We start from the raw sequence: 57,398 nt of genomic DNA, 5'->3' as shown, positions 1-57,398 counted from the left end.
GCTCGACCTTATCGCGAACTGACTCGAAAGTAGGGACTCCGGATTCCGAGTAGCCGCCGGGCACGCCGAAGCCTTCCGGCGGCAGCGGCACCCCCGAGCCCACCGCGACCTGCCCGAATCCGCCGGAGATCGGCGGCGGCACGGCGGCGGCAGCCCCGGGAGTGTCCGAAGTCACATCGGCCTCGGGCTCCGCACGAGTGGGACGGGCCGCCAGTTCGACCGCGGTCAGATGCAACTTCTCCAGACCCGGCCGGCCCGTGGTCGCGGTGACCACGACCTCGAGCAGATCCTCATCCTGCAGCGCGGCGAGCAGGGCCGCCATATCACCGGTGTCGGACATGCACCCAGGCTACGCATCGCGACCGTGGTCCGGCCGATTTCACTCGCCGGTCACCGATTCCACGCCCGCGAGAACGTCGCGAACCCACGCCGATACGGTTCCCGACCACCCGGGAATCGAGACCAGCGTGTTGTGCCCGGCCTTCGGGTAGATCAGCAGCCGCTTCGGCTCGGCCAGCGCCGCGTACAAGGTGCGGCCCATCTCGACCGGAAGCAGTTCGTCGGCCTCACCGTGCATGACGAACGTGGGCACCCGCAGCTCGCGGAGCCGCTGCAACGTCGGAAAGGCATTCGGCACCAACGGTTTCGGAATAAACGGGTAGACCGCGCGGGCCGCCTCGCGCAGACCGGTGAAGGTGGACATCAGAATCATCGCCGCGGGCGGATACTCGGTCGCCAACTCCGTGACGACCGCGCCGCCGAGCGACTTGCCGAGGTAGACAACGCGTTTCGGATCCACCCCGGACTGCTCCAGCAGCGCCCGGCGGGCGGCCCGGGCATCCAGATACAGCCCGCGTTCGCTCGGCCGGCCCGGACTGCGACCGTATCCGCGATAGTCGAAGGTCAGCACGTTCAGGCCCGCGGCGGCCAGCAATGCCAGGATCGGCGAGCGGTCGCCGATATTGCCGCCGTTGCCGTGGGCGTAGAGCACGTGGGCGAGCGGCTTCTCGGCGCGCACGAACCACGCGTTGATCCGGGCCCCGTCGTCCGCGGTCAGCCACAGATCGTCGTGGTCGAACCCGAACTGCTCGGGCGTCATGGTGATCCGACGTTCGGGATGGAACGTCAGCGCGTTGAGCACGCCCTCGGCCGGATGTCGCATAGTCCCTTCCTACCTGCACACACGCCGGTTCGCGAGCCCACTCGCACTATCCGCGCAGTACCGCTCCGACGGCGTCGGCGGCCGCTGCGACGGCGGAATCGCGCGCCGCGCTGGCCTCGTCCTCGGTGAGGGTGCGGTCGCTCGCACGGAAGCGCAGGGCGTAGGTGAGGGATTTGCGGCCCTCGCCCGCCTGGGCGCCCTCGTAGACGTCGAACAGCGCGATGTCCTCGAGCAGCTCGCCCGCACCGGTGCGCAGCGCCGATTCGACCTGAGCCGCGCCGACGGTCTTCTCGACACTCACCGACACGTCCTGCAGCACCGCCGGGAAGGGGGAAACGACCGGTGCGGGCCGGGATTCGCGCAGCGGCAGCGCGTCCAGATCCAGTTCCAGCGCACAGGTGCGCGGCGGCAGCCCGCTGCGCTCGAGGACGGCCGGATGCAGTTCGCCGGCATGGCCTACCACCGCGCCGTCGACCAGCAGTTCCGCGCAGCGGCCCGGGTGGAACGGCAAATATGTGGCGGCTCGGCGCTCGATGGTGACGCCGGCGGCATCGGCGACGGCGTCGGCGAGGGCGAACGCGTCGGCCGCCTCGGCGACCCGGCCCGGGCCCCACGGGCCACGCGGTTCCCGCCGGCCGGTCAGAACCGCGGCGACGTGCACCGGCTGGGCGGGCAGAGACTCGATGAGCTCGCGGATCTGCTCGTCGGTGGGACGGCGGTCGACCGGCAGTTCGGCCACCGCGTGGGTGTCGGGACCGGGCAGGACGACCTGGGCGATGCCGTAGATCGACAAATCGCGCTCACCCCGGGAGATGTTGCGGGCGGCCACCTCGAGCAGGGCGGGCAACAGCGTGGTCGCCAGTTCCGCCTTCTCCACGTCGAGCGGGTTCAGCACGCGCATGGTGTTGCGGCGCGGATCGTCGGCGTCCAGACCCCAGGTGTCGAAGACCCCCGCGGTCATGAAGATCGGCGCCGGCACCTCCACACATCCGGAGAAGGCGAGCGCACGGCTGACGGCCCGGCGACGGCGCTGCTCGGCGGTGAGGCCACGCCCGGCCGGAGCCGTCGGCAGCACCGACGGAATCTGCTCCAGACCCTCGAGCCGCAGCACCTCCTCCACCAGGTCGGCGGGCTGGGTGAGATCGGGCCGCCAGCTCGGCGGCGTCACGACCAGCTGGCCGTGGCCGGTCTCGCTGACGCTCACCTCGACGGAGCAGCCGATCTGCGCGAGCCGGCGCGCCGAGGTGCCGGTGGGATAGACGACGCCCGCGGTGCGGTCGGCCAGATCGATATCCATCCGGATCGGCTCGGTGGGGGGCACCGGGAGCCGCACGTCGGTCAGTGCGGGTTCGACTGTGCCACCGGCGATTTCGGCCAGCAGAGTGGCGGCGCGGTCGAGCGCGGCGACGTTGATCTCCGGATCGACGACGCGCTCGTAGCGTTTACCCGCTTCCGAGACCACCTTGTGCCGGCGCGCGGTGCGGTAGACCGCCAGCGGATTCCAGGTCGCGGCCTCCAGCAGGATGTCGGTGGTGTCGTCGCCGACCTCGGTGCTCGCGCCGCCCATGATGCCGGCCAGCGAGATCACACCCGAATCATCGGTGATCACAACGTCTTCGGCGTCGAGCGTGCGCTCGGCCTCGTCGAGGGTGCGCAACGTCTCACCGGTGTGTGCGCGCCGGATGACCAGCGGCCCGGTCACTTTCGCGGCGTCGAAGGCGTGCAGCGGCTGGCCCAGTTCGAGCATCACGTAGTTGGTGACATCGACGGCGGGCGAGATCGGGCGCACCCCGGCCAGCAGCAGCCGGCGCTGCAACCACCACGGGCTCACCGCGTTCGGGTCGACGCCGGTAACCCTGCGCACCGCGAACCGGGTGCAGCCGGATTCCGGTTCGACCGTCACCGCATACGCCTCGGCCTCGTCGTCGGGCAGCGTGCGCACCGCGGGATCGGCGTAGTCGAGGTCGAAACCGCAGGCGAGTTCGCGGGCCAGGCCGCGGACCGAGAAGCAGTAGCCGCGGTCCGGGGTGATGTTGAGTTCGATCACCGTGTCGTCGAGGCCCAGCAGTTCGTTGGCGTCGGCGCCCGGTTCGGCGGTGCCCGGCTCCAGCACGAGAATGCCGGAATGATCCTTGCCGATACCGAGTTCGGCGACCGAGCAGATCATGCCGTTGGAGACGTGGCCGTAGGTCTTGCGCGAGCTGATGGCGAATCCGCCCGGCAGCACACCGCCCGGCAGCACCACGACCACGAGGTCGCCGACCGCGAAATTGCGTGCGCCGCAGACGATCTCCTGCAGTTCCGGCTTGCCGATATCGACCTTGCAGAACCGGATCGGCTTCTTGAACTCGGTCAGCTCGGTGATCTCGGCGACCCGGCCGACCACCAGTGGATGCTCGATATCGCCGGTGACCGGCCGCAGGGTGTCGAGTTCCTCGACCTCGAGGCCCACGCGGACGAAACCGGCGTCGAGTTCCTCGGGGGTCAGCGACCAGCCGGGGGTGGTCCGCTGCAGGGTTTCCGTCAGCCAGGACTGCGCTACTCGCACGTGACGTTTCGCTTCCTCGTATGAAGGTTCTCGGGTGGTGGATGGGGCCGGACTCAGGCGCGGATGCCGAACGGCAGCGTGAAGCGCACATCGCCCTCGACGATGTCGCGCATATCCGGAATGCCGTTGCGGAACTGCAGGGTGCGCTCGAGTCCCATACCGAAGGCGAATCCGCTGTAGACCTCGGGATCGATCCCGCTGGCGATCAGCACCTTCGGGTTGACCATGCCGCAGCCGCCCCATTCGACCCAGCCGGCGCCGCCCTTCTTGTCCGGGAACCACACGTCGACCTCGGCGGAGGGCTCGGTGAACGGGAAGTAGTTGGGGCGCATGCGGGTTCGCGTATCCGGTCCGAACAGCGCCCGCGCGAACGCGTCCAGCGTGCCGCGCAGATGCGCCATGGTCAGGCCCTTGTCCACGGCCAGACCCTCGACCTGGGAGAAGACCGGGGTGTGGGTGGCGTCGAGTTCGTCGGTGCGGAAGGTCCGGCCCGGGCAGACCACGTAGATCGGCAGCTCGCGCGACAGCATCGAGCGCACCTGCACCGGAGAGGTATGAGTGCGCAGAACCTGCCTGGAACCTTCCGGCGCCACATGGAAGGTGTCCTGCATGGTGCGGGCCGGGTGATCGGGCAGGAAGTTCAGCGCGTCGAAGTTGAAGTGCTCGGTCTCGACCTCGGGGCCCTCGGCGACCTCCCAGCCCATACCGACGAAGACGTCCTCGATCTGCTCGGAGATCACCGTGATGGGGTGGCGCGCGCCGATCGGACCGCGCCGGGCCGGCAGCGTGACATCGATCGCCTCGGCGACCAGGACGGCGGCGTCGCGTTCGGCGAGCAGCTGGGCGCGGCGGGCCTCGAAGGCGTCCGTCACCCGGCCACGGGCCACGTTCACCCGCTTACCGGCATCGGCCTTGTCCTGTTTGGGCAGCCCGCCCATCGCCCGCTGAGCCAGCGCGATCGGCGATTTGCCGCCCATATGCTCGGTCTTGGCGGTGGCGAGCGCATCCAGGTCGGCCGCGGCCGCGAACGCCTTCTCCGCGGCGGCGGCCGCAGCGGAGAGAGCCTCTTCGCTGAGCGCCTCCGCCGGCGTCGCTGACTGCTCGGCTGCATCCTTCTCGTCGGCCACGATGGTTCGTCTCTCCCCTGGGCTGGTCGGGTCCGTGCGGTTACCTGCTCACGCGCATCGGCATCGCCACATGCGATACACGACTCCGCGCTGCCAACTATTGTCGCTGGTCGAATCGTAGGCGATGTCGGCAGGCCGCCTCACACGGATATTTCCGGCACACGGAGACCGATACGGCAGGCGCACCGCCCGGACATCCGAGCGGTGCGCGTGTCTCTACTGGGACTGCCTTACCCGACCGGAACGATCCGACGCGGCAGCAGCGCCGTCGCGCACGCGCCGAGCGCCACGACCACCGCGCCCACCCGCACCGCCGGCGCCATGCCGGCGACGAAATCGGCCGGGCTGAGGTACGAACCGTAGGACGCGAAGATCGACGCCAGTATCGCGACGCCCATCGCCACACCGACCTCGCGAATGGTGTTGTTGGTCCCGGACGCGACACCCTGATCTTCCGGCGGGGCACTGGCCATCACGACGGTCGAACCGGGCGCGAAGGTCAGGCCCATGCCGATACCGGCGAGCAGGAACGGCCCGATGAACGCGGCGTAGGACATGTCGGCGGTGACGATCGCACCGATCCAGGCCAGCGCGGCTGCCTGGAACACCTGCCCGGCCACGATGAGGGTGCGCGCGCCGATCCGGTCGACCACCAGGCCCGCCAGCGGCGCGACGACCATCGGCGCCATCGTCCACGGCAGCGTCCGCACGCCGGCCGCCAGCGGTGAGTACCCCTGCACGACCTGGAAGAACTGGGCGAGCAGGAAGATCGAACCGAAGACGCCGACCGCGAATGCGAACGCCGACACATTCATCACCGCGAACGCCCGGGAGCGGAACAGCCGCATCGGCAGCATCGGCGCCGGCGAGCGCAGTTCCCATCCGACGAACGCGATCAGGGCCAGGGCGCCGGCGAACAGTGTGGCCAGCACCGGCGCCGAGGTCCAGCCGTCGTCGGCACCGTGCACCACGCCCCAGACGATCGAGAGCACGCCACCGGCCGAGAGCACCAGCCCCACCGGGTCCAGACGCCGACCGCCGCCGAAGGATTCGCCGAGCACTCGCGCCACGAAAGGCAGGGCCAGCAATCCGATCGGCACATTGAGCCAGAAGATCCACTGCCAGCTCAGCCCGTCGACCACCAGGCCGCCGACCACCGGGCCGACGGCGATTCCGAGTCCGGAGATACCACCCCAGATCCCGATGGCCGCGCTGCGCTTCGCGACCGGCACCGCATTCGCCAGCAGCGTCAGCGACAGCGGCATGACCGCGGCGCCACCGAAGCCCTGTATCGCCCGGGCGAGGATGAGCATCCACGGCTCGGTCGCCAGCGCACATGCCGCCGAGGCGAGGGTGAACAGGGCGATACCCGACAGGTACATCCGGCGGCGGCCGAAGCGGTCGCCCAGCGCCGAGGCGGTGAGCAGCAGCGACGCGAAAGACAGTGTGTAGGCGTTGACGAACCATTGCAGGTCGGCCAGGGACGCGCCCAGTTCCGTGCGGATCACCGGGAGCGCGTTCGTGACGACCAGATTGTCCAGGGTGACCATGAACATCGGAATGCCGACGGCGGCGAGGATCGCGCCGAGCGGCCTGGTGGTGGCGCCGGAGGAGCCGGCGCGGGGGGTGGTTTCGAGGGTGGTGGTCATCGCAGATCCTTTGTTGTTATCGACTGATAACTTGATGCCGAAAGAGTATGCATTCGCTGATAACATGTCAACAGGTGGCGGTGCCGGGCGCTACGCCCGCTCGCACCGCGCTACCGTGACCGTCGGACGACGTAAGGAGGACCATGGCGGACTCGACCCGCACGCGCCTGACCGCAGCCGAGCGCAGCGAGCAGGTACTGGCCGCCGCGGTCACCGCGTTCGCCGAAACCGGTTACGCCGCAACGAAAACCGACGAGATCGCCCGACTCGCCGGAGTGTCGCAGCCCTACGTGATCCGGCTGTTCGGCACCAAGGAACGATTGTTCGTCGCCGCGGTCAACCAGGCCTGCGGGCGGATCGAAGAGGTCTTCCGCGCGGCGCGCGCCGACGCGCCGGCGAACGCGACCGCCCAAGAGGCATTGCAGGCACTCGGCAAGGGATACGAGACCTTCCTCGCCGAACGGGAATTGCCACTCCTCATGTTGCACGGCTTCTCCGCCAGCGCCGATCCGGCGATCGGCGACCACGTCCGCGAGCGTTTCGGCCGCATCTACGAACTGGTTCGCGAGCTCACCGGCGCCGATGCCGACGACGCCCGTCAATTCATGGCCACCGGCATGCTCATCACCGTGATGACGGCCATGCAGGTGATCGGCCCGGATGCGGTGCCGACCCGCTGGGCCGAGGAAATCAACGCCTGCCTCCAGGACGACTGAGCAGGCTTTTCACCGCCCTTTGCGCCGATGTGATCGAGCACACCGCCCCTTCGGCCTTTGCGCAGCGTTCTCACAGGATTATAGTTACTTTCGTTAATCAACTTGTTTGATATCCCCCGAACACCTCTTGCTGCGGCGACATCGGCCCACCGGCCGACCGCCGCATCGACCGCTTCCGGAAAGAGAACGATGGCAATCACCTCTGCGAACGACGCCGCGCGCAGATCCCCGGAGTCGGGTGAAACGGCGGCGATGACGCACCGGCAGATCATGGAGGCCCTGTCCGGCCTGCTGCTGGGCATGTTCGTCGCGATCATCTCCTCCACGATCGTGACCAACGCGCTGCCGAAGATCATCGGCACGCTGGGCGGTGGACAATCCGCCTACACGTGGGTCGTCACCGCCTCCCTGCTCGCGATGACGGCCACCACCCCGCTGTGGGGCAAACTCGCCGACCTGTTCAGCAAGAAGGCCCTCGTCCAGATCGCCCTGCTGATCTACGTGGCCGGTTCGGTGGTCGCGGGCCTGTCGCAGAATCCGGGCATGCTGATCGCCTGCCGCGCGGTGCAGGGCATCGGCGCGGGCGGTCTGTCCGCGCTGGCCCAGATCGTGATGGCCGCGATGATCTCGCCGCGCGAACGCGGCCGCTACAGCGGCTACCTGGGCGCGGTGTTCGCGGTGGCGACCGTCGGCGGCCCGCTGCTCGGCGGTGTCATCACCGACACCAGCTGGCTGGGCTGGCGCTGGTGTTTCTACGTCGGTGTGCCGTTCGCGGTGGTCGCCCTGATCGTGTTGCAGCGCACGCTGCGGCTGCCGGTCACCCGGCGCGAGGTGAAGGTCGACTGGCTGGGCGCATTCCTGGTCACCGCGGCGGTGTGTCTGCTGCTGGTGTGGGTCACCTTCGCCGGCGACAAGTACGCATGGGCCTCCTGGCAGACCCTGGTGATGGTGCTCGGCGCCGTCGCACTGGCCGTGCTGTTCGTCTTCGCCGAACTGCGGGCCGCCGAGCCGATCGTGCCGATGCACCTGTTCGCCAACCGCACCATCAGCCTCGCCTCGGCCGCCTCGCTGTTCATCGGTGTCGCGATGTTCGCGGGCACCGTCTTCTTCAGCCAGTACTTCCAGCTGGCGCGCGGCGAATCGCCCACCATGTCGGGTCTCATGACCATCCCGATGATCGGCGGCCTGTTCATCTCCTCCACGGTGTCGGGCCAGATCATCACCCGCACCGGCCGGTGGAAGGCGTGGCTGGTCACCGGCGGCTTCCTGGTGACCGCCGGACTGGGCCTGCTCGGCACCATCCGCTACGACACCAACTACTGGCTGGTCGCGATCTACATGGCGTTGATGGGCCTGGGAATCGGTATGACGATGCAGAACCTGGTGCTGTGCACCCAGAACCAGGTGGCGCCGCACGAACTGGGCGCGGCAAGCTCGCTGGTCACGTTCTTCCGCAGCCTCGGCGGTGCGATCGGCGTGTCGGCGCTCGGCGCGGTGATGGCCGAACGGGTGAAGGACTACATCAGCGACGGGCTGAGCCATCTGAACCCGGCCGCGGCCCGAGCAATGGGCGGTGGCAACCAGATCCCGGACATCTCCGCCCTGCCCGGCCCGGTCCGCACGGTCGTCGAGGACGGGTACGGTCACGGTATCGCCGATGTGTTCCTCATCGCGGCGCCCATCGCGCTGGTCGCCTTCCTGCTGACTCTGTTCATCAAGGAGGTCGCGCTGCGGACCACCGGCGCGCTGGCACAGGCCGCCGAATCGGGACCGGAGCCGGTGCTCCCGGCACAGGTCATGGCCGAGGACGCCTCGGGCCTGGTGCCGGAGGAGTTCGTGAGCACCGGAATCACGATCCACGGCCGCGTCCAGTCCGGTGACGGCTCACCGGTGACGCGCACCGCGCTCACCCTGATCTCCCCCACCGGCCGCCAGATCGGCCGTGCCATCGCCCGCGGCGACGGGCACTACGCGCTCGACGCACCGGAATCCGGATCCTATGTGCTGATCGCCTCGGCCGACGGCTTCCAGCCGCAGGCCACGCCGATCACCGTCGGCGCGCGACCGCTGGAACACGATGTGCGCCTGAGCGGTATGAGCGGATTGGCCGGCACCGTGCGAGCGGCCGACGACGGCACACCGGTGGCCGATGCGCTGGTGATCGTCACCGACAGCCGCGGTGACGTCCTGGCGGCGGGCGCGTCCGGCCCCGCGGGCGACTATGCGCTGACCGAACTGGTTCCCGGACCGGTGACCGTCGCGGTCAACGCCGCCACGTTCCAGCCGGTGGCGTTGCCGGCGGAGGTCGCCGGTCAGGGCATCACCCAGCTCGACGTGATGCTCTCGCGCGGCGCGCAACTGCGGGGTGTCGTGCACGGCGCCCACGGTCCGCTGCGCGATGCCCGGGTGACCCTCGTCGACGCGGGCGGTGCGGTGATCGACAGCACCACCACCGACGCGGACGGCAGCTACCTGTTCGCCAATCTGGCGGTCGGCGACTACACGGTGGTGGCGGCCGGTTACCCGGCGACCACCTCCACGCTGACCCTGGCCGCGGGCACCGGTGACGACCACGTGATCGAGTTGGCGCACCCGCGCGACTGATCAAAACAGTGTGGGCGCCGGATACGAATATCCGGCGCCCACAGTCGTATTCGGGGCCCGTCGACATGTCCTACCGGTCGGGCACGATCTGCGTGACGGACCGGGCACCGTAGCTGTCGCGCTGGAGTTGACCGGGCGCTATGGGCGGTGGCGTACCCGGGCGTCGGCGTAGAGACAGATCGCGGCGGCGGCGGCCAGATTCAGGCTCTCCGCGCGGCCGTGGATGGGGATGCGGATGCGATGGTCGGCGCGGGCGGCGACCGCCGGGTCCAGGCCGTGCGCCTCGTTGCCGAAAAGCCATGCGGTGCCGCCGGATTCGCCCGCGGAGCGGAGCAGATCGTCGGCGTCGTCGAGGTCGACCTCGCCGCGCGCGGTGGTGGCCAGGACGGTGATGTCGTTGTCGCGCAGGGTCGTCAGCACCGCGTCGATATCGCGTTCGCGCGCGATCGGCACGTGGAACAGGCTGCCCGCGCAGGCGCGCACACATTTGCCGTTGTGCGGATCCACCGAATCACCGGCCAGCACGACACCGTTCGCGCCGACGGCATCGGCCACCCGAATCAGAGTTCCCGCGTTGCCCGGATCGGACATCTCGACCGGCACCGCCAGCATGCGAGAAGTAGCCGCTCGGCCTTCGGCCCCGCGCGTCTCCACGGTGCCCGAAAGCACCTGCCCCAGCGGCACATCGACAACCCGGCACACCGCCACCAACCCCGGCGGCGTGACGGTCTCGCCCAGATGTTCGGCGGCCCGCTCACATACCAGGCTGGTGCGCACGCCCAACGCGGCGGCCGTGGCCACCAGTTCGTGTTCGCGTTCGGCGGCGCGACTCGAGTAGAACAGCTCCTCGACCCGCTCGGTATCCAGGGCCGCGGCCACGGAATTGGCACCCTCGGCCAGGAACAGGCCGGTTTTGCGGCGGGATGCGGAGCGGTGCAGTTTGACAGCGGAAACGACCCGCGGATTGCGTTCCGACAGTTCCGGATTCGTCCGGACGTCGGAGTCGCGCTCCGCGGGTCGTTTCGACGTGTTGGTCAACTGGTCGCAGCTCAGGCGGCCGGGGCGTTGACATCCTCCGGCAGGGCGGCCTTGGCCACCGCCACCAGGCCGGCGAACGCCTCGGCGTCGGAGACGGCGAGCTCGGCGAGGATCTTGCGGTCGACCTCGACGCCCGCGGCCTTCAGGCCCTGGATGAAGCGGTTGTAGGTGATGTCGTTGAGCCGAGCCGCGGCGTTGATGCGCGCGATCCACAGCTTGCGGAAGTCACCCTTGCGCGCCCGGCGGTCCCGGTAGGCGTAGGTGAGCGAGTGCAGCTGCTGTTCCTTGGCCTTGCGGTACAGCCGCGAGCGCTGCCCGCGGTAGCCCTTGGAGGCCTCGAGCACGGAACGGCGCTTCTTCTGAGCGTTGACGGCCCTTTTGACGCGTGCCACTGGTCAGTCCTTGTTCGATCGAGGGGCGCGGCGGCGCCCACAGGTTGGGAGAGGGAACGGTGCGCGAGCGCGCTCAGATACCGAGCAGCTTCTTCACGCGACGGACGTCAGCGGGCGCGACGACCTCCGTGCCGTCCAGACGACGAGTCCGGCGGCTGGACTTGTGCTCGAGCAGGTGGCGACGGTTCGCCTGCTGGCGCAGCAGCTTGCCGCGACCGGACACCTTGAATCGCTTCGAGGTGCCGCTGTGGCTCTTCATCTTCGGCATGGATTCCTCAATCTTGTCTCGTTCCGGCGGCATCGCGTCGTGCGATACCGCCGGTGCTGTATCGGTTTACTGCGGGCTGGCCGCTTCGGCTTCCGGCGCGGGCGCCGAACCGGCCGCAGCGTCGCCCCCAGCGGGCGCGGAACTGCCGGGCGCCGAACCACGCTGCGCGGTCTGCTGCGCGGCGGTCTGCGCCTTCACCCGGGTCTTCGCACCCTTGTGAGGTGCGAGGACCATCGTCATGTTCCGGCCGTCCTGCTTGGCGGAGGTCTCCACGAAGCCGAGGTCGGCGACATCGGAGGCCAGCCGCTGCAGCAGCCGGAAACCGAGTTCGGGACGCGACTGCTCGCGACCACGGAACATGATCGTGACCTTGACCTTCGACCCGGCCTCGAGGAACCGCATCACGTGTCCCCGCTTGGTCGCGTAGTCGTGGTCATCGATCTTCGGACGGAGCTTCTGCTCCTTGATCACGGTCTGCTGCTGGTTCTTGCGGGACTCGCGCGCCTTCTGCGCGGTCTCGTACTTGAACTTGCCGTAGTCCATGATCTTGCAGACCGGTGGACGCGCGTCCGGTGCGACCTCGACGAGGTCGAGGTCAGCCTCTTGGGCGACGCGTAGTGCATCTTCAACACGCACGATCCCCACCTGCTCACCCCCCGGTCCGATGAGTCGGACCTCGGGGACGCGGATGCGATCGTTGATGCGGGTCTCAGTGCTGATGGGGCCTCCTAGGTCAAGCGGTGTCATCCAACGACCGCGAGCAACAACTGCAACCCCATACCCAACACGAAAGCCCCGTTGCGGTATTTCACCGCCACGGGGCCCGAATGTCGACCGGTCGCCGCGGGCGTCCACCAACAGGACTGCCACCTCGACCTCGCCACGGACAAATCCGAGCGAGAACCCGCCGCATACGGCGGGTGACCGGACCATCGAACCTGGCACGCTGGCCGGCCGATGGTGGGAGTCGGGCTCCACTTACAGCCCCGAGCCGATGCGCTGGATCGGTTCCAACACGAGACCGGGGCGGTCGTCGCCGACTACTTTAACACCGCAGGCGCCCCTACTCCCAATCGGCCGCCCCCGCAACCCGTCGACGCGAACTCGATGACATGCTACGGATATGAGCGAGCATGCCGGCGACCCGTCGGCCCTGAGTGAGTCCGCCGATCAGGAAACGGTGCGGGAGCTGGCCGACATCCCCGCTGTCGAGGTGATCAGCCGGGCCGCGGTGATGCTGATGAGCTCGGCCGCCGAGAAGCTCGGCCTCGCCGACGAAGATCCCGATTCCAGCCCTCGCCGCGATCTGGACGAGGCCCGCCGCGTGATCACGGCGCTCGCCGGCCTGGTGACGGCCTCGGTCGAATATCTGGGCCCGCACGCCGGCCCCATCCGCGAGGGCCTGCAGTCGCTGCAACGCGCGTTCCGCGAGTCGTCGGCGCATCCGGACGCGCCGGGCGCGGGACCGGGCGAAAAGTACACCGGGCCGGTCTACTGAGCCGAGGTTCTGTTCGGCGCGGCGTGCCAACGGGGGGCCGCGCCGCGCCGGGGATTCACCGCACAGCGATCCCTGACAACAGGGTGGTGACGACGGCCTCGACCGGGGGCGGCACGAACGGGCGCGGCGTTCCCGACAGCAACGACGACAGCACCGCGTCGTGGCAGATGCCGATCAGGACGGCGGCGGCCGCATCGACGTCCGCATCGGCCGCCACTCGGCCCAGATCACGTTCCGCGCGCAGATAGTCGACCAGCTGTTCACGCCACATCCGTTGCCGGCCTTCCGTTTCGGCGAACCTGGCCAGGACCGCGGGTTGGGCGATGAGCCCCGCGAATACCGGCAATACCGCCTGATGCAGCGCCAGCCCCTGGTGCAGGCACACCGCCAGATTCTCCGCGAGGTCGCCGCTGCCCGCGACGGGTAGCGGCGGGAAGCTTCGATCCACCGATTCGACATGGGATCGCAGCGCCGCGGCGAGCAGTTCCTCCTTGTCGGCGAAATGGTTGTAGAGCACCCCGTCGGACACCCCGGCGGCCCGGGCGATGGCACGCACGGTGAGCCCGGTGGCGCCTTGTTCGGCGAACAATCTCTCGGCCGTGGCGATCAGATGGGCACGCAGATCGTGGTCGTCGCGGTCGTGCAGTGCCGCCGCCCGTCGGGGTGACATGAGACCTACGGTAGTGCGACGGTGGCGGTGACGAGCCGGGAGGCCGCGCGCAACCGGACCGGGCCGTCGCCGGCGAACGGCGCGAGCGCGGCGGCGACGGCTGCCCGGACATCGGTATCGGTGCGGAAATCGTTGCGCAGCCGGTGATATCGCACGGGCCCCCAGCCCACGACGAATTCGGTGGCATCGTCGACATCCGCGCCCCAGACGCTGTCGGTGACGACGAGTTCGTTTCCGACACCGGCGAATCCGGCCGCGCCGAGCAGGTCGGCGGTGGCCGCGGGATCGGCGAAGGCGCTGAAGCCGTGTCCCACCTCGAAGCCGGGCAGATGCGCCGCCGCCGCGGCGAAGACGCCGGCGATCTCCGAGTCCGCCATGGCCGGGACCGCCACCGCGAGCCGGCCGCCGGGCCCCAGCGCGCGGGCGATGTTGGTGAACGCCGCCACCGGATCGGCGAAGAACATGATGCCGAACCGGCTGATCGCCACATCGTAGGAGCCGGGTGCGAAGCCGAACACCTGGGCATCGCCCTGCTCGAACGAAACATTCTGCACGCCTTCGGCTTCGGCGAGCAGGCGCGCCCGCGCGAGCATCGGCCCGGAGAGGTCGACACCGGTCGCCGAGCCCGCCCGCCGCGCCGCCGCCCGCGTCGATTGGCCATTGCCGCAACCGATGTCCAGGACGCGATCTCCCGGTCCGACCTGCGCCGCGGCCAGCAACGGCTCGTTGATCCCGTCGTTCACGGCGTCGTAACGGTCGGCGTGGCCGGCCCAGTGTTCGCCCTCGTATCCGTTCCACGCCTCGGACTGTGCGGTGTTGACGATGTGGGTCATCGCGGTCTCCTCGAAATTGTTATGAACAAGCGTTCATGAACGTGTGTTCATAATGACCGACGAGACATTCGGCCGTCAAGGTGCTCCGGGGCCGCCGAGGAACGTGGCACCGCGAGTCGGGTGCGGATCATCTGTCGCGCAATGTGATTCGACGAAGCGCCGCGTCCGTCTCCTCGGCGAGCACGCCCACCAGTTCGGTGGCCGAGACGATCGAGGTGATCCGGTCGACGGCTTGGCCCGCCCACACCGGAACCGCGGTGAGGTCGTTGCGGGCGGCGGCGTCACGGTACTCGCGCAGGGCGGCCTCGTCGGTGCGCAGTTCGTCGTCGCGACCGCGCCACCGGTCGATGAAGGTGTTGCGCAGCGTGCGGGCGGGATACTTCTCCGGCCACGGTGCGCCGCGGGCGATGTCGAGGGTCCAGTTCACCTCGGTATCGCCGCCGGTGGCATCCACCAGGGCCTTGCCCAGTTCGGCGGGCACCAGGGCCTCGTGGGTCGCCTGGAAGCGGGTGCCCACCATCGCGCCGGCCGCGCCGAGCGCCAGAGCGGCCGCGATCGCGCGACCGTCGGCGATGCCACCGGCGGCGAGCACCGGCACCGCACCCGCCAGATCGACGACCGTCGGCACGAACGAGAGAGTCCCGATGCCCTGGGCGGCGCAGTGCCCGCCGGCGTCGCTGCCCTGCGCCACCAGCACATCCGCGCCCGCGTCCAGCGCCCGGCGCGCCTCGTCGGCGTCGGTGACCTGGACGATCAACACCGCACCGGCGTCCCGGACGGTCGCGGCCAGGTGCAGAGGATCCCCGAAGGACAACAGGACCGCCGCGGGGTCGAACGACAGCGCGTGGTCCAGGACGGTCCGGTCGATCGCCCAGCTCAGGAAGCCGACTCCCCATGGCGCGGTGGTGTTCGCGCGCACCAGTCGCAGTTCGCGCTCGACCCATTCCCGATCGCCGCGACCGCCACCGACGAGCCCCAGGCCGCCACCCTCGGACACCGCGGCGGCCAGCGCCCCGCCCGCTTCCCCGCCCATCGGCGCGGACACGATCGGGTGGCGGACGGAGAGGATTTCGGTGAATGCGGTCGGGATCGCCATACCCCGATCGTCGCAGGTGTGTGCGGCGGACGGGCGGCGGCATGCGGACCGGTTGGTCGTTATCGCGCTCGAGCACCACCCGCTTGCCGCGGTGACTTGCCCCAATCCGGGCATTTTCGCCTTCGCGGCACGGTAGCCGCCTTCTATGATTCGCCGAATGTCTTCATGGGTACGTTCCAGCGGAAGACGTGACGATACCGGGGTGCAGCATGACCGCCAGAAGAGATCTGGACCACGAACTCGGCGGCCCGACCGCCGCCACGGATCTACTGACCGATCACGAGTGCGCCGACCTGTTGCTGCTGTTCACGCAGGCACGTCAGGAAGAGGCGAGGGCGCTGTCGCAGTCGGTGGACGCGATGATCAGCGCACTGCCGCGACCGCTGCGCACGCCGGCGAAGAAGATCATGTTCGGGAACCTGCTGGACTGATGACGGATCCGGTAACCCGCGCCCAGCTCATCCTGCTCGCCCGCACCCTGCACGTTCCGCCGGAACGACTCGCTCATCTGGAGCGCCTCGGCGCCGGGAATCTGCACGAATTACAGCAACGGATGGCCGCGATCGTCTTCGATCAGCATGCCGAAACCTTCAAGCGGATAAGCAGATTGGTGCCGATCATCCCGCTCGGCATCTCGATGCCGCTGGTGCAGAAGCTGGTGCCGCCGGCTCTGACCGGGCGCGCGGCCGGCGCGGTGGGCGTCGACCATCCGAAGAAGGCCGCCGAAACCGTCGCGCTGCTGGGCATCGGCTACGCGGCCGACTGCGCGCCGTATCTGGACCCGCGCACGGTCGGCGAACTGGCCGATATCGCGCCGCCGGAACCGATCGTGCAGATCGTCAACGAGGTGCTACGCCGCCGCGACTACATCACCGCCGGACCGTTTCTCGGCTACGCCTCGCCACGGTTGATCGAGGCCGTGGAGCGCGGCGTGCCCGACGACGAAGGCCTGATCTTCTCGGCGTCGTTCGCGTTCTCGACCAGCGCCCTGACCTCGGTGCTGCGCCAGTTGCTCAACGGCCCGGCGCGCCGGATGCCGCGCATGATCCAGACCGTTCTGCACGGGTCGCCGGAATTGCGGCTGGCGGCGTTGTCGATCTTCGCGCGCTGCGATGCCGACGTCGTCGCCGACGTCGGAGATATCGTGCTGGGCGTCGGAACGCCCGCCGTGCTGTGCAATCTGGTGACGACCGCGATCCACGGCGGGGCGGGGCGCGATATGGCCGTCTTCTTCGACACCCTGCGTCCGCCCGCCCTGGCCGCGATGGCGGCACTGCCGATCTTCACCGATACCGCGGTGGCCGCCGCCCTGCTGCAGGGGCTGGAGGGCTGCTCCGATCCGTCGCCCTGGCGCGGGCTGTTCGCCCTCTTGGCACAGCTCGATCCCACGATGCGGCCGGCATTAGCCGATATGCTCGCGCAGCAGTCCGACGCCACCATCGGGGCGCTGCCCTCGCACGCCACGGAGGCCGATCTGTGGCCCGTACTGCTGGATATCATTGCGGCGGGCGATCATTCGGTGCAGACGCGGATCGGCAGCCGCTGGGCGATGCTGCCTCCGGAACGCCGCGCGGGCGTGCAATGGCATCTGGACGAACGCAGCGAAGACCCGCGATTGACCACAGTCGCCGGCGCGGTGGCCGCCAGTTCGGTCTCGGTGGAGGAGGTCTTCTTCCGGCGCCGGCAGCTCGGCCGCCGCCGTGGAGCCGACAGCTGGGACGCCGTCTGAACATCGAGACGCGACGGACCCACCGGAAAACCTCGCGAGTCCGTCGCGCGATGCACGGGGCTCAGCCGACGGCAGCGGTCTTCCGGCGCCCGGACGGCTTCGCAGCCGCCGCCTTGGCAGCCGGCGCCTTCTTCGCCTTGGTCGTCTTCGCCGGTGCGGTCGGCTTCTCGAGGACCTCGCGCAGGAACTGGCCGGTGTAGCTCTCACCAACAGCCGCAACGTCTTCCGGCGTGCCCTGTGCGATCACGGTGCCACCGCCGGAGCCGCCCTCGGGACCCATATCGATCACCCAGTCGGAGGTTTTGATGACGTCCAGGTTGTGTTCGATGACGATCACCGTATTGCCCTTGTCGACCAGTCCGTTGATCACCGCGAGCAGTTTGCGGATGTCCTCGAAGTGCAGGCCGGTGGTCGGCTCGTCGAGGATGTAGACCGTGCGCCCGGTCGAGCGCTTCTGTAGTTCGGCGGCCAGTTTCACGCGCTGCGCCTCACCACCGGACAGGGTCGGGGCGCTCTGGCCCAGCCGCACATATCCCAGGCCGACATCGACCAGCGTCTTGAGGTAGCGGTGGATCGAGGTGACCGGCTCGAAGAATTCGGCCGCCTCCTCGATCGACATGTCGAGTACCTCGGCGATGGTCTTGCCCTTGTAGTGCACCTCGAGGGTTTCCCGGTTGTAGCGGGCGCCGTGGCACACCTCGCAGGGCACGTACACATCCGGCAGGAAATTCATCTCGATCTTCAACGTGCCGTCGCCGGAACAGGCCTCGCACCGCCCGCCCTTGACGTTGAAGGAGAACCGGCCCGGCTGATAGCCGCGCACCTTGGCCTCGGTGGTGGCCGCGAACAGGGTGCGGATCTTGTCGAAGACGCCGGTGTAGGTGGCCGGGTTCGAGCGCGGGGTGCGCCCGATCGGCGACTGATCGACCTGCACCAGCTTGTCGAGATGGTCGAGCCCGTTGATCCGGGTGTGCCGGCCGGGCACCTGCCGCGCACCGTTGAGCTTGTTCGCCAGGACGGTCGCCAGAATGTCGTTGACCAGCGTCGACTTCCCGGAGCCGGAGACGCCCGTCACGGAGGTCAGCACGCCGAGCGGGAACGCCACATCGATACCGCGCAGATTGTGTTCATTCGCGCCGACCACGGTGAGCTGCTTCTTCTTCGACACCGGCCGGCGCACCAGCGGCACCTCGATCACCTCGCGGCCGGACAGGTAGGCGCCGGTCAGCGAGTTCGGATCCTCGAGCAGGCCCGGGTACGGGCCGCTGTAGACGACCTGGCCGCCGTGCTCGCCGGCCAGCGGGCCGATGTCGACGACCCAATCCGAGGAGTGGATGGTGTCCTCGTCGTGTTCGACCACGATGAGCGTATTGCCGAGATTACGCAGCCGCGTGAGGGTTTCGATCAGACGCCGGTTGTCGCGCTGGTGCAGGCCGATGGACGGCTCGTCCAGCACGTACAGCACGCCGACCAGTCCCGAGCCGATCTGGGTGGCCAGCCGGATCCGCTGCGCTTCACCGCCGGACAGCGTCGCCGCCGCCCGCGACAGCGTCAGATATTCCAGGCCGACGTCGAGCAGGAAGCCCAGCCGGGCCTGGATCTCCTTGAGTACCTGGCCGGCGATCGCGGCCTCCCGCTCCCCCAGCTCGAGCGAGTTCAGGAAGCGCGAGCAGTCACGGATCGAGAGATCACACACCTCGGCGATGGAACGGCGCCCGCCCTCGGCATTGAGCGTGACGGCCAGGATCTCCGGGCGCAGCCGCGCACCGCTACAGACCGGGCACGGCACATCGCGCATGTACCCGTCGTAGTGCTCCTTCATCTGCTCGGATTCGGTGCTCTCCAGCCGCCGCTGCAGGAACGGCATCACGCCCTCGAAATCGGCGTAATAGGACCGCTTGCGGCCGTAGCGATTGGTGTAGGACACGTGCACCTGGTCGGAGCTGCCCTCCAGCACCGCCTTACGGGCCTTGAGCGGCAACGTGTTCCACGGCGCGTCCATCGAGAAGCCGATCGCCTCGGACAGTCCGGACAGCAGCCGGTTGAAGTATTCGGCGGTCTGCCCGCGCGACCACGGAGCGATCGCGCCGTCGTTGAGGCTCAGTTCCGGATCGGGTACCACCAGTTCCGGATCGACCTCCTTGCGAATGCCGAGACCGGTGCAGTCCGGGCAGGCGCCGTAGGGCGAGTTGAAGGAGAACGACCGCGGTTCCAGATCCTCGATATCGAGGGGGTGACCGTTCGGGCAGGCCAGTTTCTCGGAGAACCGCCGCTCGCGGTCGTGTGCGTGCTCGTCGCGGTCGACGAAGTCCAGGACCACGATGCCGTCGGCCAGCCGCAGCGCCGTCTCGATCGAATCCGTCAGTCGCTGTTTGGAAGTCGGCTTCACCGCCAGCCGGTCGATCACGACCTCGATGTCGTGCTTCTCCTGCTTCTTCAGCTTCGGCGGCTCGGTGAGCGGATACACCACGCCGTCGACGCGCACCCGGGAGTAGCCCTGGGTGTTGAGCTGGTCGAACAGGTCCACGAATTCGCCCTTGCGGGTCCGCACCACCGGAGCCAGCACCTGGAAGCGGGTGCCGGGCTCCATCTCCAGCACCTGATCCACGATCTGCTGCGGGGTCTGCTTGGCGATCAGCTCACCGCAGACCGGGCAGTGCGGCGTTCCGGCGCGGGCATACAACAGGCGCAGATAGTCGTAGACCTCGGTGATGGTGCCGACGGTCGAGCGCGGGTTGCGGTTGGTCGACTTCTGGTCGATCGACACCGCCGGGGAGAGTCCCTCGATGAAATCCACATCGGGCTTGTCCATCTGCCCCAGGAACTGGCGCGCGTACGCCGACAGCGACTCGACGTAGCGGCGCTGGCCCTCGGCGAAGATGGTGTCGAAGGCGAGGCTCGATTTACCGGATCCGGAGAGTCCGGTGAACACGATGAGGCTGTCGCGTGGCAGGTCGAGGTCCACTCCCTTCAGGTTGTGCTCCCGAGCTCCGCGCACGGTCAACAGATCCGCCACCGGCTGTCCCTTCTCGATCGAAATTCGGCGTCCAGAATCTCCCCGGACGCCATGCTAGGCACACCCACCGACAAGTTCGGCGACACGACCGCGAGCGGACCCGTCGGCACCGCCGCGAGCGGGCCCGGTCGTCACGCCGGCCCGAGCACCACCACGGAGTTGTGCCCGCCCATACCGAGCGAGGTCTTCACCGTGAATCCGCCGCCGAACGGGGTGGGTCCGTCCAGCAGGCGAGGATGCGCCTCGGCCATGATCGGCGGCGCCACCACGACGCCGCGCTCATAACCCAGGGCCGTCGCCGCGATCTCGACGCCGGCCGCCGCACCCATGCAATGTCCGGTCAGCGGTTTGATCGAATAGACCTGCGGGCGGTCGTCGAAGATCCGCGCCAGCACGGCCCGTTCGGCCACATCGCACTGCCGGGTTCCGGGACCGTGGGCGTTGTAGTAGCTCACGTCCCCGGGGCGCACCCCGGCCCGGTCCAGGGCCCGGTGCGTACAGTCCAGTATCCGCTCCAGACCGGGGTCCACGGACACGACGTGATAAGCGTCATTGGTCATCGCCCCGCCGAGCATCGCGCAGTACGGCCGCTCCACCTGCCGCGAGACCACGAACGCCACCGACGCCTCGCCGAAGCTGAATCCCCGGCTGCCCTCCTGGAACGGCCGGCACGCCTCCAGCGGATCGGCGTCGATCACCGCCGCGCCCATCTGCACGAAGTGGTGGACCATATCCGGGCTCGACGACAGGTCGGTGGTCACGCATACGACGTCGTCGGCGAAACCCTGATCCAGCCACATCTGCGCGGTGATCAGCGCGACATTGGCCGAACTGCAGGCCGCCGAGACATTCATCGACGGTCCGTGGAAGCCGAACTCCTGCATCAGCAGCGAAATCGGGGTCGACGGCAGCAGCCGCAGATAGTCGCGGGAACGACGGCGGCTGTCGTCGGTGAGGTAGAAGTCCTCCCAGTCCCGGACATCGCCGAGCACGATCGCGTGGATCACCCCGACCGTGCCGCCCGGACGCCAGCCTCGTTCGGCGGCATCGGCGATCGCCTCGCGCGCGGCCTCCTGCACCGCGCGGGCGTAGCGGCTCGGGCTCAGTGACTCGTCGCCGCCGTCGGGTACCAGCGCAACCCACGCGTATTCGTCGCGATCGGGACCGTAGCCGGGGTAGAGCCGGGCGGCCGCCTTACCGGTGTGCAGACCGCGCCACAGCGTTTCCCGGCCCCAGCCGTAACCGCTGACCACGCCGATACCTGCGATCGGCATACGATCTTGATATCCTCGAGTTGACATCGGGGTTGTGTTCGGCATTCGCGCTCCTACACCCGGCCTGGGCACCTGCCTCCGGCGTAACACCCGGTCCGGCCCCCCGACCGGACCGAACCCGAACCCGACAGCGTACCCTTCGCCGATACCGCGGGAACGGGCACCTGTCATGATCACGCACAGGCCCGATCAGCACCTGAACTGTGACCGAACCAATACCGTCCACACTGTGATCCGCGGTACGTCACCATCAGAATGATCCCGTGCGCCAATTGACCTGAACAGGCCATGATCAGGGGGTTACATGTGGTTGAGGCAGGTGAGAACCGGCCCGAGGCCGTGATGGACGCCGAACTGCTCGCCCAGCGGTACCGCACCCTGGTCGAGCACAGTCCCGACGGCGTCGTCGTGCACGAGGACGGCATCGTCGTCTACGCCAATCCGGCGATCGTGCGGCTGCTGGCCGCCCCCGGAGTGGACGAGGTGGTCGGGCACCCGGTCACCCAGTTCGTGGCCCATCGTGACGTGCCGGCGATGCTCGAGCGCATCGATCGGCTGCACCAGACCGGCGACGCGTCCGAGACCGCGGAGATGACCCTGATTCGCAGCGACGGCCAGGCGGTCGACGTCGAGACGGTCTCGGTGCTCACCGTCTGGCAGAACCGGCTCGCCTATCAGGTGGTGATCCACGACCTCACCGCGCAGCGCCGGGCCGAGGCCGCGCAACGCCGGGCCGAACACCATTTCACGGCCGTGGTGTCGCAACTCGAGGAGGGTGTGGTCGTCATCGACCGCGAGGGCCGGATCGAATCGATCAACCCGGCGGCGCTGCGCATCTTCGGTCAGGACGGCGACAATCTGATCGGCCGCCGCATCGATTCGCTGCCGCTGACGCTGCTGGACGCGAACGCCCAGCCGCTGGCCCCGAGCCATCACCCGGTAGCCCGGACGCTGGCCACCGGGGAAACCATCGCACGCTACGTGTTCGGCGTGGACCGCCCGGACGGGCAGCGGCGCTGGCTGTCGGGTTCGAGCCGGTTGCTCAACCCGGGCGCACCCGACTCGCCGGCCGTCTCCTCGTTCAACGACGTCACCGAATTCCGTGCCAGCCGAAGGCAATTGGAGTATCAGGCGACCCACGATCCGCTCACCGGGCTGGCCAATCGGTCGCTGGTGCTCTCGCGACTGGCGACCGCGCTGGGCGTCGACGAACAGTCGCCGGTGTCGAACGTGCTGTTCATCGACCTCGACGGATTCAAGGCCATCAACGACACCCTGGGCCACGCGATCGGCGATACCGTGCTGCAGATCGTGGCCCAGCGGCTGCAGCGCGGCCTGCGCACCGACGATGTGGTGGGCCGCATCGGCGGCGACGAATTCCTGGTCCTGCTGTCCGGCCGTACCCAGCCGGACGATCTGGACGGGCTGATCACCCGGCTGCGCCAGACCATGGCCGAGCCGATCATCGCCCGGGGCCACCGCATCCACATCGAGGCCTCGATCGGCGTCACCGCGCTGCGCCCGGGCGATCCGCGCACTCCCGAAGCGGTGCTGCACGACGCGGATCTGGCGATGTACCGTGCCAAACCGGCGACCTCCGAGAGCAACGCGCTGGGACGGCGGCCGAACAACACCCACGCCTCCTGAAAGATCCGCGGATGATCCTGGAACACGCGCTGCTGTCCGTCGCGCCCGATCGCACGGGCCTGGTAGTGCAACATTTCACTACCGTGTTCGCGGCGCGTTCACCTGCGGCTACGGCGAGTCCGGCGAACCCCAACTAGACTCGACGATTCCGTTCTCTTCGCGCGCGGCCCGCTCGGCCCCTGTGGTGACAAGGAGTTCCGTTTTGCCCGACCGCCTCACCGAGGATCGCCCCGCCACCGATCGCGCCGCCGAACTGGAGCGGGAGCAGAGCTATCTCACCCTGCTGTATCAGCGGCTGGACGGTATGCGCGAATACGCACAGCGCCGGCTGCGGACGGTATTGCTGGAAACCGGCGGCACCCCGCAGGCCCGCAGCGAACGCGAATCGTTCACCCAGCTCTACTCCGAGGATCTGGCGAAATACGACGCCGCCGAGAACGGGCTGTGCTTCGGCCGGATCGATCTGGCCGCGGAGAACACCGAGGACACCGGCGACGCGGGCGAGTACCGCTACATCGGCCGCCTCGGCATCCTCGACGAGGACGACGACTACAACACCCTGCTGCTGGACTGGCGGGCCCCGCTGGCCCGGCCGTTCTACCTCGCGACCACCGCCGCCCCCGACGGCGTGACTCGTCGCCGGCACATCCGCTCGCGCAATCGCAACGTGACCGGAATCAGCGACGAATACCTCGATCTGGAGATGGCGCGCCGCGCCGGCGCGATCGAGTCCGACGACGGCGGCGTCGGCAGTGAGAGCGCCCTGCTCACCGCCCTGAACGCGGCGCGCACCGGCCATATGACCGATATCGTCGAGACGATCCAGAGCGAGCAGGACGCCATCATCCGCTCCGAACACCGCAGCGTCCTGGTCGTCCAGGGCGGTCCGGGTACCGGGAAGACCGCGGTCGCGCTGCATCGCGCGGCGTATCTGCTCTACACCTACCGTCAGCAGCTCGACAAGGCCGGTGTGCTGATCATCGGCCCCAATTCCACCTTCCTCGACTACATCGGCCAAGTGCTGCCGTCGCTGGGCGAGACCGGCGTGCTGCTGTCCACGATCGGCAATCTGTATCCGGGAGTCGAAGCGACACTGGAGGATTCGCTGCGCGCGGGCGAACTCAAGGGTTCGCTCGACATGCTCGATGTGCTGAAGAAGGCGGTGCGCGACCGGCAGGAGGTGCCGCGCGACCCGGTCCGCCTCGACTTCGACGGGTACGAGCTGACGCTGGATCGCAAGATCGCCACCCGCGCTCGCGGCCGGGCCCGCTCCTCGCGCCGCCCGCACAACCTCGCCCGCCCGATCTTCGCCGCCTCGGTGGTCGACGCGCTGACCGACCAGCTGGCGCAGATCATCGGTAAGGACCAGTTCGCCGACACCGTCGACGAAGCCGATGCCGCCGCCGGCCGCCGCCCGTCGAATACCGGGCGCAATCTGCTGAGCCAGGCCGATCTGACCGAGATCCGCGACGAGATGCGCGCCGACGCCGGCATTCAGCGCGCGATCGCGCAGTTGTGGCCGATCCTGACCCCCCAGCAGGTGCTCGCCGACCTGTGGGCCGAACCCGAGCGGCTGGCGCATGCCGCGGACCGGCTCAGCGCCGAGGACCGCAAGGAGCTGTTCCGCGCCCTCGACCCGGCGAACGGGCCCGCCTTCGCGGCCGCGGACGCGCCGCTGCTCGACGAGCTGGCCGAATTGCTGGGCATCGACGACGCCGAGGAGCGGGAGCGCTCACGGCGGCGGTGGCGCGCGCAGCTGGCCGAGGCGCAGGAGGCGCTCGACATCCTGACCGGTTCGGCGCCGCAGGACCTCGAGGACGATCTGGATCCGGAAATCCTGATGGCCTACGACCTGATCGACGCCGGCCAGCTCGCCGAGCGCCAGCATGTGCGCAATCGTCAGACGACCGCCGAGCGGGCCGCCGGTGATCGCAGCTGGACCTACGGACACGTGATCATCGACGAGGCGCAGGAACTGTCGGAGATGGCGTGGCGAATGGTGATGCGGCGCATTCCGAATCGCTGGGTGACGGTGGTCGGCGATGTGGCGCAGACCGGCGATCCGGCGGGGGCGTCGTCGTGGCAGCGGATGCTGGAACCCTATGTCGCACAGCGCTGGAAGCTCACGGAACTGACGGTCAACTACCGCACGCCCGCCGAAATCATGGCGGTGGCCGCCGATGTGCTGGCGGCGATCGATCCGGAGGCGACCATCCCGCGGTCGGTCCGGGAATCCGGCTTTCCGCCGCGGGCCGTGCAGGTCGCGGCCGGCGGCTCGCTGGCCGCGGTCACCGAACTCGTCGCCGCCGAGGTCGGCAGGCCGGGTATCACGGCGGTCCTGGCCCCGCATGCGACGGTGAGCGAATTCGCCTCGCTGGCGGGCGATTCCGTGCAGGTGCTGACGGTAGCCGAGGTCAAGGGCCTGGAGTTCGACTCGGTCGTGCTGGTGGAACCGCAGGCCATACTGGACGAATCGCCGCGCGGGCTCAACGATCTGTACGTGGCGCTCACCCGTGCCACCCAGCGATTATCGGTGGTTCACACCGGCACGCTGCCCGAGGTCCTCGGCGCATTGCGCTGAGGCCCCGGGCGGCCGGTCATGCGAACGTCAGCGGACGGTGTGCACGATCAGGACGTCGCTGCGCGACTTGCGGGCGACATCGGAGGGCACCGAGCCGAGCAGGCGCCCGGCCAGGGTGTTGAGGCCGCGGTTACCGACGACCAGCAGATCGGCCTCCACCTCCTTGACCAGGTTCAGCAGCGATTCGACGGGTTCGCCGACGACGGCCCGCTCCACGATGTTGGTCGCCCCGGCGGCGGCCGCCTTGTCCCGCGCGACCCGCAGGATCTCGTTGGTGGGAGCCGAGCCGCGCACCTGGTAGGCCTCGTCCTTGAGGACGTCGGCCGCGGCGGCCACATCGCGGTCGTCGGTCGGGTAGTACGCGCACGCGACGTACAGGGTGGCGCCCGCGTCGCCGGCCAGCGCGGCAGCCTTCTCGACAGCGACATACGACGAATCCGAGCCATCGGTACCGACGACAATGGACCGGTAGGCGGTCATCTTTCCTCCAAACGTACAAGTGGGCGGATGCCTGCGCGCAATTCCGGAGCAGAAACCCGCGCGGGCAACTGCGCTAGACCATAACCGTTATCGCGCCGGAATCATCGACAATCGCAATACATCACATCGATGCGCCCCGCGATCCGCAGGACACATTCGCCGGCCGGGCGGCCGCGCGAGCCGCCTCACCAGCGCTGATCCCGAATCCGGCGGCATCGCGTTGCGATCGTCGTCGCAGTCGCGAACCCGATTGTGGCCCTGGGATTTTCGTCACAGAAGGGTTTTCCCCAATTGCACGGACCGCGATTGCCCGGATGCACAGAGCGCACCCGGGCGTGATGGTGAGAACTCACAATTCCCGGCGGCGAGAACCGATTCCGGCGGTTTCCCGGATACGCGAGGCAATAACCGCCGAATGTGGAATGCGGGTCGTTCCGCGTTCGTCAGAGGTGGAATAGCGGTCCGGTGATTGTGGCGCCGAGATCGTCGACACGGGCGAAGAAGGCGAACAGCATCAGGGCCGCACCGGCCAATGCGAGATCCTTGTTGAAATGAATCATCTCGCCCTGTTTGGCCTGCGCATCGGATTCCTTCCAGAACGGGTGCATCAGGAATGCGGTCGGCAGCAGGAAGACGAACAGCAGCAGCGAGCCCAGATCGGCCCACACCCCGAGCAGCACGCTCAAGGCGCCGAGCAGCAGGACCACCCCCGAACCCAGCACCGCCTCCTTCGCCATCGGAACGCCCTTGCTGCGGGCGTAACCGGTCATCGCGTCGGCCTGGGTCAGATGCCCGATCGCCGAACTCGCGAACAATATGACGAACAGAATGCGCCCGATCAGCACCAGAACACTCATCGCCAACTCCTCTGTCGGCCGGCAGCACCGCCGCCGGGCTGGTAATACAGCATTCAACTACTTATGAGTTCGGATATTCCCGGAACCGGGGTGGCTGAAACGAATCAGCGATCCGGCCCCGGATCGCCCGGTGAGGCGTCGTGTGACAGTAGCGATGCGCGTGCGTATTCCAGCGGCGCCATTCCGATCTCGGTCGCGAATTCGCGACCGAAATGGGCTTGATCGAAATAGCCGAGTTCCAGCGCCAGCGTCGCCAGATCGTCGGTGCGGCCCTGTGCCAGCAGTTGTGCGCCGTCCTGGAGGCGATAGCGGCGCAGCACCCATTTCGGCCCGGCGCCGACGTAGCGGCGGAACAGGCGTTGCAGGGTGCGGATCGGGATGTCGAAACGGGCGGTGACCTGATCGACCCGGGTCAGCTCGGGATCGGCTTCCATCGCGGCGATGATCCGCAAGACCAGCAGGTAGTTGTCGTCGGGTGTGCGGCGGCCGGCAGCGCGGGCGAAATAGGCGTCGACGATGTCGCGGCGCTCCTCGGCGCTGCCGGTCGCCAGCACGCGTTCGGTCAGGCCCGCGGCCTCCGGCAGCACCTCTGTCAGTTCGATCGCGGAATCGCGCAGGGCGCCGACGTCGATGCCGGTGAAGGCGCCGAAGCCGCCGGGACGGAATTTGGCGGCGAAGGTCTCCCCCTCTCCCGTCAGTTCGCGCACGTATTTGCCGGTGGTCACACCGCTGACGAATCCGCCGGTGCGGGTGGCGGATCGCTCGAAGCTGACGTTGACCGAGGGGAACGGCAGCACCTGCGCCTGATAGGGCGGGCGGCCGCGCAGATCCCAGGAGACCGACCAATACCATTCGACGAATTCGGCCGTCTGCGGGCCGGCCGGCAACCGGATCAGCCGGCGGTGACGCTCCTGCTCGCGGGGATGCAGGATGCCCTTCGTGACCTCCGGCGGAGGCACCGGAACCGGATGCAATGCAGCGCCTTTCGCGCGCTCGTCACCGGTCGGCACGGCCCGTCTCCCGCCGCGGACGAGGCTGTCGCTTTCTTACAAGATGCATTCCCCGCGGTGGCCGAGGGTTGTTCCTATGAGCAACGACGTCAATCCCATTCCCGAGGGTTATCACTCCGTCAACTGTTTCCTGGCCGTACCCGACGGCAACAAGGCCATCGAGTTCTACTCCGCGGTCTTCGGCGCGAAGGTGCTCAGCCGCAACGACCTTCCCGACGGGCAACCGGCGCACGCCGAACTCGCGATCGGCGATTCCACCATCCAGATGGGTATGCCCATCCCCGAACACGGGGTGCGCGCACCCGAATCGGATTGGGTGCACACCAGCATCGTGCACTACTGCCCCGATGCCGACGCGGTCGTCGCCCGCGCCGCCGAACACGGCGCCGCCCGGGTCGAGGAGCCGCAGACGTTCGTCACCGGCGACCGCTACGGGCTGGTGATGGATCCCTTCGGACATCGCTGGGTGGTCATGACCCGGGTCGAGGACGTCTCGCGCGAGGAGGCCGAGCGCCGGGTCGACGAGTGGATGGCCACGCAGAGCTGACGCGGGCCGCGCGGGTGCCCCGGTCCGGCCGGGGCACCGCCGCGTGTGCGGGAAAGACGCTGCGCGGGAACTCATTTCAGCCCGGCGGCATCCATACCACGCAACTCCTTCTTCAGGTCGGCGATCTCGTCGCGCAATCGCCCGGCCAGCTCGAACTGCAATTCGCGGGCGGCGTTCATCATCTGATCGGTCAGCTGGGCGACCAGATCCGCCAGTTCCGCGCGCGGCATATTCGCGATATCGCGGCCCTCGTACACCCCGGCGCTCACGGCGCGGCCGGGTTCGCCCTGGGCTCGGCGGCCGCGGCTGGCATTGCGCCCGGATCCGCCGACCTCCACCTCGGTCTCGTCGGCCTCACGGTAGACCTGATCGAGGATGTCGGCGATCTTCTTGCGCAGCGGTTGCGGATCGATGCCGTTGGCTTCGTTGTAGGCGACCTGCTTGGCCCGGCGCCGTTCGGTCTCGTCGATGGCATGGCGCATCGAATCGGTCACCTTGTCGGCGTACATGTGCACTTCACCGGAGACGTTGCGCGCGGCACGCCCGATCGTCTGGATGAGGCTGGTGGCGCTGCGCAGGAAGCCCTCCTTGTCGGCGTCCAGGATCGCGACCAGCGACACCTCCGGCAGGTCGAGGCCCTCACGCAGCAGGTTGATGCCGACCAGCACGTCGTATTCGCCCAGCCGCAGCTGCCGCAGGAGTTCGACGCGGCGCAGCGTGTCGATCTCCGAATGCAGGTAGCGCACGCGCACACCCATGCCCAGGAGATAGTCGGTGAGATCCTCGGCCATCTTCTTGGTGAGGGTGGTGACCAGGACGCGTTCGTCGCGTTCGGTGCGGGTGCGGATCTCGTGCACCAGATCGTCGATCTGACCCTTGGTCGGCTTGACCACCACCTGCGGGTCGACCAGTCCGGTCGGGCGGATCACCTGCTCGACGAATTCGCCGCCGGTACTGCCCAGTTCGTACGGGCCGGGCGTCGCGGACATGTACACGGTCTGGCCGATCCGGTCGGCGAACTCCTCCCAGGTGAGCGGGCGGTTGTCCACCGCCGAGGGCAGCCGGAAACCGTATTCGACGAGGTTGCGCTTGCGCGACATATCGCCTTCGTACATGCCGCCGATCTGCGGCACGGTCACGTGCGACTCGTCGATGATCAGCAGGAAGTCCTCCGGGAAGTAGTCGAGCAGCGTCGCCGGCGCCGAACCGGCCGGACGGCCGTCGATATGCCGCGAATAGTTCTCGATACCGGAGCAGAACCCGACCTGCCGAATCATCTCCAGGTCGTATTGGGTGCGCATGCGCAGCCGCTGCGCCTCGAGCAGTTTGCCCTGCCGCTCCAGATCCGCGAGCCGCTGTTCGAGTTCGGTCTCGATATCGGCGACCGCGCGCTCCATCCGATCCGGCCCGGCCACGTAGTGGGTGGCCGGGAAGATGCGCAGGGTGTCGACCTGGCGCACCACATCGCCGGTGAGCGGGTGCAGGTAGTACAGCGCCTCGATCTCGTCACCGAAGAACTCGATTCGGACCGCGAGTTCCTCGTAGGAGGGAATGATCTCGACGGTATCGCCGCGCACCCGGAAGGAACCGCGGGTGAAGGCCATGTCGTTGCGCGTGTACTGCACATCGACCAGCAGACGCAGCAGCCGGTCGCGCTCGACCTCCGCGCCGACCTCGAGCTGCACCGAGCGGTCCAGATAGGACTGCGGGGTACCCAGGCCGTAGATACACGAGACCGAGGCGACCACCACGACATCGCGGCGCGAGAGCAGGCTCGAGGTCGCCGAATGGCGCAGCCGCTCCACGTCGTCGTTGATCGAGGAGTCCTTCTCGATGTAGGTATCGGTCTGCGCGATGTAGGCCTCGGGCTGGTAGTAGTCGTAGTAGGAGACGAAGTACTCCACCGCGTTGTGCGGCAGCATCTCGCGCAGTTCGTTGGCCAGCTGGGCGGCCAGGGTCTTGTTCGGCGCCATGACCAGGGTCGGGCGCTGGACCCGCTCGATCAGCCAGGCCGCGGTGGCCGATTTGCCGGTACCGGTGGCGCCGAGCAGCACCACGTCCTTCTCGCCGCCACGCAACCGCCGCTCCAGCTCCGCGATCGCGGCGGGCTGGTCACCGGCGGGCCGATGCTCGCTGACGACCTCGAACCGCCCGTCGGAGCGTTCGATCGCCCCGATCGGCCGGAATTCCGAATGCGCCAGCGGCTGCTCGCCGGGTGCGTCCGAATCCGCAGGGATCTCCGTTGCGAAAGCCATGGTCACCAGGGTAAGCCGCGGCACCGACAAGTTCCGGCGCCGTGATCGCGGGCACAGCGACACCCGGCGATCATCTTTCGGCCACGACTGCGTATCGACGGGCACGGGCGCTGCCGCCGGGTGGTCCGGGCGCCGCCCTGCGACTGCGACCGCGGCGGCGGATGCACCGGCCACTCAGGGCAACCACACGGCAAAACCAGCGGCCCACCGACCCCCGACGCGAGGACCATCACAGCGGGCTCGGCCGACGCCCCGCACCCACACCGGCTCGTATCGTCCACGGCGAACCGGAGCCGCCCGATCGGACGTCCACACAACCGGCCGGCGGCGGAACCGGTTCAACCCTCCGGAACACGTCCTATCCCAATCATTTCGACCGGAACCGCGTCACCTGCGCCACAATTCCCGGCCGACCCGTTCGGACATTTCGAACAATTCGATTCATGCCACCAAATTTCGACCACAACAGGCCGGACGCACTGCCCCGCAGAATAATTCGACAATTCACCCAAGCTACGGCACTGCCCCGCACAGCGGCGCCACCGAGTGCCACCGCCGGCCATGGTGACAGGCCCGGCCGGAGGTTTGCCGGGCCCCCGGGAGCATTGCCTCGGCAACCGCGCGCACCGCAGTGAATCAAGCGCCCAAATGCCCGAAATGTCTGGTAGAGCAGGGCGGCTCGACGATAACGACACAGCCGAATCAGCCGGATTCCGTGTCGTTTTCACCCCGCCGGAGACGGTTGCCCGGGTGTACGCTGATCCGGTCGGAAGTCGAGAAGGGCAAGTGTAATGGCCGGTTTCCTCGCTGAACGTGTCACCCGGACTCTGCGCACTGCCGCGCCCAATGGAGTCAGCCCAATGCCGTCGAGTCGCAACATTCCGGGCCGAAAAACACCGATTCCGGTGCCACCGTCGGGCACGGCACACAGACCGCACGTCGAATATTTCGACATCGCCGATCTCACCAGAACCGATTCCCGCGGTTTCGTCCATTCGGTCGACAGTTATCACGCCGAGCCGTGGGGCCTGTATCTGGTCCGGGCGGCCGACACCCCGCCCTATCGCTACACCGAGACCTGGCTCCTGCCCAAGCAGTCGGTCCGCGTCACCATGCATCACGTCAACGCGGCGCACGATCGCGATCCGATCTATCACATCTATATCGGCAACTTCGCCAAGATCGAGCCGAAGCGCTGGCGGGCCGAGTACCACTACATCGACATCGTCGCCCGCAACGGCCGCGTCTGCGAGCTGCACGGGGTCGACGAACTGTTCGCCGCGCACGCGGCCGGCCACGTGTCGGCCGAGACGGCCCAGCGGGCGTTCGAGCAGGCCACCGCAATCGTCGACGGCATCGCCTCGCACGATCACAACTTCGAACGCTGGCTCACCACCCAGGGCGTCACGCTGCACTGGCTGTAACCGCGTCACCACCCGCTCGCGCCGATGATCATCGAATCGCGGCGCGAGCGGGCGTTTCGCGGGCCGGCGACGGTAGATTCGGGGCATGACGCAGGGGCATGTGGTCGATCTGCATCGGCCGAAGATCGAGTACTTCGACCTCGCCGGGTCGACCAATACAGATCCCAAGGGTTTCGTGCGGCCGGTCGAGACGTATCGGACCGAGCCCTGGGGCCTCTACATGGCCCGCACCGCCGATCATCCGGAATTCCACTACCTCGAGTCCTGGCTGCTACCGCAGCTGTCGCTCCGCGCCACGGTCTTCCACTTCCGCCCGACCCACCCGCGCGATCAGGACTTCTACCTCGATATCGGTGATTTCTCCCCGGCGGGCCCGCAGATGTGGAAGTCGGTCGACCACTACCTCGACATCGTCGTGCGCACCGGGCGGGAGGCGATTCTGCTCGACGTCGACGAATTGCTGGCCGCCCACGCCGCCGGATATCTGAGCGCGTCCGAGGCCCAGCAGGCGATCGAGGCCGCCACCGCTGCGATCGACGGAATCGCCGCCCACGGACACGATTTCGAAGCCTGGCTGCGCTCCCGAGGTATCACCCTCGGCTGGCGGTGAGCCCCGGCGCCGAGTTCTGTGCGACGGAGGCAGGAAGGAGTCGGGCTGCGCCGAACTCTTCTCCGCGGTGGGCCCACGCCACTAGGGTCCAGCCAGGTCGTTCACGTCCCCTCGAGAACCGGGAGAGCCATGGGTGAGTCGTCGTCGTTGCGTCGTGTCGGCAGTTCGGGGCTCGCGGTCTCGGTCGTCGGGCTGGGCACCAACAATTTCGGGATGAAGCTCGATCTCGAGCAGAGCAGAGCCGTGCTGCACGCCGCGCTCGACCACGGCATCAACCTGATCGATACGGCCGACTCCTACGGGGAATCGGAGCGGCGAATCGGCGAGATCCTGCAGGGCAGACGCGATGATGTCGTCATCGCGACCAAGTTCGGCAACGATGTGCGCCGCCTCGGCGGGGACAACGGCGAGGACTGGGGCGCGCGCGGCTCACGCCGCTACATCCGCCGCGCGGTCGAGCAGTCGCTGCGCCTGCTGCGCACGGACTGGATCGATCTCTACCAGCTCCATCGCCCGGATCCGGACACGCCGATCGAGGAGACGCTGTCCGCGCTGGACGATCTCGTCCACGAGGGCAAGATCCGGTACCTGGGCCATTCCAACTTCACCGGCTGGCAGACCGCCGACGCCGAATGGACCGCACGCACCCGCAATCTCGAGCGGTTCATCAGCGCGCAGAACGAATACAGCCTGCTGCAGCGTGGGATCGAGGCCGACCTGGTGCCGGCGCTCGAGCACTACGGGATCGGTCTTCTGCCCTACTTCCCCCTGGCGAGCGGTCTGCTCACCGGTAAATACAAACGCGGCGTGCCCGCGCCCGAAGGCAGCAGAATTCAGGCGTGGGGCCGGGAATCCGCGCTCACGGACGCCGTTTTCGACATCGTGGAACAGCTGGAGGGTTTCGCCGCGCAGCGGTCGATCACCCTGCTCGACGTCGCCATCGGCGGTCTTGCCGCGCAGCCGGCGGTGAGCTCGGTGATCGCCGGTGCGACCTCCCCCGAACAGGTGGAGGCCAATGTGAGGGCCGGGCAATGGCAGCCCACCGCCGAGGACCTCGCGGAGATCGACCGAATCACCTCCGTATCGCACTGACAGCGGAACGGGGTGGAGCCTTGTCAGACGCGCGGAACCCGCTCGTAGACCTTGTCGAACCAGGGTTCCTTCACCGACAGGTACGCCTCGACGGCCTCATCTCGCACCTTGCCCGTCGCCTCCGCCTCGCCGCGGCGCTTGATCTCCAAGTACTCGGCACGGGCGTCGGCGTCGGCGCGCAACCAGTCACGGAAGTCCAGGGCGAACCGCTGTCCCGGCGAACCGTCCACGCGCACATGGACATTCGCGAGCCGCCCGGGATCGGCGTTGCCGTGCAGACGTTTCGCCCACAGCTCGGCATCGGTGCCCGCGGGATCCTGGGGCGTCGGCTTCGGATTATCGCCGGTGACCGAGTCGATCCGCGGAAAACCGGCGGCGGCCAATCGATCTCGCAGCGCGTCGGCCGTCGCGAGGTCGGCGACCGTGATCTGAATGTCGACGACATCCTTGGCGGCCAGCCCCGGCACGGCGGTGGAACCGATGTGATCGATGCGGCGGGCGTCGCCGCCGCAGGCCAGCCACAGCCGGCCGATCAACCGCTGCGCCTGCGCCGGCCAGTGCGGGTCCGGTTCGACCACCCGCACCGGCCCGGTCGAGCGCGCCGCAGTCCCGGTGCGCACATTGTGTTCGAAGGGCAGCAGGCGCTGCTCCCACAGCGCTCGCACCTGCGGCGCCAGCGCCTCGGCATCAGAATTGTTGTCCAACAGGACATCTGCGGCCGCACGCCGTTGATCGTCACTCGCCTGCGCCTTGATCCGTGCCAGCGCGTCGGCACGGCTCACGCCACGGAACTGCTCGAGCCGGTGCACGCGCGTCTGCTCGTCGGCCATCACCACCACGACGAGATTCATCATCGCGCCGAGATTGTTCTCGACCAGAAGCGGAATATCCTGCACCACAACGGCGTCCGCGGGCGCAGCGGCGATCAGCTCGGTGGTGCGCCGGCCGACCAGCGGATGGGTGATCGAGTTCAGCGTCGTGCGCGACTGCTCGTCCGCGAAGGCGACCGCCGCGAGCGCCGGGCGGTTCAAACTGCCGTCCTCGGCCAGAATGTCCGGGCCGAACGCCGCGACCAGTGCGGCCAGGCCCTCGGTGCCGGGTTCGACGACCTCGCGGGCGATGGCGTCGCTGTCGACCAGCACCGCCCCGTGTTCCACCAGCAGCCGCGCCACCGTCGACTTACCCGCTCCCATGCCTCCGGTGAGACCGATACGCAACATTTCCCCAGTCTCGCATCCACTGCCGGCGTCCGCGCCCGCACCCCGGCCGCGGGCCGAGCGAGGTGATTACCCATCGCGTGTTTCTTTTTCACCTCATCCACGCGGTATTACCCATTCCGTGACGCCGGTGATATCAATTCGCAACTTTTTCCGCGCGATACCGACCTGGAGTCGGCAACTTTCCGACACGCCGGGTCCGAAGTCACGCAAAATCCGCAGCCCCACACTTTTGTTCCGCTACTGTTTCGCCCCGGGCGATCCAGGCCATCCGAGCTAGCGAAGGACGATCATTGGGCACCACACACATCCAGTCGGGTCGCCACCGGCTGGGTTTGGCAGGCACCGTGCACTGCATTCGGATACCCGCCGTTGCGGCAGCACTGGCCGAACATCGCCGTTCGTGGTTGACCGCCCTACTCAGCCCGGCCCGGCACAGCTTCGCGGCCATGCGCAGCCGCAGCGGCGCCACCCGCTGGATTCCCGCCACGGCGAGCTGACCAGTACATCGAACGTTCGGCGGCCCACCGGAGACTCGGCGGGCCGCCGGTATTTCACACCAGACCGCTCGGGCTTCGGCGTGAACCCGGTTCCTGGCTCGGCATCGCATTCGGTGGCACCGGATAGGGAATTCCCTTGTCGTTGGTGCCGAGCGCGATATTCGGACCACATTGCGCCAGAGCGGCATCCGATTTCGGTCTCGGATCGGTAATTCGCGGCGGCACGGAATCGGGTGCCGAACCGAAATCGAAGGCCGAGGTCATATCACCGGTGACGCTGCGCCGCCAGGCAGTCAAATTCGGCACGTCCACGCCGAAACGACGTTCCAGCAAACGCAATTGCGAGGTGTGGTCGAAGGTCTGCGAGGCGACCAGGCCGCCGCGGGAATACGGCGAGATGACGAAACACGGGACGCGGTAACCCAATCCGATCGGGCCCGCGACACCCTTGGCCGCGGGTACCCGGCCGAGGTCCACGGTGAGATACTCCCCCGGCGTGCCGGGCGGCGGGGTCGGCGGGGTCACGTGATCGAAGAATCCGCCGTTCTCGTCGTAGCTCACGATGAGCGCGGTCTTCTCCCACACCTTCGGATTGGAGGTGAGGATGTCGAGCACCTGCATGATGCCCACCGCGCCCAATGCCGGTGGCAGCGCGGGATGTTCGCAGTTGAACAGCGGCGGAATCACCCACGACACCGAGGGCAGCCGGTCGGCGGCCACGTCCGCCGCGAAATCCTGCGGATAGACCGGAGCCTTGCCGCGCCTGGCCAGCTCGGAGTTCGGATCCGCGGCCTGTTTGAAACAGCCCATCATGCCGTCGAGGATCACCGACGAGATCGGGCCGAGGTCGCGGTTGTTGTAGATCTTCCAGTCGACGCCGGCCTCGGAGAGGTTCTCCGGGTAGGTGCGCCAGCTGTAGGCGTTCTGCGGGATCAGCGTCGGCGTCTCCACCAGCGGACCGCCGGCCAGACCGTCGGGGTCGATGGTGGCGGAGACCCAGTACAGCCGGTTCGGGTCGGTCGGGCCGAGGACCGAGGAGTGGTAGTGGTCGCAGAGGGTGAACGCATCGGCCAGCTCGTGGTGAATCGGGATATCGGCGCGGGTGTAATATCCCATGGCCGCAGGACCATTGGCAGCGCCGACGCCGGCCACCGACATCGGCATCCAGCGGTCGTTGCGGCCCCCGTTCCACGCCTCGTGCATACCGCCCCAGGAATGATCGGGATCGTTGATGCATTCGCCGTCCAGGGTCGCGCCGCGGGTGGTGTCGAGCCGGAACGGGACGATGAACCCGTCGGCGGTGGGCCCGACGCCGGGTGCGTAGCCGTACTGCTTCCACACCGGCGAGGCGTCGTCGAAACCCCGTACGCCGGACAGGGTTCCGAAGTAGTGGTCGAACGAGCGATTCTCCTGCATGAGCAGGACGAAATGCTCGATATCACCGAGCCCGCCCATGCCCGCCGGGTCGGCCGCGTGCGCACGCTCGATGATCGGGTTCGCCCAGGCGGCCAGCGCCCCGACCCCACCGGCCGCCATGGCCTTCGCCAGGAAATCACGCCTCTTGATGCCGTCGAACAGACCCATGCCGGTGCCGAGACCTTCCGCGTCGGTGAAAACAACAGTGCCGGATGACAAGACCACGTCAGCCGACAAGACCGTGCCGACTGACAGAGGACAGCGGCAGATCCTCGCCGAGAATAATGGACCGGCGGTAGCGATGCGGTGACGGGCTGAATGGGCAGCCCGGAAATGGGCGAAGGCCCCGGTCCATCGGACCGGGGCCTTCGTGTCAGCTCAGCGAATTACGCGTTGCCGGACAGCTTCTCACGCAGCGCGGCGAGCTGCGCGTCGCTGGCCAGCGAACCGCCGGCCGACTCCGAGGAGCTGGAGGACGAGCTCTGCGCGCCGCTCTCGGAGGAGTAGTTACCGGAGGCACCGCCGTTGGCGGCCTCGGCAGCGGCGTCGGCCGCCATCTTCTCCATCTGAGCGGTGTGCATCTTGTGGCGACGCTCGGCCTCGGCGTAGCGGCCTTCCCACTCTTCCCGCTGCTTGTCGAAGCCCTCGAGCCATTCGTTGGTCTCGGGGTCGAAGCCCTCGGGGAAGATGTAGTTGCCCTGCTCGTCGTAGCTGTCGGCCATGCCGTACTTCGACGGGTCGAACTCGGCGTGGTAGTCCTCGTTCGCCTGCTTCAGCGACAGCGAGATCCGGCGACGCTCCAGGTCGATGTCGATGACCTTGACCATCGCGTCGTCGCCCACGGCCACAACCTGGTCCGGCACCTCGACGTGACGCTCGGCCAGCTCGGAGATGTGCACCAGGCCCTCGATGCCCTCTTCGACGCGCACGAACGCACCGAACGGAACCAGCTTGGTGACCTTGCCGGGCACGATCTGGCCGATGGCGTGGGTGCGGGCGAACTGACGCCACGGGTCTTCCTGGGTGGCCTTGAGCGACAGCGAAACCCGCTCGCGGTCCAGGTCGACGTCGAGAACCTCGACGGTGACCTCCATGCCGACCTCGACGACCTCGGACGGGTGGTCGATGTGCTTCCAGGACAGCTCGGAGACGTGCACCAGACCGTCGACGCCGCCGAGATCGACGAACGCACCGAAGTTGACGATCGAGGACACGACGCCCTTGCGGACCTGGCCCTTCTGCAGCTGGTGCAGGAATTCGCTGCGAACCTCGGACTGGGTCTGCTCCAGCCAGGCGCGGCGGGACAGAACCACGTTGTTGCGGTTCTTGTCCAGCTCGATGATCTTGGCCTCGATCTCCTTGCCGACGTACGGCTGCAGATCGCGGACGCGGCGCATCTCGACCAGGGACGCCGGGAGGAAGCCGCGCAGGCCGATGTCGAGGATCAGACCACCCTTGACGACCTCGATGACGGTGCCCTTGACGGCCTCGTCCTTCTCCTTGAGCTCCTCGATGGTGCCCCACGCCCGCTCGTACTGAGCCCGCTTCTTCGACAGGATCAGGCGGCCTTCCTTGTCCTCCTTGGTGAGAACGAGGGCCTCGACCTCATCGCCCACGGAAACGACCTCGGCCGGGTCGACATCGTGTTTGATGGACAGTTCGCGGGAAGGGATGACGCCTTCGGTCTTGTAACCGATGTCGAGCAGAACCTCGTCGCGGTCGACCTTGACGATCGTGCCTTCGACGATATCTCCGTCGTTGAAGTACTTGATCGTCTTGTCGATGGCGGCGAGGAAGTCCTCGGCGGAGCCGATGTCGTTGACGGCTACCTGCGGCGAGGTGACGGTGGTGGGCATATGTTGGGTTGCTCCGGACGGATTGTGGTCGGTAGTGGACATTGGAACTCTCGGTTTTGCTGTGAAGTCACAGCGGTGGAACTACGTTGACGGCCATGCACAGCACATCGCTGCGACACAGCACAACGCTGTACTCACTGCAGAAACTCACAGCACCGGCTGCGAAATCACAGCCCGCGGGCGACTTCCGAAATCCGTAACCCCTGCGCCCGGTACCGAGCGCTACAGTACCGACAGCGGCTACGCAAATGCCGAAGACACTCGCGGGAAACAGCGTACGCGACGTGAGTTACGCCAAGCAAACACGGGTCCCCGCCCGCATCATGATCATACGGCCGCACCGAACACCGTTCCCGCACAGTGTGGTACCCGTCACGGCCCGGAGGTATTCACCCCGCTCGCGCGCACCCCGGCGGGCACATCCCGACGGCGTCCGCGAGGGCCCGCCCCCGGCCGTGCCATACGCTGCGAACCATGTCCGACGACCCGCATCCGGCCCTCCTCGACGACGCTCGCCACGCCCAGGCCAACGCCCTGCTCGGCACCGCGCGGGTGACCCGCACGAGCGTCGGCTCGGCCGTCAGCGAGCGCGCCAACCGGCGCTGGTGGGACGCCGACGCCGCGCAGTACCACGAGACCCACGCCGATTTCCTGGGCGTCGACTCCGAGGCCGGAGAATTCGTCTGGTGCCCGGAGGGCTTGCACGAGGGCGACTGGCATCTGCTGGGCGAGGTCACCGGGCGGCGGGTGCTCGAGATCGGCTGCGGATCGGCGCCGTGTTCGCGCTGGCTCGCGGGCCGGGGTGCGCATCCGGTCGGACTGGATCTGTCGCGGGCGATGCTCGACCGCGGACTCGCGGCCATGGCGCGCGGCGGCCCGCGGGTGCCGCTGGTGCAGGCCGGTGCCGAGGCGCTGCCGTTCGCGGACGAGTCGTTCGATCTGGCCTGTTCGGCGTTCGGCGCGATCCCGTTCGTCGCCGATGCCGCCCAGGTGATGCGGGAGGTGGCCCGGGTGCTGCGGCCGGGCGGGCGCTGGGTGTTCTCGGTGAATCACCCGATGCGATGGATCTTCCCCGACGATCCGGGCCCGGACGGACTGCGCGCCACGATCCCGTATTTCGACCGGACGCCGTATGTCGAGGTCGACGCCGACGACGAACCGATCTACGTCGAACATCACCGCACGATCGGCGATCGGGTCCGCGACATCGTCGGCGCGGGCCTGATCCTGCTCGACATCGTCGAACCCGAATGGCCGGAGTGGCTCGAGCGCGAATGGGGTCAGTGGAGCCCGTTGCGCGGTGAGATCTTCCCCGGCACAGCCATTTTCGTTACCGAGAAGCCGCCGCGGCATTAGCCCGCGCGGCTCGTGGCAGCGGCGGCGACGCCACCGTCGCCTTGCCGTCGGACACCGAGGTCTGCGCGGGAATGGGCGTGGTCTTGCCCGGATCCGGCTTGGCCACCGGTGTGGCGGGCGCCGCGGCGGGCTCCGTCCGACCCGTGGGGGTCTTACCCGTGGGCGCCGGCTTACCGGTCGACGCCTCCGCACCGCCCGGACCGGGGAACGGCGGCAGCGCCGCGAACCGCGGATCGATGCGCGCGGTCCGGCTGACGTGGGTGATCCAGCGCCGCGCGCGGGTCAGCGGATGGTCCGGGAACTGCGAATCCCAGCGCGCGTCGTCGGCGACGTTGTAGGGCAGCTTGCCCTTGACCTCGGGCGCGTACGGATGCGGCGGGAACATGTTCGCGAAGCCGACCTTCGGCACGACCGCGGCCTCGCGGACGCCGGACCGGCCGGTTTCGGGGCACATGATCTTCACGATCGCGCTGCACCCGGCCTTGGGCACGACGATTCCGGCGGTGAAGCCCAGTCCGGTCGCCTGATCGGCCAGCGGGAACTTCTCCAGCCGCAGCAGGGCCGGCTGGGAGTCCACACTGATGGCATGTGCCTCGATCAGGCAGCCGAACTCGGCCTGCAGTTCGGTGAGGCGGCGGCGCAACGTGTCGATGTCGGACAGCGGGGCGGGTAAGTCCGGTACCAGATCGATATAGCTCAGCGTGATGATGTCACGGGTGGCCGGATTCCCCCACGTGGTCTGGTCAAGCTGCTGCAGTCCCCCGGTTTCGAACACGATTGGCACGCAACCAAGCTACCCATTCGTGACCTTTTCGCACTTCCTGGGGCGTTTTGTGTTCAAGGCGTGACCACCTGGTAATAAATACCGGACGAAACGGGTGTCAGGTTTGTTTTCATTCGGGGGTCTCCCCGGCCCGCCGCGGGGAGCGCCCCACCTGATCGAGCGCCATCCGCAAGGCGTACTCGATCTGAGCGTTGATGCTGCGCAGGTCGTCGGCCGCCCACTTGGCTATCGCCTCGTGGACGGCCGGATCGAGCCGGACGAGCACCTTCTTGGGCTCGCGCTTGGCCATCAGGAGTAGAGCGTTCCGGTGTTGACGACGGGCTGAGCGGACCGATCGCCACACAGCACCACCAGCAGATTCGACACCATCGAGGCCCGCCGCTCCTCGTCCAGGTCGACCATCCCCTCCTCGGTGAGCCGCTGCAGCGCCATGCCCACCATGCCGACCGCACCTTCCACGATGCGGCTGCGCGCGGCCACCACCTGCGCGGCCTGCTGGCGGACCAGCATCGACTGGGCGATCTCCGGCGCGTACGCCAGATGCGTGATGCGCGCTTCGAGAATCTCGATACCGGCGAGCGCGGTGCGCTCGCGCAGTTCCGTGGTCAGTTCCTCGGCGACCTCGGCGCCGTTGCGCAGGCTGGTCGGAGCCGGGTCGTCGGCCCCGACGAGAGCGGGCGTCATCGCCACGGCCGCGGGCACCACATCGGGGGCGGCGTCGTAGGGGTGCACGGTGGCCAGGTGCCGGACCGCGGCCTCGGACTGGGTCTGCACGTACTCCTCGTAGTCGTCGACGGCGAAGGCGGATTTGAAGCTGTCCACGACCCGGTAGACCACCACGGCCGCGATCTCCACCGGATTACCGTCGAAATCGTTGACCTTCAACTTCTGTGTCTCGAAGTTGCGGACCCGCAACGAGATTCGCCGTCTGGTGGTCAGCGGCAGGGTCCAGAAGAAGCCGGCGTCGGCGACCGAGCCGACGTAGCGGCCGAAGAACTGCAGCACCTTGGCCTCGTTCGGGCCGACGGTGGTGAGTCCGGTCAGCAGGATCACCGCGCCCGCGAGGATCACATAACCCGCGACCGCGCCGATCGCCGCGCCGGCACCCCCGCCCGAACCGGCGGCGCTGGAGGCGGCGACCCCGCCGATCAGTCCGGCGGTGCCGACCACCAGCAGCACCAACAGCATCAAGAACCCGTTCAGCCGGAAGGCCGGACGCAGCGACATGACATCCTCCCAATATTGAAGTGATATCACGACGATAGCGCAGCGATACTCCCCGCGACAAGGGTCCGGGTCGCCGGAGCGGCTCAGGCGGGCCGGATGTTGCGGTTGAAACGGAACAGGTTGGCCGGGTCGTATGCGGACTTCAGCGCTTGCAGCCGGTCGTAGGTTCGCGCGACGTATCCGGCGCGGGTCTGGTTCTCGTCGGCCCACTCCCCGGCGCCGTACAGGAAGTTCAGATTGTGGCCGATCGTCCACGGCGCCAACGCCTTCGCGACCACCTCGTGGAAGCCCCGCTGATCGGGGCCGTCCGAGTTCGGCATCGTGATGATGCGCGCGTTGTATTCGGCCTCCCGGTGATCCATCGCGATACCCGCCGGACCCGGGCGGCGCAGCGCACCGCCGAGATGGCGGAAGCCCGCCACCGCCGCGACCGGCGCCTCGGGGCCGGTGACATCGAGGAAGGCCGACGCCGCATCCGCGGTCAGATCCGACAGCAGGGCATTGGTGGCGGTATAGGCGTGCGGGAAACTCGGGTCGCGGTAGATGCCGTGCGTATCGCTGTACGGCATAGTTCGCAGATCGTCGGCGAGCCGGGCACCCACCTCACGCAGCGGCCGGACCAGCCGCTCACCGTCGGCAGCCGACCCGGTGAAGGCGATGTTGACGGTGGCCAGGTAGCGCCCGCGCAGCGGTTCCGGGATCGCCGGGACGTCGGGCATCGTCATCATGGTGATCGCCGAGGTCATCTCCTCGGGGACCTCGGCGGTCCACTGCCGCCACGCCTCGAGCGCGGGTTCGACCAGCGGGGTGTCGAAGGTGAGCTGTCCGCCGTAGACCTCGGTGATCGGGAACAGTTCGAGCTCCATACCGGTGACCACACCGAAGTTACCGCCGGATCCCAGTGCGGCACCGAACAATTCGTCGCTGGCCGCGAGACGGCGCAGCCGCCCGTCGGCCGTCACCAGCTCCAGGGCGCGGACGTGGTCGGCGGCGTAGCCGAAGGTGCGCGCCAGAATGCCGAGCCCCCCACCCAGGTGATAGCCGACCACGCCGACCGAGGGCGAGGAGCCGTTCAGCGGCGCCAGACCGTGCGCGACCGCCGCCGCGATCAGCGCCTCGGCCTGCACACCGGCGGCCACCCAGGCGGTGCGGGCTTCCGGATCGACGCGCAGGTCGGTCATCCGGCGCGTGCTGATCAGCACACCGCCCGCGGCCGGCACCGAGAGCCCGTGGCCGGTCGCCTGGACCGCGACGGGCAGCCCGTGCCGGGCGGCGAATTCCACGGCCGCGCGCACATCCTCGGCGTGGACCGCGCCGACGACGAGGTCCGGCCGGTGCGTGTAGGCGGTCTGGAAGCCGGAGACCTCGGCGTCGTAGCCGTCCGCACCCGGGCGGAAGACCGGGCCGGTGACGGTGGGCAGTTCGGCGGGGAAGGTCGAGTTCGTCATGTCCTGAACTCTGCCGCCGGGCGAATGAGAAGTAAAACAGATAGTTCTTCTCGATACTAGAATGAACAGTTATGGAACTGCGGCAGTTGCGCTACTTCGTCACCGTCGCCGAGGAGGCGAATTTCACCCGGGCGGCCCAGCGGCTACATCTGGCGCAGCCCGGTCTCTCGGCGCAGATCCGGCAGCTGGAACGGGAATTGGGTCAGCCGCTGCTGGACCGGTCGGGACGCACCGTGACACTGACCCCCGCCGGAGCCGCCGTACTGCCGTACGCCCGATCGGCATTGGCTGCGGCACAACAGATCTCGTTCACCGTCGACGAGTTCACCGGATTGTTGCGCGGGCAGGTCCGAATCGGCCTGATCTCCGGGGCGGCGACCGAGGAGTTCGACGTCGCGACGGTCCTGTCGGCATTCCACCGGGATCATCCGCAGGTCGGCATCACCCTCACCGAGGACACCACGGACCGGATGCTCGCCGCGCTGGCCCACGGCGAACTCGATATCGCCCTGGTCGGGCTGACCGGCGCGGAACTCGACGAACGCCTGACCGTCGACGTCGTCTTCGAGACGCGCCTGGCCGCGGCCGTGGCGCGCGACGACCACGAATTCGGATCGCGGATCGCGCTGGCCGAGTTGCGCGAGCGCTCCCTGATCTGCCTGCCGCGCGGCACCGGAATTCGCGGCGTGCTCGAACGTTGCTGCGCCACCGCGGGATTCACGCCGAGAATCGAGTTCGAGGCCGCCGCGCCGCCACTGCTCGTTCAACTCGCGGCCGGTGGACTGGGAATCGCCGTGGTTCCGGCCCTCGACGCCGCCCAAGCCGAGGCCGCGGGAGTCCGGATGATCGAGATCACCGATCCGCAGATGCACGGACAGCTCGGCCTGGTCTGGCGTTCGGATCGACCGGCGGCGCCGGCCGCGAAGGTCCTGCTCGGGCAGTTGCGCATCGCCCTGGGCCGCGGCAAGCCGGCGCACCGCTGAGGCTGGTCCCGCGAATGCCGGCCCTCGGAAACCGAGGTGTCTGCCGACCCGAGGCCGGCGCGACGACGTCCCGATTCGGCGGGCACAGCTGCGAGCCGAGCCGCTCGCACCCGCTGACGGCTCATCCGGCGCCGACCGCCGAGCGGCACGCGTCGATATATCCGCGGACGAGCGGGCGGGACTCGCCGCGCCGCCACGCCAGCGCCAGTTCGCTCGGACCGATGCCGCGTACCTCGCGGGCCACCACGCCCTCGTGGGCGATGAGCGGAACATTGCCCGCCGCGAGGAGCACCACACCGTCACCGTTCAGTAATGCCTCGTAGGTTTCCTCGGTGCTGGAGATCACCGCCCCGATGATCGGGGCGCGGCCGCCACGCGCGTCGAGGGCCAGCCAGTAGTCGCGCAACTCGGCCGCCGACTCCGGCAGCGCGAGGAACGGTTCATCGAGCAGATCTGCGAAATCCACCACCGAATGCGCTGCGAGAGGGTGATTTTCGGGCAGCGCCACCATGCGCGGTTCGCGCGCCACCACGATCCAGTCGTAGCGGTCCGGCTGGGCCAGTGGCAGCCATACGAAGGCGACATCGGCGCCGGCATCGGCCAATCCGGCGGTCGGATCGGACCAGCCCAGTTGACGCAGCGCGGGTTTCGCATGCGGGAACGCGGTGGCGAACCGGGACCTCACGGCCGGCAGTAAACCGCGCCCCGGGCTGGTACTGATCCCGATGGTCACGGTGGCATGCTGGCCGGCCTTCGCGGCCTCCACCTCGGCCCGCGCGCTGTCCCAGTCCGCCGACAACTTTCGCGCATGCGGCAGCAGCGTCCGGCCCACCGGAGTGAGGCGGACCGACCGGCCGTCGCGATCGAACAGTGGCGCCCCGATCTGGCGTTCCAGAGCGCGGATCTGCTTCGACAGCGCGGGCTGGGAGATGAACAGAGCCTCGGCCGCACGGGTGAAGTTCAGTTCGTCGGCGACGGCGACGAAGTACCGCAGATCACGTCCGTGCACATCCATAACCAATGGTTATAGCGAAAGGTCTTGGACTCCACCACTGGGGACAGGCAAGGATTTCTCTCGTACCCAGAACTATCGAGGAGAGTTTCCGTGAGCACAGGCAAGGTCTGGCTGATCACCGGCGCCAGTAGCGGTTTCGGACGCGCGATCGCCCAGGACGCGATCGACGCCGGCGATATCGTCGTCGCGGTCGCCCGCCGCACCGCCGCGCTGGACGATCTGGTGGCCGCCCACCCCGATCGCATCGAGGCCGTCGCGCTCGACGTCACCGACACCGACCGCGTCGACGCGGTCGTCACCGATGTGATCGCCCGCTACGGCCGCATCGACGTGCTGGTCAACAATGCCGGGCGCACCCAGGTCGGCGCGGTGGAGGAAACCACCGACCGGGAACTGCGGGACCTGTTCGACCTGCACGTCTTCGGTCCCGCCGCCCTCACCCGTGCCGTCCTGCCGCAGATGCGCGCCCAGGGCAGCGGAGCGATCGTGATGATGAGCAGTGTGGGCGGTCAGATGTCGTTCGCCGGTTTCTCCGCCTACAGCGCCACCAAATTCGCGCTGGAGGGACTGTCGGAGGCGCTGGCCGACGAGGTGGCACCGTTCGGCATCCGGGTGCTCGTCGTCGAACCCGGCGCCTTCCGCACCGGCCTGTTCGGTTCCGGCGCAGCCTATTTCAGTGCCGAATCCGACGCCTACACCGACACCGCGGGTAAGACCCGCCGCATGATCGAGGGCGGCGACGGCACCCAGCCCGGCGACCCGGCCAAGGCCGCGGCCGCCATCCGCGCCGCCCTCGAGGCCGAGCGCACCCCGCTGCGGCTGCCGCTGGGCAGCGATTCGGTCGACACCCTGCTCGGCCACCTGGACTCCGTGCGCGCCGAAATCGGCGAGTGGGAGAAGCTCGCCCGCGCAACGGCTTTCGACGAGGACTGAGGTGCCGATCGTGATGAGGTCACTGCGGTGGCGCCTGGCACCCGTCCTGATCGCCGTCGCCGCGCTCACGGCGGCCTGCGGCGGTTCCGATTCCGAGCCGGCCGCCTCGCCCACCGTGACGGCGGTCGCCCATGAGGATGCCGGCCACACCCGGCTCGACCGCCTGGTCGGCGAATGGTCGGTCGAGAAGTCCACCTATGTGGCCGGCGGCACCCCCGACCATCCGCTGGTCGCGCACGGCGCCGTATCGCGCTGGCACTGGATCACGAAGACCGGCAACAACTTCCTGCAGGAGGAGGTCGAGGGCACGCTCGGCGACAAGCCGTACTACCGGCAGGGCACGCTCGGCTACTCGCCCACCGACGACCGTTACGAATGGTCGACCGTGGACAGCGTGACGCCGATGATGATGACCTACCGCGGCGCGAAGAACAGCGGTGCCGCTGCCGATATCGTCATGACCGGAGATTTCACCGATCCGGGCATCCTCGGTCCCGCCAACGCCGGCAAGACCACGCCGATGCGGACCGTGATCCGGTTCGAATCACCCGACCGGACGGTCATGGAGATCTTCTTCACCCCGGCCGGCGGTGCGGAGGTTCAGGCCGATCGGGTCGTGCTCACTCGTCGCACCTGACGGCGGCACAGCACGAGTTCCGTTTCCGCACTACAGGATTCGGGACAGGAAGGCCTGGGTTCGCTCGTGTTGCGGATTCGCCAGCACCTCGCGCGGATTCCCGGCCTCCACCACCACTCCCCCGTCCATGAACACCAGCTGGTCGGCGACCTCGCGGGCGAAACCCATTTCGTGCGTGACGACCACCATCGTCATGCCCGATTGCGCCAATTCGCGCATGACCGTGAGGACTTCGCCGACCAGTTCGGGATCCAGGGCCGAGGTGGGCTCGTCGAACAGCATCAGCTTCGGATCCATCGCCAAGGCGCGGGCGATGGCGACGCGCTGCTGCTGTCCACCCGACAGCTGCGCGGGATAGGCATCGGCCTTGTCCGCCAAGCCGACTCGATCGAGCAGTTCCCGAGCGCGAGCGACCGCCTTGGAGCGAGAGATCTTCTTCACGTGAATCGGCGCCTCGACCACATTCGCCAGTGCGGTGCGATGCGGGAACAGATTGAAATGCTGGAACACCATGCCGACGTCGCGGCGCTGGCGCGCGGACTCCCGCGGACGCAGTTCGTAGAGTTTTCCCCCGCGCTCGCGATAGCCGACCAGATCGCCGTCGACGTAGAGCCGCCCGGCATTCACCCGTTCCAGATGGTTGATACAGCGCAGAAAGGTCGACTTGCCGGAGCCGGACGGGCCGATCAGGCACATCACCTGCCCGCGCGCGACCTCGAGCGACACCCCCTGCAACACCTGCAGCGCACCGAAGTTCTTGCACACCCGCTCGGCGCGGATCATGGGGACATCGGCCGAAGCAGCCGTGGCGCTGCTCATTTGCCGGCCTCCGTGGTCTGCTGGGTGGTGGCCAGTGCGCGCAGCTGCCGCCCGGTCAACTGCCGCGTCACCCCGCGCGAGTAGTACCGCTCGAGATAGAACTGGCCGACCATCAGCACACTGGTGATCGCCAGATACCAGGTCGCGCTGACCAGCAGCAGCGGGATCGGCTGGAAGTTGATGCCGTAGATATCGCGGGCGCGACCGTACAGATCGGTGGTCAGCGGGATCGCGGTGACCAGTGAGGTGGTCTTCAACATGGAGATCAGCTCGTTGCCGGTGGGCGGGATGATCACCCGCATCGCCTGCGGCAACACCGTGCGCCGCATGGTCTGCCCCCACGACATGCCCAGCGCCACCGACGCCTCGCGCTGCCCCTCACCCACCGAATTGACTCCGGCACGCACGATCTCGGCCATGTAGGCGGCCTCGTTCAGTCCCAGGCCGATCATGGCGAAGATGAACGGCTGCGACCAGTCCTGCACATCCCACTGCACGAAACTGGGCCCGCCGAACGGGATTCCGAGTTGAATCGATTTGTACAGCGCCGGGAACAGGCCCCAGAAGACGAGCTGGATGTACACCGGGGTGCCGCGGAAGATCCACAGATACACCCACGACACCGACCGCAGTACCGGATTGGGCGACAGCCGCATCACCGCGAGGATCACACCGAGCACGACGCCGATCGCCATCGCCAGCACGGTCAGTTCGAGGGTGACCACCGCACCCTCGGATATCCGCCGATCGAACAGATACTTCCCGTAGGTGTCCCAGCGATAGGCCGGGTTGGTGGCGGCACCGTAGACGAACAGGCCGAGCAGGATCAACAGCACCGCCGCGGCGATCCAGCGTCCCGGCCGCCGCAGCGGTACGGCCTCGATCGGCTCCGGCATCGATGCCTCGGGCGGCCCGGCCTGCGAGCCGGCGGGGGGTTGCGCGGACATGTGCACTCAGCCTTTCGCGCCGTTGATGACCGACGTGGTGATCGCACCGGCTTCCACGCCCCAGTTCTGGGCGATGGTGCGATAGACGCCGGAATCGATCAGATGCTGCAGCGCCGCTTGCAGCACCGGGGCCAGCGGCGATCCCTTCGGCACCGGCCAGCCGTAGGGTTCGGCCTCGAACACCGGACCCGCGGCCTCGATGGTGTCGGGATTGCGCTTGATCGCGTACGCGGTGACCGGGGAATCGGCGGACATGGCGTCCACCTGGCCGAGGACCAGTGCGGTGGCCGCCGCACTCTGTTCGTCGTAGGACATCTTGTGGATCTCGGGCTTGCCGGCATCGGTGCAGGCCTTCGATTTCGCCGGGATCTCGTCGATGTCCTCGGTGGTGGTGCGCTGCACGGCGACCTTCTTGCCGCAGGCGTTGTTCGGATCGATGGGACGGCCCTTGCGTTGGGCCCACTGGATGCCGGCGGAGAAGTAGTCGACGAAGTCGACGGTCTTCTCCCGCGTCAGGTTGTCGGTGAACGACGACATGCCCACATCGACGGTGCCGGCCTCGATCGCGGGGATGATCTTCTCGAAGTCGGCTTCCTGATAGTCGGCGCGCACACCGAGCACACCCGCGACCGCGTCCATCAGGTCGACGTCGAATCCGATGATCTGCCCGGTGTGCGGATCCCGGTACTCGTTGGGCTGATACGGAACGTTCACACCGACCACGAGCCGTCCGGCCTGCGCGATCTTCGGCGGCAGCTGCGCGGCGATCGACTCGACCTTCGTCACCGGCACCTTGGGCACCTTGGGCGATTCGTCCTCGGTGTTGTCCGCACATCCCGCTGCCAGCACCGCCGCACCGACGATCACGCACGCGGCTCGCAGGATGTACCCGCGGGCGCCGAGTCGAACTGACACGCGGCCCTCCGTATTCGCGCGATCCGCCACCGTGGGCGAGTCGCCGTGTAGCAATGCAGCCATTCGAAAATCTAGGCGATCGGCACGGGATGCGCCGGTCGGTTACCGAAGGTTAATGCGCGCCGCGACCGGCGGCAGGGGTACACGCCGATTCACCGGCGATGCACCCGCGCCCGGACCTGCTCGGTGAATTCACTGGTCGAGGCCAGTCCACCGAGGTCGGCGGTGGCGATGCCGGCCGCCAGGGTCGCCGCCACCGCACGCTCGATCCGGTCGCCGGCGCCGAGCAGCGCCGGATCGCCGTCACGGGTGCCCAGCCAGCGCAGCAGCATCGCGGCCGACAGTTGCAGGGCACCCGGATTCGCCCGGTTGCGTCCCGCCAGCGCGGGAGCCGCGCCGTGCACCGCCTGCGCCATCGCCTTGTCGGCCGAGCAGTTCAGCGAGGCCGCCAGGCCCAGCGAACCGGCGAGTTCCCCCGCGAGGTCGGAAAGTATGTCGCCGAACAGGTTCTCGGTCACCAGGACGTCGTAGTCACCGGGCGCCCGGACCAGATGGGCCGCCGCGGCGTCGACATGTTCGTCGTCGACCTCGACGCCCGAGTATCCGGCGGCCACCTCCGAGCACACGTCGCGGAACAGACCCATCGTCATCGGCAGCACATTCGCCTTGTGCACGATCGTCAACCGGCCGCGCCGGGCCGCCGCGAGCGCGCAGGCCTGATGCGCGATGCGTTCGCAGGCGGCTCGGGTGATCACGGCCACGGCCATCGCCACATCGGCGGTGGGCCGGAATTCGCCCGAACCGGCGAACATGTTGCGGTCGGCGTAGAAGCCCTCGCTGTTCTCGCGCACGATCACCAGATCGATGTCCTTCGCGGCCGCCCGCACGCCCGGAAAGGTCCGAGCCGGGCGGATATTCGCGTACAGGCCGAAGCGTTTGCGGATCGCCCCGCCCGGCGGAGCCCCGATGCGGTGATGCGGCGCGTAGGAGGCGTTGTCGTGCGGGCCGAGAATCCAGGCGTCGAGGTCGTCGAGAGCGGACAGCGTGGTCTCCGGGAGGGGTTCCCCGCATTCGGCGATGGCCGCATGACCGATCGGCAGTTCGACCCAGTCCGGCGTCGGCGCGCCGGCCGCCGCGAGCGCCTCGTCCACCACCGCCCGGGTCGCCGGTACCACCTCCGGTCCGATGCCGTCGCCCTCGATCAGCCCGAGCCGCACCACCCGCCGCGAATCCACCGCGCTCACTCCTCTGCTCGCACCCCGTCCCGGCCGGTCCGCGGCCCGGCACACCGGGTCACCCTATGGGGTGGCGCGTCACCGAGCCCACCGCGGGCCCTGGACCGCCGGCCGAAGTCGGGTAATCGACGCACCGCACGCGATCCCCGCGCGTAAGTTGACCTGAATCATGGTGCAGTCGGTGGAACTGGTACTCGACGAGGCGGCGGAGGCCGAGATTCGCCGGCAGTGGCGCATGCTGGCCGAGGCCGGAATGCACAGTCCCACACCGGAACACCGGCCGCACATCACCGTCGCGGTCGCCCGCGAGATCTGGCCCCGGCTGGACCGGACGCTGGCCGCCCTCCCATTCCGCCCGCTGCCGATCCGGCTCGGCGGGCTGCTGATATTCGGCGCCCGCCATCCCATTCTGGTACGGCTGGTGGTGCCCACCGAGGACCTGCTGACGATGCAACGGTGCATCGCGGCGGTCGTCGATGGGTGCCCCGGCGTTCCGGCGAACATGTGCCCGGACGCGTGGACCCCGCACGTGACGCTGGCACGGCGGCTGAGACCGGAGCACTGGCCCGCGGCGATCGACGCGGTGGCCGGCGAACGGGATTTTGCGGCTACCGTGGTGGGTATTCGGCGGTGGGACGGTGATCGGCGGATCGAGTGGCCGATCGCCTCAGGGGGTGGGGCCCACGGTTGAGCCGCGGACGCCGGCCACACGGAAGATATGCGCAGCGTCCCGCGTTGCACCGCAGACAACGACACGAGAGGAACCCATGGCCACCCAGACCCTGACCGCGCAGAACTTCGACGAGATTGTGACCGGAAACGACGTCGTCCTCGTCGATTTCTGGGCCGATTGGTGCGGGCCCTGCAAGGCGTTCGCGCCTACTTTCGAGGCGTCCTCGGAACAGCATCCCGATGTCGTCCACGGCAAGGTCGACACCGAGGCCGAGCAGAGCCTCGCCGCCGCCGCCAACATCCGCTCCATCCCCACGATCATGGCCTTCCGCGAGGGTGTCCTGGTCTTCGCGCAGCCGGGCGCACTGCCGCCGGCCGCGCTCGAGGATCTGGTCTCCCAGGTGAAGGCGCTCGATATGGAAGAGGTGCGCAAGCAGCTCGCCGAACAGCAGCAGAGCTGACCCGCCCGAACCGGTGCCGCATCCCCATTCCTCACGAAACGGGATGCGGCACCGGCCTTTTCGCGTGTCGGCTCGGTTGCCGAGCTCGGCTCAGTTCCCGAGTTTGTTGATGCCGGCGATCATGGCCCGGACGGTCGACTCCGGCCCGTCTCCGGCGAGCGCGGCGCCCCAGCCACGGCGGCCGTTGCATTCGCACTGCACGAAGGTGGCGGTGCCGCTGCCGGTGCGCCGCTGGTGGAACTGCAGAATCTCCACCGGATAGCCCTCGTCGTAGAGCGCCGAGGTCAGCGCGGCGACCGGGCTACCGGCGGACACCACGGTCCGCGCATGTCCGGCCAGTTCGATGGTGGCGGTATAGGTCGCCCGCTGTTCGGCCCGCGCCCAGTCGCTGAGCTTGACCGGGCCGGTGTGCGCACAGTAGCGGTCGTAGAACTCCGCGGGCGTCAGGTCGGCGGATTCGGCGCGCAGCCCCTTGGGCGCGGCCGCGATGAAGTCATGTGTATCGATAGTGATCGTCATTGGACTAGGTCTTCCCGAAGCTTTGTCGTTGGTCGGATGACAGAGGGGACCAGCGCAAACACTTGTCAACGGCCGCAGCGAGGGGGCCGGTCCGAATCAGCTCCCGCTACGGCGAGGTACTACGAGAAGTCGCGCCGCAGCCACCATCGCGGTAAGCGGAAGGAGCACCACGCGGTCGCGGTCGGCGACGTTGCGCGCGGCGCTGTGGCTTGCGGCGGGATTCGGCACGGCTTCGAGAATATGGACTCGTCGCGACGATGGCAACAATATTGCGGCGGAACCAACGAGTAACTTCGTCACATTTTCGAGTGAACGATATGCCAACGGACAGTGCCGTGGTGAGCGCCGCATTCGCGCAGGCCACAGCGGGTCCACAGGATGTGCCGCGGACAGGTTCGGCGTGTCGTCACCGGGGTTGCGCGGGTTTGTCCCACCGCAACAGATAGCGCCAGAACACCAGTCGGCGCACCCGCGCGCCCGGCAGGATGTCGCGCGCCCGGCGGGCTACCTCGCGCGTGGTGAGTGGCGGATCGAGCACGACCGGCATCGCCACATGCGTGGGTTCATGTGCGTACCAGGCTCCGCGGCCCGTCGCGCGCAGCGTCGCGAAGGCCAGGCCGAAGACGCGTTGCGCGAGTGCCGCCGTGACTTCGGCGGGCAGTTCACGCAGTGGATCGGCCCGCGGCAGCGCGATCACCGCGAGTACCCCGCCCGGCCGCAGCGTGTGCGCGAGCCGCGGCAGCACCTGTTCGAGAGGCATGTGATGGAGGGTGGTGAGCGATACGACGGCGTCGTAGGCGGCCTCCGGCAGCGGATGCTCGAGTATGTCGGCCTGCGCGCAGGCGACGTTCTCCGGGACGACGCGGCGGGCCGCCTCGATCATCTCCGCCGACCGGTCCACCGCGTCGACCCGATCGGCACGCCGCGCCAGCTCGGCCGCCAAAGTGCCCGCCCCGCAACCGACTTCGAGGATCCGCTCACAGTGCTGTGGCAGCTGCCGCAGCAGCGTCCGGTGATAGAAGGCGTTGTGATCCCAGTTCCATCTACTCACCGCGCCACCCTACGATGCAGCCGGGAGACCGCCCACCGCCACGCGCGGACGCGGACACCCTCGTCCGCGGCGCGAGATGCCGTGCGAGACCGAGCTCGCTCCGGGCCCCGATCAGTGCGCGGCCGAGTCCCAGCTGCGGCCTACACCGACGGAGACCTCGAGCGGCACCGACAGGTCGATGGCGCTCGACATCTGTTCGCGGGCAAGTGATTCCAGTGCCTCCCGCTCACCCGCGGCGACCTCGAAGACGAGTTCGTCGTGGATCTGCAGCAGCATGCGCGAACGCAGGCCCGCCTCCGCGATGGCGGCCTGGGTGTTGATCATCGCGACCTTGATGATGTCGGCGGCGGTGCCCTGGATGGGCGCGTTGAGCGCCATCCGCTCGGCGGCCTCGCGGCGCTGGCGGTTGCTGGAATCCAAGTCGGGCAGATAGCGGCGACGGCCGAACAGCGTCTCCGTATAGCCGACCTTGCGCGCCTGATCCACCGCGTCGCGCAGATAGTCACGAATCGCGCCGAAACGGGAGAAATAGACCTCCATCTGCGCCTTCGCCTCCTCGGCGCTGATCCGGAGTTGCTGTGAGAGCCCGTACGCGGACAAACCGTAGGCCAGGCCGTAGGACATCGCCTTGATCCGGCGGCGCATCTCCGGGTGCACATCGGCGATCGGGATGTCGAAGGCCTTGGACGCGACGAAGCTGTGCAGGTCCTCGCCGGAGTTGAACGCCTCGATCAGCCCGGCGTCCTTGGACAGGTGCGCCATGATCCGCATCTCGATCTGGCTGTAGTCCGCCGTCATCAGCGATTCGTAGCCGGGGCCGACGACGAAGGTGTCGCGAATGCGCCGGCCCGTGTCGGTGCGGATCGGGATGTTCTGCAGATTCGGCTCGGTCGAGGACAACCGGCCGGTGGCGGCGATGGTCTGGTTGAACGTGGTGTGGATGCGGCCGTCGTCGGCGACCGACTTCAGCAGCCCGTCCACGGTGACCTTGAGGCGGGTGGCGTCGCGGTGCGCAAGCAGATGTTCGAGGAAGGGATGCTGGGTCTTCTCGAACAGCGACTCGAGCGCGTCGGCGTCAGTGGTGTAACCGGTCTTGGTCCGCTTCGTCTTGGGCATATCCAGCTCGTCGAACAGCACCACCTGCAACTGTTTCGGCGAACCCAGGTTGATCTGTTTACCGATCACCTCGTAGGCCGCTTCCGCGGCCGAGGCCACCCGGTCGGCGAATTCGCGCTGCAACTCGTCCAGTTTGTCGCAGTCGACGGCGATGCCGGCGTGCTCGAGTTCGGCCAGCACACCCAGCAGCGGCAGTTCCATCTCGGTGAGCAGCGGCACGGATTCGATGCGGTCCAACTCGGTGTCGAACGCCTCGGCCAGGTCGGCCACCGCGCGGGCACGCAGGATCTCGGCCTGAGCCAGTTCGGTGTCGACCTGGTCCTCATCGTCGAGCAGCGACAGCTGGGCGTCCTCGGCGGCTTCGACCCGCAACTCCCGCGACAGGTACCGCAACGACAGATCGTCGAGGTTGAAGGTGCGCTGTCCGGGGCGGACCAGATAGGCCGCGAGCGCGGTGTCGCTGGTGAGCCCGGCCAGCCGCCAGTTGCGCCCGCGCAGGGCGTGGACGGCCGCCTTGGCCTCGTGCACGGCCTTCGGGGTCTCGGCGTCGGCGAGCCAGCGACCGAGGGCGAGTTCGTCCTCGGGGGTCAGCGCGACCACGTCGAAGTAGCCGCCCTCCCCGTCGGCGGCGGCGATCGCGATCGCCTTCACATCACCCTGCACGGGCGTGGTCGTCCCCACGATCGAAACGCCGTGGCGTGCACCGGCTTTCGCATGCTCGGCCAGCCAGTCCGCAGCGGCGCCGGGCGCGACCGGGCCGCCGCTGATCTCGAAACCGCTCTCGGCCTCCGGCTCCGGCGGCGCCAGCGTCTCGAACAGCCGGTCCCGCAGCACCCGGAACTCGAGATCGTCGAACAGGCGGTGGATCTTGTCGCGATCCCACGGCTGCTGGGCCAGCTGCTCCGGGGTGTAGGGCAGCGGAACATCCTTGACCATCTCGGTGAGCTGCCGGTTGAGCACCACGCTGGACAGGTTCTCGCGCAGCGCGTCGCCGACCTTGCCGCGCACCTCGTCGACCTGCTCGACCAGGGACGGCAGATCGCCGAATTCGCGAATCCACTTGGTCGCCGTCTTCTCCCCCACGCCCGGAATACCAGGCAGATTGTCACTCGGGTCGCCACGCAGGGCCGCGAAATCCGGATACTGGGCCGGGGTCAGGCCGTACTTCTCCTCGACCGCCTCCGGTGTGAACCGGGTGAGCTCGGAGACGCCCTTCTTCGGGTACAGCACGGTGACATCGGGATTGACCAGTTGCAGCGAATCCCGGTCGCCGGTGACGATGAGCACCCGGAAACCTTGCGGCACAGCCTGAGTCGCGAGGGTGGCGATGATGTCGTCGGCCTCGTAGCCCTCGATGGCCATCACCGGGATGCCGAGCGCGCCGAGCACCTCCTGGGTGATCTCCACCTGTCCGCGGAATTCGTCAGGAGTGGTGATGCGGTTGGCCTTGTACTCCGGAAAGGCCTCGACCCGGAAGGTCTTCCGGCTGACGTCGAACGCGGCCGCCACATGGGTCGGCCGCTCGTCGCGCAGCAGGTTGATCAGCATGGCGGTGAAGCCGTAGACGGCATTGGTGGTCTGCCCGGTGACGGTCTTGAAGTTCTCCGCCGGTAGCGCGTAGAAGGCGCGGTAGGCCAGGGAATGGCCGTCCAGCAACAACAGCGTGGGACGCTCGCCGGGGGCACCCGCCACCGTACTGCCGGCTTTCGGCGCTGCCGCTGCGGCGGTGGTGGACGACACACTGCCCTGACGCTGATCGGTGGAGGCTGGAGTCACGGCACAGAGTCTAGGGACAAGCACCGACATCCCCGGCCACCGGGCACGGACCGGCATGTGTCGCGATCGGATTCGCCCACACGGATCTGCCCGCCCGCTGTCACGCAGGCCACACCCGCCCCATGGACCGGCAGCTAACTCGTGCCCACGCTCGACCGTCGCGGCCGGCACACGATGCACGGCCGGCCGCGAGCGGCGATCAGGACTTCGGCGCGAGATTGTCCAGGACGACCTCCGCGACCGCCTTCATGGTGGTGCGGCGATCCATCGCGGTGCGCTGGATCCACTTGAACGCCTGCGGTTCCGACAGCCCCTGCGTCTGCATCAGCACGCCCTTCGCGCGCTCGACCAGTTTGCGGGTCTCCAGGCGGTCGGACAGGTTCGCGACCTCC

Annotated in this window: 52 protein-coding genes (2 of these 52 only partly in view); 18 read left to right on the top strand and 34 right to left on the bottom strand. The window is 68.2% G+C overall.

Features of this window, described 5'->3' with window-relative positions:
- The 5 genes from C8258_RS19310 to C8258_RS19290 form a co-directional block, all read right to left on the bottom strand.
- Positions 1 to 340, bottom strand: the 5' portion of a protein-coding gene (locus C8258_RS19310) for a hypothetical protein (protein WP_063007862.1). Its footprint begins 146 nt before the window's first position; 340 of the gene's 486 nt are visible here — the first part of the coding sequence; its start codon is at positions 338 to 340; the stop codon falls past the left edge of the window.
- Between the two features lie 39 nt (positions 341 to 379).
- The gene (locus tag C8258_RS19305) at positions 380 to 1,162 is read right to left on the bottom strand and encodes an alpha/beta hydrolase (RefSeq protein ID WP_106956382.1); all 783 of its coding nucleotides are present in this window, start codon (positions 1,160 to 1,162) and stop codon (positions 380 to 382) included.
- A gap of 46 nt (positions 1,163 to 1,208) precedes the next feature.
- Positions 1,209 to 3,710, bottom strand: coding sequence for a phenylalanine--tRNA ligase subunit beta (pheT, locus tag C8258_RS19300; protein ID WP_106956381.1), 2,502 nt, complete (start codon positions 3,708 to 3,710; stop codon positions 1,209 to 1,211).
- 53 nt (positions 3,711 to 3,763) lie between these two features.
- The gene (gene pheS, locus C8258_RS19295; protein ID WP_106956380.1) at positions 3,764 to 4,837 is read right to left on the bottom strand and encodes a phenylalanine--tRNA ligase subunit alpha; all 1,074 of its coding nucleotides are present in this window, start codon (positions 4,835 to 4,837) and stop codon (positions 3,764 to 3,766) included.
- Between the two features lie 230 nt (positions 4,838 to 5,067).
- Positions 5,068 to 6,486, bottom strand: a complete 1,419-nt coding sequence (locus C8258_RS19290; RefSeq protein ID WP_106956379.1) for a DHA2 family efflux MFS transporter permease subunit — start codon at positions 6,484 to 6,486, stop codon at positions 5,068 to 5,070.
- 143 nt (positions 6,487 to 6,629) lie between these two features.
- Between C8258_RS19290 and C8258_RS19285 the strand changes: the two genes are divergently transcribed.
- Positions 6,630 to 7,202, top strand: coding sequence for a TetR/AcrR family transcriptional regulator (locus tag C8258_RS19285; RefSeq protein ID WP_063064801.1), 573 nt, complete (start codon positions 6,630 to 6,632; stop codon positions 7,200 to 7,202).
- Between the two features lie 189 nt (positions 7,203 to 7,391).
- The gene (locus tag C8258_RS19280) at positions 7,392 to 9,806 is read left to right on the top strand and encodes an MFS transporter (RefSeq protein ID WP_199195766.1); all 2,415 of its coding nucleotides are present in this window, start codon (positions 7,392 to 7,394) and stop codon (positions 9,804 to 9,806) included.
- Between the two features lie 138 nt (positions 9,807 to 9,944).
- On the opposite strand, the gene C8258_RS19275 is transcribed toward C8258_RS19280, so the two are convergent.
- From C8258_RS19275 to infC, 4 genes are all read right to left on the bottom strand, one after another.
- Positions 9,945 to 10,784: an RNA methyltransferase gene (locus tag C8258_RS19275; protein WP_106956448.1), complete on the bottom strand. Its 840-nt coding sequence runs from the start codon at positions 10,782 to 10,784 to the stop codon at positions 9,945 to 9,947.
- Positions 10,785 to 10,855: 71 nt separating this feature from the next.
- Entirely contained in the window at positions 10,856 to 11,236 is a 381-nt protein-coding gene (rplT, locus tag C8258_RS19270) for a 50S ribosomal protein L20 (RefSeq protein ID WP_025348785.1), read from the bottom strand.
- A 73-nt stretch (positions 11,237 to 11,309) separates the two neighbouring features.
- Positions 11,310 to 11,504: a 50S ribosomal protein L35 gene (rpmI, locus tag C8258_RS19265; protein WP_030518931.1), complete on the bottom strand. Its 195-nt coding sequence runs from the start codon at positions 11,502 to 11,504 to the stop codon at positions 11,310 to 11,312.
- A gap of 66 nt (positions 11,505 to 11,570) precedes the next feature.
- On the bottom strand, positions 11,571 to 12,251 hold the full coding sequence (infC, locus tag C8258_RS19260; RefSeq protein ID WP_036500642.1) for a translation initiation factor IF-3: 681 nt from the start codon (positions 12,249 to 12,251) through the stop codon (positions 11,571 to 11,573).
- 376 nt (positions 12,252 to 12,627) lie between these two features.
- Here infC and C8258_RS19255 point away from each other — a divergent pair, with 376 nt between their 5' ends.
- Positions 12,628 to 13,002, top strand: coding sequence for a DUF1844 domain-containing protein (locus C8258_RS19255; RefSeq protein WP_051042309.1), 375 nt, complete (start codon positions 12,628 to 12,630; stop codon positions 13,000 to 13,002).
- Positions 13,003 to 13,057: 55 nt separating this feature from the next.
- Here C8258_RS19255 and C8258_RS19250 read toward each other — a convergent pair whose 3' ends face one another.
- The 3 genes from C8258_RS19250 to C8258_RS19240 form a co-directional block, all read right to left on the bottom strand.
- Positions 13,058 to 13,672, bottom strand: coding sequence for a TetR/AcrR family transcriptional regulator (locus C8258_RS19250; RefSeq protein WP_106956378.1), 615 nt, complete (start codon positions 13,670 to 13,672; stop codon positions 13,058 to 13,060).
- Between the two features lie 5 nt (positions 13,673 to 13,677).
- Positions 13,678 to 14,505, bottom strand: a complete 828-nt coding sequence (locus tag C8258_RS19245; protein WP_106956377.1) for a class I SAM-dependent methyltransferase — start codon at positions 14,503 to 14,505, stop codon at positions 13,678 to 13,680.
- A 127-nt stretch (positions 14,506 to 14,632) separates the two neighbouring features.
- On the bottom strand, positions 14,633 to 15,601 hold the full coding sequence (locus tag C8258_RS19240; protein ID WP_106956376.1) for a nitronate monooxygenase family protein: 969 nt from the start codon (positions 15,599 to 15,601) through the stop codon (positions 14,633 to 14,635).
- Between the two features lie 209 nt (positions 15,602 to 15,810).
- Between C8258_RS19240 and C8258_RS19235 the strand changes: the two genes are divergently transcribed.
- Positions 15,811 to 16,032 (top strand): hypothetical protein, encoded by a 222-nt coding sequence (locus tag C8258_RS19235; RefSeq protein ID WP_039777607.1) that lies wholly within the window; start codon positions 15,811 to 15,813, stop codon positions 16,030 to 16,032.
- The gene (locus C8258_RS19230) at positions 16,032 to 17,330 is read left to right on the top strand and encodes a hypothetical protein (protein WP_106956375.1); all 1,299 of its coding nucleotides are present in this window, start codon (positions 16,032 to 16,034) and stop codon (positions 17,328 to 17,330) included. The genes C8258_RS19235 and C8258_RS19230 overlap by 1 nt, the downstream gene beginning before the upstream one ends.
- A 61-nt stretch (positions 17,331 to 17,391) precedes the next feature.
- Here C8258_RS19230 and uvrA read toward each other — a convergent pair whose 3' ends face one another.
- Together uvrA and C8258_RS19220 are read right to left on the bottom strand one after the other, a co-directional pair.
- Positions 17,392 to 20,346 carry an excinuclease ABC subunit UvrA gene (uvrA, locus tag C8258_RS19225; RefSeq protein ID WP_106956374.1) on the bottom strand — a complete coding sequence of 985 codons (2,955 nt, stop codon included), beginning with the start codon at positions 20,344 to 20,346 and terminating at the stop codon, positions 17,392 to 17,394.
- Between the two features lie 131 nt (positions 20,347 to 20,477).
- Positions 20,478 to 21,620: a beta-ketoacyl synthase N-terminal-like domain-containing protein gene (locus C8258_RS19220; RefSeq protein WP_106956373.1), complete on the bottom strand. Its 1,143-nt coding sequence runs from the start codon at positions 21,618 to 21,620 to the stop codon at positions 20,478 to 20,480.
- A 306-nt stretch (positions 21,621 to 21,926) separates the two neighbouring features.
- Here C8258_RS19220 and C8258_RS19215 point away from each other — a divergent pair, with 306 nt between their 5' ends.
- Positions 21,927 to 23,267 (top strand): diguanylate cyclase domain-containing protein, encoded by a 1,341-nt coding sequence (locus C8258_RS19215; protein ID WP_369974776.1) that lies wholly within the window; start codon positions 21,927 to 21,929, stop codon positions 23,265 to 23,267.
- Positions 23,268 to 23,469: 202 nt separating this feature from the next.
- Positions 23,470 to 25,848, top strand: a complete 2,379-nt coding sequence (locus C8258_RS19210) for an ATP-binding domain-containing protein (protein ID WP_233225193.1) — start codon at positions 23,470 to 23,472, stop codon at positions 25,846 to 25,848.
- A gap of 27 nt (positions 25,849 to 25,875) precedes the next feature.
- On the opposite strand, the gene C8258_RS19205 is transcribed toward C8258_RS19210, so the two are convergent.
- The 3 genes from C8258_RS19205 to C8258_RS19195 form a co-directional block, all read right to left on the bottom strand.
- A complete protein-coding gene (locus C8258_RS19205) occupies positions 25,876 to 26,328 on the bottom strand; it encodes a universal stress protein (RefSeq protein WP_036500624.1) in 453 nt (150 codons plus the stop codon).
- Positions 26,329 to 26,771: 443 nt separating this feature from the next.
- Entirely contained in the window at positions 26,772 to 27,185 is a 414-nt protein-coding gene (locus C8258_RS19200; protein ID WP_106956371.1) for a DoxX family membrane protein, read from the bottom strand.
- A 104-nt stretch (positions 27,186 to 27,289) separates the two neighbouring features.
- On the bottom strand, positions 27,290 to 28,195 hold the full coding sequence (locus C8258_RS19195; protein ID WP_233225192.1) for a helix-turn-helix domain-containing protein: 906 nt from the start codon (positions 28,193 to 28,195) through the stop codon (positions 27,290 to 27,292).
- A gap of 76 nt (positions 28,196 to 28,271) precedes the next feature.
- On the opposite strand from C8258_RS19195, the gene C8258_RS19190 reads away from it, so the two are divergent.
- On the top strand, positions 28,272 to 28,742 hold the full coding sequence (locus C8258_RS19190) for a VOC family protein (RefSeq protein ID WP_106956370.1): 471 nt from the start codon (positions 28,272 to 28,274) through the stop codon (positions 28,740 to 28,742).
- 71 nt (positions 28,743 to 28,813) lie between these two features.
- On the opposite strand, the gene uvrB is transcribed toward C8258_RS19190, so the two are convergent.
- Positions 28,814 to 30,997 carry an excinuclease ABC subunit UvrB gene (gene uvrB, locus C8258_RS19185; RefSeq protein ID WP_106956445.1) on the bottom strand — a complete coding sequence of 728 codons (2,184 nt, stop codon included), beginning with the start codon at positions 30,995 to 30,997 and terminating at the stop codon, positions 28,814 to 28,816.
- Positions 30,998 to 31,857: 860 nt separating this feature from the next.
- Between uvrB and C8258_RS19180 the strand changes: the two genes are divergently transcribed.
- From C8258_RS19180 to C8258_RS19170, 3 genes are all read left to right on the top strand, one after another.
- Positions 31,858 to 32,421, top strand: a complete 564-nt coding sequence (locus C8258_RS19180) for a hypothetical protein (protein WP_106956444.1) — start codon at positions 31,858 to 31,860, stop codon at positions 32,419 to 32,421.
- 85 nt (positions 32,422 to 32,506) lie between these two features.
- Positions 32,507 to 33,031, top strand: a complete 525-nt coding sequence (locus C8258_RS19175; RefSeq protein WP_036500617.1) for a DUF402 domain-containing protein — start codon at positions 32,507 to 32,509, stop codon at positions 33,029 to 33,031.
- Positions 33,032 to 33,160: 129 nt separating this feature from the next.
- Complete coding sequence (locus C8258_RS19170) at positions 33,161 to 34,123, top strand: aldo/keto reductase (protein ID WP_106956369.1); 963 nt, start codon at positions 33,161 to 33,163, stop codon at positions 34,121 to 34,123.
- A 23-nt stretch (positions 34,124 to 34,146) separates the two neighbouring features.
- Here C8258_RS19170 and coaE read toward each other — a convergent pair whose 3' ends face one another.
- Complete coding sequence (gene coaE, locus C8258_RS19165) at positions 34,147 to 35,343, bottom strand: dephospho-CoA kinase (RefSeq protein ID WP_106956368.1); 1,197 nt, start codon at positions 35,341 to 35,343, stop codon at positions 34,147 to 34,149.
- Between the two features lie 290 nt (positions 35,344 to 35,633).
- On the opposite strand from coaE, the gene C8258_RS19160 reads away from it, so the two are divergent.
- A complete protein-coding gene (locus C8258_RS19160) occupies positions 35,634 to 35,840 on the top strand; it encodes a hypothetical protein (RefSeq protein ID WP_083870720.1) in 207 nt (68 codons plus the stop codon).
- 54 nt (positions 35,841 to 35,894) lie between these two features.
- Here C8258_RS19160 and C8258_RS19155 read toward each other — a convergent pair whose 3' ends face one another.
- Both C8258_RS19155 and rpsA read right to left on the bottom strand, forming a co-directional pair.
- Positions 35,895 to 37,424: a phospholipase C gene (locus C8258_RS19155; RefSeq protein WP_106956367.1), complete on the bottom strand. Its 1,530-nt coding sequence runs from the start codon at positions 37,422 to 37,424 to the stop codon at positions 35,895 to 35,897.
- Positions 37,425 to 37,642: 218 nt separating this feature from the next.
- A complete protein-coding gene (gene rpsA, locus C8258_RS19150; protein WP_036500565.1) occupies positions 37,643 to 39,112 on the bottom strand; it encodes a 30S ribosomal protein S1 in 1,470 nt (489 codons plus the stop codon).
- A 474-nt stretch (positions 39,113 to 39,586) separates the two neighbouring features.
- Here rpsA and C8258_RS19145 point away from each other — a divergent pair, with 474 nt between their 5' ends.
- Positions 39,587 to 40,468 (top strand): class I SAM-dependent methyltransferase, encoded by an 882-nt coding sequence (locus C8258_RS19145; protein ID WP_106956366.1) that lies wholly within the window; start codon positions 39,587 to 39,589, stop codon positions 40,466 to 40,468.
- Here C8258_RS19145 and C8258_RS19140 read toward each other — a convergent pair.
- From C8258_RS19140 to C8258_RS19125, 4 genes are all read right to left on the bottom strand, one after another.
- Entirely contained in the window at positions 40,443 to 41,252 is an 810-nt protein-coding gene (locus C8258_RS19140) for a hypothetical protein (RefSeq protein WP_199195765.1), read from the bottom strand. The genes C8258_RS19145 and C8258_RS19140 overlap by 26 nt on opposite strands.
- A 109-nt stretch (positions 41,253 to 41,361) precedes the next feature.
- A complete protein-coding gene (locus C8258_RS19135; protein ID WP_062998936.1) occupies positions 41,362 to 41,541 on the bottom strand; it encodes a hypothetical protein in 180 nt (59 codons plus the stop codon).
- Complete coding sequence (locus C8258_RS19130) at positions 41,541 to 42,479, bottom strand: SPFH domain-containing protein (protein WP_106956365.1); 939 nt, start codon at positions 42,477 to 42,479, stop codon at positions 41,541 to 41,543. The genes C8258_RS19135 and C8258_RS19130 overlap by 1 nt, the downstream gene beginning before the upstream one ends.
- A gap of 83 nt (positions 42,480 to 42,562) precedes the next feature.
- Positions 42,563 to 43,927 carry an FAD-binding oxidoreductase gene (locus C8258_RS19125; RefSeq protein ID WP_106956364.1) on the bottom strand — a complete coding sequence of 455 codons (1,365 nt, stop codon included), beginning with the start codon at positions 43,925 to 43,927 and terminating at the stop codon, positions 42,563 to 42,565.
- A gap of 71 nt (positions 43,928 to 43,998) precedes the next feature.
- Here C8258_RS19125 and C8258_RS19120 point away from each other — a divergent pair, with 71 nt between their 5' ends.
- On the top strand, positions 43,999 to 44,910 hold the full coding sequence (locus C8258_RS19120; RefSeq protein ID WP_106956363.1) for a LysR family transcriptional regulator: 912 nt from the start codon (positions 43,999 to 44,001) through the stop codon (positions 44,908 to 44,910).
- A gap of 121 nt (positions 44,911 to 45,031) precedes the next feature.
- Here C8258_RS19120 and C8258_RS19115 read toward each other — a convergent pair whose 3' ends face one another.
- Complete coding sequence (locus C8258_RS19115; RefSeq protein WP_106956362.1) at positions 45,032 to 45,925, bottom strand: LysR family transcriptional regulator; 894 nt, start codon at positions 45,923 to 45,925, stop codon at positions 45,032 to 45,034.
- A gap of 90 nt (positions 45,926 to 46,015) precedes the next feature.
- Between C8258_RS19115 and C8258_RS19110 the strand changes: the two genes are divergently transcribed.
- Entirely contained in the window at positions 46,016 to 46,858 is an 843-nt protein-coding gene (locus C8258_RS19110) for an oxidoreductase (protein WP_106956361.1), read from the top strand.
- A 13-nt stretch (positions 46,859 to 46,871) separates the two neighbouring features.
- Positions 46,872 to 47,495 carry a DUF1579 family protein gene (locus tag C8258_RS19105; protein ID WP_233225200.1) on the top strand — a complete coding sequence of 208 codons (624 nt, stop codon included), beginning with the start codon at positions 46,872 to 46,874 and terminating at the stop codon, positions 47,493 to 47,495.
- Positions 47,496 to 47,525: 30 nt separating this feature from the next.
- Here the strand turns inward: C8258_RS19105 and C8258_RS19100 are convergent, their stop codons facing one another.
- The 4 genes from C8258_RS19100 to C8258_RS19085 form a co-directional block, all read right to left on the bottom strand.
- Positions 47,526 to 48,314 carry an amino acid ABC transporter ATP-binding protein gene (locus C8258_RS19100; RefSeq protein ID WP_106956359.1) on the bottom strand — a complete coding sequence of 263 codons (789 nt, stop codon included), beginning with the start codon at positions 48,312 to 48,314 and terminating at the stop codon, positions 47,526 to 47,528.
- Positions 48,311 to 49,261: an amino acid ABC transporter permease gene (locus C8258_RS19095; protein ID WP_036500610.1), complete on the bottom strand. Its 951-nt coding sequence runs from the start codon at positions 49,259 to 49,261 to the stop codon at positions 48,311 to 48,313. The genes C8258_RS19100 and C8258_RS19095 overlap by 4 nt, the downstream gene beginning before the upstream one ends.
- Before the next feature lie 6 nt (positions 49,262 to 49,267).
- Positions 49,268 to 50,176 carry an ABC transporter substrate-binding protein gene (locus C8258_RS19090; protein ID WP_233225191.1) on the bottom strand — a complete coding sequence of 303 codons (909 nt, stop codon included), beginning with the start codon at positions 50,174 to 50,176 and terminating at the stop codon, positions 49,268 to 49,270.
- A 152-nt stretch (positions 50,177 to 50,328) separates the two neighbouring features.
- A complete protein-coding gene (locus C8258_RS19085; RefSeq protein WP_106956443.1) occupies positions 50,329 to 51,411 on the bottom strand; it encodes an isocitrate/isopropylmalate dehydrogenase family protein in 1,083 nt (360 codons plus the stop codon).
- Positions 51,412 to 51,580: 169 nt separating this feature from the next.
- Here C8258_RS19085 and C8258_RS19080 point away from each other — a divergent pair, with 169 nt between their 5' ends.
- Together C8258_RS19080 and trxA are read left to right on the top strand one after the other, a co-directional pair.
- Entirely contained in the window at positions 51,581 to 52,102 is a 522-nt protein-coding gene (locus tag C8258_RS19080) for a 2'-5' RNA ligase family protein (protein WP_106956357.1), read from the top strand.
- Between the two features lie 76 nt (positions 52,103 to 52,178).
- The gene (gene trxA / locus C8258_RS19075; RefSeq protein WP_062998952.1) at positions 52,179 to 52,544 is read left to right on the top strand and encodes a thioredoxin; all 366 of its coding nucleotides are present in this window, start codon (positions 52,179 to 52,181) and stop codon (positions 52,542 to 52,544) included.
- Between the two features lie 90 nt (positions 52,545 to 52,634).
- Here the strand turns inward: trxA and C8258_RS19070 are convergent, their stop codons facing one another.
- The 4 genes from C8258_RS19070 to C8258_RS19055 all read right to left on the bottom strand — a co-directional run.
- Entirely contained in the window at positions 52,635 to 53,063 is a 429-nt protein-coding gene (locus C8258_RS19070; RefSeq protein WP_036500539.1) for an alpha-isopropylmalate synthase regulatory domain-containing protein, read from the bottom strand.
- Positions 53,064 to 53,469: 406 nt separating this feature from the next.
- Positions 53,470 to 54,114, bottom strand: coding sequence for a bifunctional 2-polyprenyl-6-hydroxyphenol methylase/3-demethylubiquinol 3-O-methyltransferase UbiG (locus C8258_RS19065; protein ID WP_106956356.1), 645 nt, complete (start codon positions 54,112 to 54,114; stop codon positions 53,470 to 53,472).
- 111 nt (positions 54,115 to 54,225) lie between these two features.
- Positions 54,226 to 57,036, bottom strand: a complete 2,811-nt coding sequence (gene polA, locus C8258_RS19060; RefSeq protein WP_106956442.1) for a DNA polymerase I — start codon at positions 57,034 to 57,036, stop codon at positions 54,226 to 54,228.
- 169 nt (positions 57,037 to 57,205) lie between these two features.
- Positions 57,206 to 57,398 carry the 3' end of an ANTAR domain-containing response regulator gene (locus C8258_RS19055; RefSeq protein WP_036500534.1) on the bottom strand. The gene runs 434 nt beyond the window's last position, so the window shows 193 of its 627 coding nt (coding positions 435-627); the start codon falls outside the window, past its right edge; it ends in the stop codon at positions 57,206 to 57,208.

The organism is Nocardia sp. MDA0666, from assembly GCF_003023875.1.
Classification (GTDB): Bacteria; Actinomycetota; Actinomycetes; order Mycobacteriales; family Mycobacteriaceae; genus Nocardia; species Nocardia aobensis.
Note: the sequence above shows the minus strand (reverse complement) of the source record. Positions and strands in the feature narration are given on the sequence as shown.

Bases quoted from the DNA above. Each gene is read 5' to 3' on its own strand.
- C8258_RS19305 (WP_106956382.1), bottom strand. From the start codon at position 1,162: ATGCGACATCCGGCCGAGGGCGTGCTCAACGCGCTGACGTTCCATCCC.
- C8258_RS19290 (WP_106956379.1), bottom strand. From the start codon at position 6,486: ATGACCACCACCCTCGAAACCACCCCCCGCGCCGGCTCCTCCGGCGCC.
- C8258_RS19285 (WP_063064801.1), top strand. From the start codon at position 6,630: ATGGCGGACTCGACCCGCACGCGCCTGACCGCAGCCGAGCGCAGCGAG.
- C8258_RS19280 (WP_199195766.1), top strand. From the start codon at position 7,392: ATGGCAATCACCTCTGCGAACGACGCCGCGCGCAGATCCCCGGAGTCG.
- rpmI (WP_030518931.1), bottom strand. From the start codon at position 11,504: ATGCCGAAGATGAAGAGCCACAGCGGCACCTCGAAGCGATTCAAGGTG.
- infC (WP_036500642.1), bottom strand. From the start codon at position 12,251: ATGACACCGCTTGACCTAGGAGGCCCCATCAGCACTGAGACCCGCATC.
- C8258_RS19255 (WP_051042309.1), top strand. From the start codon at position 12,628: ATGAGCGAGCATGCCGGCGACCCGTCGGCCCTGAGTGAGTCCGCCGAT.
- C8258_RS19250 (WP_106956378.1), bottom strand. From the start codon at position 13,672: ATGTCACCCCGACGGGCGGCGGCACTGCACGACCGCGACGACCACGAT.
- C8258_RS19245 (WP_106956377.1), bottom strand. From the start codon at position 14,505: ATGACCCACATCGTCAACACCGCACAGTCCGAGGCGTGGAACGGATAC.
- C8258_RS19240 (WP_106956376.1), bottom strand. From the start codon at position 15,601: ATGGCGATCCCGACCGCATTCACCGAAATCCTCTCCGTCCGCCACCCG.
- C8258_RS19235 (WP_039777607.1), top strand. From the start codon at position 15,811: ATGACCGCCAGAAGAGATCTGGACCACGAACTCGGCGGCCCGACCGCC.
- C8258_RS19230 (WP_106956375.1), top strand. From the start codon at position 16,032: ATGACGGATCCGGTAACCCGCGCCCAGCTCATCCTGCTCGCCCGCACC.
- C8258_RS19220 (WP_106956373.1), bottom strand. From the start codon at position 21,620: ATGCCGATCGCAGGTATCGGCGTGGTCAGCGGTTACGGCTGGGGCCGG.
- C8258_RS19205 (WP_036500624.1), bottom strand. From the start codon at position 26,328: ATGACCGCCTACCGGTCCATTGTCGTCGGTACCGATGGCTCGGATTCG.
- C8258_RS19200 (WP_106956371.1), bottom strand. From the start codon at position 27,185: ATGAGTGTTCTGGTGCTGATCGGGCGCATTCTGTTCGTCATATTGTTC.
- C8258_RS19190 (WP_106956370.1), top strand. From the start codon at position 28,272: ATGAGCAACGACGTCAATCCCATTCCCGAGGGTTATCACTCCGTCAAC.
- uvrB (WP_106956445.1), bottom strand. From the start codon at position 30,997: ATGGCTTTCGCAACGGAGATCCCTGCGGATTCGGACGCACCCGGCGAG.
- C8258_RS19180 (WP_106956444.1), top strand. From the start codon at position 31,858: ATGCCGTCGAGTCGCAACATTCCGGGCCGAAAAACACCGATTCCGGTG.
- C8258_RS19175 (WP_036500617.1), top strand. From the start codon at position 32,507: ATGACGCAGGGGCATGTGGTCGATCTGCATCGGCCGAAGATCGAGTAC.
- C8258_RS19170 (WP_106956369.1), top strand. From the start codon at position 33,161: ATGGGTGAGTCGTCGTCGTTGCGTCGTGTCGGCAGTTCGGGGCTCGCG.
- coaE (WP_106956368.1), bottom strand. From the start codon at position 35,343: ATGTTGCGTATCGGTCTCACCGGAGGCATGGGAGCGGGTAAGTCGACG.
- C8258_RS19155 (WP_106956367.1), bottom strand. From the start codon at position 37,424: ATGGGTCTGTTCGACGGCATCAAGAGGCGTGATTTCCTGGCGAAGGCC.
- rpsA (WP_036500565.1), bottom strand. From the start codon at position 39,112: ATGCCCACCACCGTCACCTCGCCGCAGGTAGCCGTCAACGACATCGGC.
- C8258_RS19145 (WP_106956366.1), top strand. From the start codon at position 39,587: ATGTCCGACGACCCGCATCCGGCCCTCCTCGACGACGCTCGCCACGCC.
- C8258_RS19135 (WP_062998936.1), bottom strand. From the start codon at position 41,541: ATGGCCAAGCGCGAGCCCAAGAAGGTGCTCGTCCGGCTCGATCCGGCC.
- C8258_RS19130 (WP_106956365.1), bottom strand. From the start codon at position 42,479: ATGTCGCTGCGTCCGGCCTTCCGGCTGAACGGGTTCTTGATGCTGTTG.
- C8258_RS19125 (WP_106956364.1), bottom strand. From the start codon at position 43,927: ATGACGAACTCGACCTTCCCCGCCGAACTGCCCACCGTCACCGGCCCG.
- C8258_RS19120 (WP_106956363.1), top strand. From the start codon at position 43,999: ATGGAACTGCGGCAGTTGCGCTACTTCGTCACCGTCGCCGAGGAGGCG.
- C8258_RS19115 (WP_106956362.1), bottom strand. From the start codon at position 45,925: ATGGATGTGCACGGACGTGATCTGCGGTACTTCGTCGCCGTCGCCGAC.
- C8258_RS19105 (WP_233225200.1), top strand. From the start codon at position 46,872: ATGAGGTCACTGCGGTGGCGCCTGGCACCCGTCCTGATCGCCGTCGCC.
- C8258_RS19100 (WP_106956359.1), bottom strand. From the start codon at position 48,314: ATGAGCAGCGCCACGGCTGCTTCGGCCGATGTCCCCATGATCCGCGCC.
- C8258_RS19095 (WP_036500610.1), bottom strand. From the start codon at position 49,261: ATGTCCGCGCAACCCCCCGCCGGCTCGCAGGCCGGGCCGCCCGAGGCA.
- C8258_RS19080 (WP_106956357.1), top strand. From the start codon at position 51,581: ATGGTGCAGTCGGTGGAACTGGTACTCGACGAGGCGGCGGAGGCCGAG.
- trxA (WP_062998952.1), top strand. From the start codon at position 52,179: ATGGCCACCCAGACCCTGACCGCGCAGAACTTCGACGAGATTGTGACC.
- C8258_RS19070 (WP_036500539.1), bottom strand. From the start codon at position 53,063: ATGACGATCACTATCGATACACATGACTTCATCGCGGCCGCGCCCAAG.
- polA (WP_106956442.1), bottom strand. From the start codon at position 57,036: ATGTCGGTGCTTGTCCCTAGACTCTGTGCCGTGACTCCAGCCTCCACC.